50 protein-coding genes, 7 pseudogenes and 1 riboswitch are annotated in these 48,954 nt (G+C 40.2%); of the genes and pseudogenes, 45 read left to right on the forward strand and 12 right to left on the reverse strand.

Going from position 1 to position 48,954, the window contains the following annotated elements:
- Nucleotides 1–236, forward strand: a pseudogene (locus LD028_RS06780) (DUF4351 domain-containing protein); the annotation flags it as partial.
- Between the two features lie 68 nt (nucleotides 237–304).
- A complete protein-coding gene (locus LD028_RS06785; protein ID WP_237810804.1) occupies nucleotides 305–514 on the forward strand; it encodes an RpnC/YadD family protein in 210 nt (69 codons plus the stop codon).
- A gap of 120 nt (nucleotides 515–634) precedes the next feature.
- Here the strand turns inward: LD028_RS06785 and hepT are convergent.
- Both hepT and mntA read right to left on the reverse strand, forming a co-directional pair.
- A pseudogene (gene hepT, locus LD028_RS06790) lies at nucleotides 635–1,041 on the reverse strand (type VII toxin-antitoxin system HepT family RNase toxin).
- Nucleotides 1,031–1,426, reverse strand: a complete 396-nt coding sequence (mntA, locus tag LD028_RS06795) for a type VII toxin-antitoxin system MntA family adenylyltransferase antitoxin (protein ID WP_237810803.1) — start codon at nucleotides 1,424–1,426, stop codon at nucleotides 1,031–1,033. Before mntA ends, hepT begins: the two are co-directional and overlap by 11 nt.
- A 561-nt stretch (nucleotides 1,427–1,987) precedes the next feature.
- Here mntA and LD028_RS06800 point away from each other — a divergent pair.
- The 14 genes and pseudogenes from LD028_RS06800 to LD028_RS06865 all read left to right on the forward strand — a co-directional run bounded on the left by LD028_RS06800 (nucleotide 1,988) and on the right by LD028_RS06865 (nucleotide 16,287).
- Complete coding sequence (locus LD028_RS06800; RefSeq protein WP_237811356.1) at nucleotides 1,988–3,007, forward strand: Wadjet anti-phage system protein JetD domain-containing protein; 1,020 nt, start codon at nucleotides 1,988–1,990, stop codon at nucleotides 3,005–3,007.
- The gene (locus LD028_RS06805) at nucleotides 2,962–4,491 is read left to right on the forward strand and encodes a replicative DNA helicase (protein ID WP_237811357.1); all 1,530 of its coding nucleotides are present in this window, start codon (nucleotides 2,962–2,964) and stop codon (nucleotides 4,489–4,491) included. The genes LD028_RS06800 and LD028_RS06805 overlap by 46 nt, the downstream gene beginning before the upstream one ends.
- Nucleotides 4,488–5,234 carry a DUF6063 family protein gene (locus tag LD028_RS06810; RefSeq protein WP_237811358.1) on the forward strand — a complete coding sequence of 249 codons (747 nt, stop codon included), beginning with the start codon at nucleotides 4,488–4,490 and terminating at the stop codon, nucleotides 5,232–5,234. Before LD028_RS06805 ends, LD028_RS06810 begins: the two co-directional genes overlap by 4 nt.
- Nucleotides 5,218–9,630 (forward strand): coiled-coil domain-containing protein, encoded by a 4,413-nt coding sequence (locus tag LD028_RS06815; RefSeq protein ID WP_237811359.1) that lies wholly within the window; start codon nucleotides 5,218–5,220, stop codon nucleotides 9,628–9,630. The genes LD028_RS06810 and LD028_RS06815 overlap by 17 nt, the downstream gene beginning before the upstream one ends.
- A gap of 55 nt (nucleotides 9,631–9,685) precedes the next feature.
- Complete coding sequence (locus tag LD028_RS06820; protein ID WP_237811360.1) at nucleotides 9,686–10,114, forward strand: NUDIX domain-containing protein; 429 nt, start codon at nucleotides 9,686–9,688, stop codon at nucleotides 10,112–10,114.
- A gap of 131 nt (nucleotides 10,115–10,245) precedes the next feature.
- On the forward strand, nucleotides 10,246–11,385 hold the full coding sequence (locus tag LD028_RS06825; RefSeq protein WP_237811361.1) for a conserved virulence factor C family protein: 1,140 nt from the start codon (nucleotides 10,246–10,248) through the stop codon (nucleotides 11,383–11,385).
- A complete protein-coding gene (locus LD028_RS06830; RefSeq protein ID WP_237811362.1) occupies nucleotides 11,382–12,014 on the forward strand; it encodes a class I SAM-dependent methyltransferase in 633 nt (210 codons plus the stop codon). The genes LD028_RS06825 and LD028_RS06830 overlap by 4 nt, the downstream gene beginning before the upstream one ends.
- 25 nt (nucleotides 12,015–12,039) lie before the next feature.
- Nucleotides 12,040–12,417, forward strand: coding sequence for a VOC family protein (locus tag LD028_RS06835; protein ID WP_077429995.1), 378 nt, complete (start codon nucleotides 12,040–12,042; stop codon nucleotides 12,415–12,417).
- Nucleotides 12,418–12,560: 143 nt separating this feature from the next.
- On the forward strand, nucleotides 12,561–12,824 hold the full coding sequence (locus tag LD028_RS06840; protein ID WP_077429994.1) for a hypothetical protein: 264 nt from the start codon (nucleotides 12,561–12,563) through the stop codon (nucleotides 12,822–12,824).
- A 38-nt stretch (nucleotides 12,825–12,862) separates the two neighbouring features.
- A complete protein-coding gene (locus tag LD028_RS06845; protein ID WP_237811392.1) occupies nucleotides 12,863–13,288 on the forward strand; it encodes an NUDIX domain-containing protein in 426 nt (141 codons plus the stop codon).
- Between the two features lie 230 nt (nucleotides 13,289–13,518).
- Nucleotides 13,519–13,991, forward strand: a pseudogene (locus tag LD028_RS06850) (RCC1 domain-containing protein); the annotation flags it as partial.
- Nucleotides 13,945–14,175, forward strand: a pseudogene (locus LD028_RS06855) (multidrug ABC transporter ATP-binding protein); the annotation flags it as partial. The pseudogenes LD028_RS06850 and LD028_RS06855, both read left to right, overlap by 47 nt.
- A 337-nt stretch (nucleotides 14,176–14,512) precedes the next feature.
- A complete protein-coding gene (locus LD028_RS06860) occupies nucleotides 14,513–15,583 on the forward strand; it encodes a spore coat protein CotH (protein ID WP_237811363.1) in 1,071 nt (356 codons plus the stop codon).
- A gap of 38 nt (nucleotides 15,584–15,621) precedes the next feature.
- On the forward strand, nucleotides 15,622–16,287 hold the full coding sequence (locus tag LD028_RS06865; RefSeq protein WP_237811364.1) for a DUF2642 domain-containing protein: 666 nt from the start codon (nucleotides 15,622–15,624) through the stop codon (nucleotides 16,285–16,287).
- A 41-nt stretch (nucleotides 16,288–16,328) separates the two neighbouring features.
- Here LD028_RS06865 and LD028_RS06870 read toward each other — a convergent pair whose 3' ends face one another.
- A complete protein-coding gene (locus tag LD028_RS06870; protein ID WP_370642816.1) occupies nucleotides 16,329–17,663 on the reverse strand; it encodes an arsenic transporter in 1,335 nt (444 codons plus the stop codon).
- Between the two features lie 318 nt (nucleotides 17,664–17,981).
- Here LD028_RS06870 and LD028_RS06875 point away from each other — a divergent pair, with 318 nt between their 5' ends.
- The 3 genes and pseudogenes from LD028_RS06875 to LD028_RS06885 all read left to right on the forward strand — a co-directional run.
- Nucleotides 17,982–18,182: a cold-shock protein gene (locus LD028_RS06875; protein ID WP_066324730.1), complete on the forward strand. Its 201-nt coding sequence runs from the start codon at nucleotides 17,982–17,984 to the stop codon at nucleotides 18,180–18,182.
- A gap of 344 nt (nucleotides 18,183–18,526) precedes the next feature.
- Nucleotides 18,527–18,823, forward strand: a pseudogene (locus LD028_RS06880) (gamma-glutamylcyclotransferase family protein); the annotation flags it as partial.
- A gap of 3 nt (nucleotides 18,824–18,826) precedes the next feature.
- Nucleotides 18,827–18,961, forward strand: a pseudogene (locus tag LD028_RS06885) (DUF4351 domain-containing protein); the annotation flags it as partial.
- Between the two features lie 55 nt (nucleotides 18,962–19,016).
- Here LD028_RS06885 and LD028_RS06890 read toward each other — a convergent pair.
- A pseudogene (locus LD028_RS06890) lies at nucleotides 19,017–19,418 on the reverse strand (ABC transporter substrate-binding protein); the annotation flags it as partial.
- Nucleotides 19,419–19,635: 217 nt separating this feature from the next.
- Between LD028_RS06890 and LD028_RS06895 the strand changes: the two are divergent.
- The 3 genes from LD028_RS06895 (at nucleotide 19,636) to LD028_RS06905 (ending at nucleotide 21,769) form a co-directional block, all read left to right on the forward strand.
- Nucleotides 19,636–19,965 (forward strand): PadR family transcriptional regulator, encoded by a 330-nt coding sequence (locus tag LD028_RS06895; protein WP_237811366.1) that lies wholly within the window; start codon nucleotides 19,636–19,638, stop codon nucleotides 19,963–19,965.
- A gap of 14 nt (nucleotides 19,966–19,979) precedes the next feature.
- The gene (locus LD028_RS06900) at nucleotides 19,980–20,846 is read left to right on the forward strand and encodes a pentapeptide repeat-containing protein (RefSeq protein WP_237811367.1); all 867 of its coding nucleotides are present in this window, start codon (nucleotides 19,980–19,982) and stop codon (nucleotides 20,844–20,846) included.
- Nucleotides 20,847–21,061: 215 nt separating this feature from the next.
- On the forward strand, nucleotides 21,062–21,769 hold the full coding sequence (locus LD028_RS06905; RefSeq protein WP_043967077.1) for a DsbA family oxidoreductase: 708 nt from the start codon (nucleotides 21,062–21,064) through the stop codon (nucleotides 21,767–21,769).
- Nucleotides 21,770–21,816: 47 nt separating this feature from the next.
- Here LD028_RS06905 and LD028_RS06910 read toward each other — a convergent pair whose 3' ends face one another.
- Nucleotides 21,817–22,389, reverse strand: a complete 573-nt coding sequence (locus LD028_RS06910; protein ID WP_237811368.1) for a Uma2 family endonuclease — start codon at nucleotides 22,387–22,389, stop codon at nucleotides 21,817–21,819.
- Between the two features lie 161 nt (nucleotides 22,390–22,550).
- On the opposite strand from LD028_RS06910, the gene LD028_RS06915 reads away from it, so the two are divergent.
- From LD028_RS06915 to LD028_RS06925, 3 genes are all read left to right on the forward strand, one after another.
- Nucleotides 22,551–23,330 carry a GNAT family N-acetyltransferase gene (locus LD028_RS06915; protein ID WP_237811369.1) on the forward strand — a complete coding sequence of 260 codons (780 nt, stop codon included), beginning with the start codon at nucleotides 22,551–22,553 and terminating at the stop codon, nucleotides 23,328–23,330.
- A 73-nt stretch (nucleotides 23,331–23,403) separates the two neighbouring features.
- A complete protein-coding gene (locus LD028_RS06920; RefSeq protein WP_129000187.1) occupies nucleotides 23,404–23,832 on the forward strand; it encodes a thiol-disulfide oxidoreductase DCC family protein in 429 nt (142 codons plus the stop codon).
- 27 nt (nucleotides 23,833–23,859) lie between these two features.
- Nucleotides 23,860–24,843, forward strand: a complete 984-nt coding sequence (locus LD028_RS06925) for a TlpA family protein disulfide reductase (protein WP_006321803.1) — start codon at nucleotides 23,860–23,862, stop codon at nucleotides 24,841–24,843.
- Nucleotides 24,844–24,868: 25 nt separating this feature from the next.
- Here LD028_RS06925 and LD028_RS06930 read toward each other — a convergent pair whose 3' ends face one another.
- Together LD028_RS06930 and LD028_RS06935 are read right to left on the reverse strand one after the other, a co-directional pair.
- The gene (locus LD028_RS06930; protein ID WP_237811370.1) at nucleotides 24,869–25,255 is read right to left on the reverse strand and encodes a hypothetical protein; all 387 of its coding nucleotides are present in this window, start codon (nucleotides 25,253–25,255) and stop codon (nucleotides 24,869–24,871) included.
- Nucleotides 25,252–26,226, reverse strand: coding sequence for a ParA family protein (locus tag LD028_RS06935; RefSeq protein ID WP_237811371.1), 975 nt, complete (start codon nucleotides 26,224–26,226; stop codon nucleotides 25,252–25,254). Before LD028_RS06935 ends, LD028_RS06930 begins: the two co-directional genes overlap by 4 nt.
- A gap of 156 nt (nucleotides 26,227–26,382) precedes the next feature.
- Between LD028_RS06935 and LD028_RS06940 the strand changes: the two genes are divergently transcribed.
- The 4 genes from LD028_RS06940 to LD028_RS06955 all read left to right on the forward strand — a co-directional run bounded on the left by LD028_RS06940 (nucleotide 26,383) and on the right by LD028_RS06955 (nucleotide 28,603).
- On the forward strand, nucleotides 26,383–26,754 hold the full coding sequence (locus LD028_RS06940) for an iron chaperone (protein WP_237811372.1): 372 nt from the start codon (nucleotides 26,383–26,385) through the stop codon (nucleotides 26,752–26,754).
- A gap of 378 nt (nucleotides 26,755–27,132) precedes the next feature.
- Nucleotides 27,133–27,552 (forward strand): DUF2975 domain-containing protein, encoded by a 420-nt coding sequence (locus LD028_RS06945; RefSeq protein ID WP_255706924.1) that lies wholly within the window; start codon nucleotides 27,133–27,135, stop codon nucleotides 27,550–27,552.
- Between the two features lie 10 nt (nucleotides 27,553–27,562).
- Nucleotides 27,563–27,778 (forward strand): helix-turn-helix domain-containing protein, encoded by a 216-nt coding sequence (locus LD028_RS06950; protein WP_077428228.1) that lies wholly within the window; start codon nucleotides 27,563–27,565, stop codon nucleotides 27,776–27,778.
- Between the two features lie 15 nt (nucleotides 27,779–27,793).
- Nucleotides 27,794–28,603, forward strand: a complete 810-nt coding sequence (locus LD028_RS06955; protein WP_237811374.1) for a DUF817 domain-containing protein — start codon at nucleotides 27,794–27,796, stop codon at nucleotides 28,601–28,603.
- A gap of 24 nt (nucleotides 28,604–28,627) precedes the next feature.
- Here the strand turns inward: LD028_RS06955 and LD028_RS06960 are convergent, their stop codons facing one another.
- The 4 genes from LD028_RS06960 to LD028_RS06975 all read right to left on the reverse strand — a co-directional run bounded on the left by LD028_RS06960 (nucleotide 28,628) and on the right by LD028_RS06975 (nucleotide 32,446).
- The gene (locus LD028_RS06960; protein ID WP_237811375.1) at nucleotides 28,628–29,449 is read right to left on the reverse strand and encodes an MBL fold metallo-hydrolase; all 822 of its coding nucleotides are present in this window, start codon (nucleotides 29,447–29,449) and stop codon (nucleotides 28,628–28,630) included.
- A gap of 99 nt (nucleotides 29,450–29,548) precedes the next feature.
- Nucleotides 29,549–29,881 carry a DUF779 domain-containing protein gene (locus LD028_RS06965; protein ID WP_237811376.1) on the reverse strand — a complete coding sequence of 111 codons (333 nt, stop codon included), beginning with the start codon at nucleotides 29,879–29,881 and terminating at the stop codon, nucleotides 29,549–29,551.
- A gap of 62 nt (nucleotides 29,882–29,943) precedes the next feature.
- Nucleotides 29,944–31,464, reverse strand: coding sequence for an aldehyde dehydrogenase (gene adh / locus LD028_RS06970; protein ID WP_077428238.1), 1,521 nt, complete (start codon nucleotides 31,462–31,464; stop codon nucleotides 29,944–29,946).
- Nucleotides 31,465–31,735: 271 nt separating this feature from the next.
- Entirely contained in the window at nucleotides 31,736–32,446 is a 711-nt protein-coding gene (locus LD028_RS06975; protein WP_237811377.1) for an NAD-dependent deacylase, read from the reverse strand.
- 130 nt (nucleotides 32,447–32,576) lie between these two features.
- Nucleotides 32,577–32,660, forward strand: a riboswitch (cyclic di-GMP riboswitch).
- A 37-nt stretch (nucleotides 32,661–32,697) separates the two neighbouring features.
- Between LD028_RS06975 and LD028_RS06980 the strand changes: the two genes are divergently transcribed.
- Entirely contained in the window at nucleotides 32,698–33,393 is a 696-nt protein-coding gene (locus tag LD028_RS06980; protein WP_237811378.1) for a hypothetical protein, read from the forward strand.
- A 26-nt stretch (nucleotides 33,394–33,419) separates the two neighbouring features.
- On the opposite strand, the gene LD028_RS06985 is transcribed toward LD028_RS06980, so the two are convergent.
- Complete coding sequence (locus tag LD028_RS06985; protein WP_237811379.1) at nucleotides 33,420–34,304, reverse strand: LysR family transcriptional regulator; 885 nt, start codon at nucleotides 34,302–34,304, stop codon at nucleotides 33,420–33,422.
- Between the two features lie 132 nt (nucleotides 34,305–34,436).
- Between LD028_RS06985 and LD028_RS06990 the strand changes: the two genes are divergently transcribed.
- From LD028_RS06990 to LD028_RS07060, 15 genes are all read left to right on the forward strand, one after another.
- On the forward strand, nucleotides 34,437–36,215 hold the full coding sequence (locus tag LD028_RS06990) for an assimilatory sulfite reductase (NADPH) flavoprotein subunit (protein ID WP_237811380.1): 1,779 nt from the start codon (nucleotides 34,437–34,439) through the stop codon (nucleotides 36,213–36,215).
- Nucleotides 36,216–36,223: 8 nt separating this feature from the next.
- Nucleotides 36,224–37,942, forward strand: a complete 1,719-nt coding sequence (gene cysI, locus LD028_RS06995; RefSeq protein ID WP_237811393.1) for an assimilatory sulfite reductase (NADPH) hemoprotein subunit — start codon at nucleotides 36,224–36,226, stop codon at nucleotides 37,940–37,942.
- A gap of 213 nt (nucleotides 37,943–38,155) precedes the next feature.
- Nucleotides 38,156–38,722, forward strand: coding sequence for a glycerol-3-phosphate responsive antiterminator (locus tag LD028_RS07000; RefSeq protein WP_237811381.1), 567 nt, complete (start codon nucleotides 38,156–38,158; stop codon nucleotides 38,720–38,722).
- A complete protein-coding gene (locus tag LD028_RS07005; RefSeq protein WP_237811394.1) occupies nucleotides 38,713–39,819 on the forward strand; it encodes an ABC transporter ATP-binding protein in 1,107 nt (368 codons plus the stop codon). Before LD028_RS07000 ends, LD028_RS07005 begins: the two co-directional genes overlap by 10 nt.
- Nucleotides 39,791–40,669 carry a carbohydrate ABC transporter permease gene (locus tag LD028_RS07010; RefSeq protein WP_237811382.1) on the forward strand — a complete coding sequence of 293 codons (879 nt, stop codon included), beginning with the start codon at nucleotides 39,791–39,793 and terminating at the stop codon, nucleotides 40,667–40,669. The genes LD028_RS07005 and LD028_RS07010 overlap by 29 nt, the downstream gene beginning before the upstream one ends.
- Nucleotides 40,666–41,478 (forward strand): carbohydrate ABC transporter permease, encoded by an 813-nt coding sequence (locus tag LD028_RS07015; RefSeq protein WP_237811383.1) that lies wholly within the window; start codon nucleotides 40,666–40,668, stop codon nucleotides 41,476–41,478. Before LD028_RS07010 ends, LD028_RS07015 begins: the two co-directional genes overlap by 4 nt.
- Before the next feature lie 39 nt (nucleotides 41,479–41,517).
- Nucleotides 41,518–42,813: an ABC transporter substrate-binding protein gene (locus LD028_RS07020; RefSeq protein ID WP_255707195.1), complete on the forward strand. Its 1,296-nt coding sequence runs from the start codon at nucleotides 41,518–41,520 to the stop codon at nucleotides 42,811–42,813.
- Between the two features lie 54 nt (nucleotides 42,814–42,867).
- A complete protein-coding gene (locus LD028_RS07025; protein ID WP_237811385.1) occupies nucleotides 42,868–43,584 on the forward strand; it encodes a glycerophosphodiester phosphodiesterase family protein in 717 nt (238 codons plus the stop codon).
- 8 nt (nucleotides 43,585–43,592) lie between these two features.
- The gene (locus LD028_RS07030; RefSeq protein WP_237811386.1) at nucleotides 43,593–43,904 is read left to right on the forward strand and encodes a DMT family transporter; all 312 of its coding nucleotides are present in this window, start codon (nucleotides 43,593–43,595) and stop codon (nucleotides 43,902–43,904) included.
- 21 nt (nucleotides 43,905–43,925) lie between these two features.
- Nucleotides 43,926–44,243, forward strand: coding sequence for a YbjQ family protein (locus LD028_RS07035; protein WP_237811387.1), 318 nt, complete (start codon nucleotides 43,926–43,928; stop codon nucleotides 44,241–44,243).
- A gap of 202 nt (nucleotides 44,244–44,445) precedes the next feature.
- A complete protein-coding gene (locus LD028_RS07040; RefSeq protein WP_237811388.1) occupies nucleotides 44,446–45,768 on the forward strand; it encodes a radical SAM/SPASM domain-containing protein in 1,323 nt (440 codons plus the stop codon).
- 230 nt (nucleotides 45,769–45,998) lie between these two features.
- Nucleotides 45,999–46,277: an autorepressor SdpR family transcription factor gene (locus tag LD028_RS07045; protein WP_003397448.1), complete on the forward strand. Its 279-nt coding sequence runs from the start codon at nucleotides 45,999–46,001 to the stop codon at nucleotides 46,275–46,277.
- Nucleotides 46,274–46,900 (forward strand): SdpI family protein, encoded by a 627-nt coding sequence (locus LD028_RS07050; protein WP_237811389.1) that lies wholly within the window; start codon nucleotides 46,274–46,276, stop codon nucleotides 46,898–46,900. The genes LD028_RS07045 and LD028_RS07050 overlap by 4 nt, the downstream gene beginning before the upstream one ends.
- On the forward strand, nucleotides 46,897–47,664 hold the full coding sequence (locus LD028_RS07055) for a YhfC family intramembrane metalloprotease (RefSeq protein ID WP_237811390.1): 768 nt from the start codon (nucleotides 46,897–46,899) through the stop codon (nucleotides 47,662–47,664). The genes LD028_RS07050 and LD028_RS07055 overlap by 4 nt, the downstream gene beginning before the upstream one ends.
- A 172-nt stretch (nucleotides 47,665–47,836) precedes the next feature.
- Nucleotides 47,837–48,754, forward strand: coding sequence for an aldo/keto reductase (locus LD028_RS07060; RefSeq protein WP_237811391.1), 918 nt, complete (start codon nucleotides 47,837–47,839; stop codon nucleotides 48,752–48,754).
- Nucleotides 48,755–48,954: the final 200 nt, after the last annotated feature.

Below are 48,954 nucleotides of genomic sequence, written 5' to 3' on the forward strand. Positions count from 1 at the left end.
TGTCGGATGAGGAAGAACAACAATTACGAAACGAGGTGAATGAAATGGAAACGAAAGAAAAAGAACAAGTGCTGGAATTGTTAATCTCGTATGAACAAAAGGGAAAAAAGGAAGGATTTAAACAAGGAATGAAACATCTTGTTCGCAATATGTCGAAAAAAGGAATGACACCAAAAGAAATCGCAGACCTTGTAGATCTTACGGAAGAAGAAGTACATCATTTGCTTGAAAGTTGAGAAAAATTCGGTGTGATGCCACTCCTCCAAGCATGTGGAAACAACAATTACGAAACGAGGTGAATGAAATGGAAACGAAAGAAAAAGAACAAGTGTTGGATTTAATCATTTCATATGAGAAAAAAGCGCTAGAGAAGGGTTTGAAAGAAGGCGTGGAACGAGGGTTACAACAAGAAAAGCGCCAGATTGCGAAAAAGATGCTGGAAAAAGGCTACGATGTACAGACAATTCATGAACTAACGGAGTTGTCTATGGAAGAGATTGAGGGGTTGAAGTGATGTCATCTCTTGTTTGAGTTTTCATCACTCCGCATCAACAGCGTCTCCCTGCCTTTTTAGATGAGTGAAAGAAACATTGGGATTGAAAGTAGTGGATAAGGCGGTGCATATTCGCACCGCCTACTTTTGCCTAACAATCGCTTTCGTAAACTCGGTGAAGTCTGTTAAATGGTTGTCGAGTATTTTTTGTAAAATCGTCAAGTTCAGTTCTTGATAGTCATGCACAGCGATATTGAGAAATCCGACCATCGCTTTCATTTTTTGTGACAAAGATGAAGAAATGATGCCGTGTTGTTCTAAAAGAGTGAAAGCGTCTCGGCTTGTTTGTGGAAGTCCGAGCTTTTTTGTGCAACGACGTGCATCGCTAAGTCAATGCTTGATTCACACGCTCGTTGGAGGTTGAGGACAATGGAATCTTGCTTTGTGTAATTCTCCAAATGTTTTGGGTTGTTTTCATATTCTTCATGAATACGTTTCAGACACCGTTCGATGACACTGATTTTATTTAGGATGACATCATGAATCATAAACCGACCCACTTTCCACAATGTTTCGCAAAATTTCGGCTCGTTCCTCGTTTAGTTTTGCATACATTTTCAGCACTAGCCATTCATATTCTGCCCGTTTTTGTTCGTCTGCACAATAGATGACCTTCCCGCTACTGACGATTTGTGCTTGAAAAACGGTGCTCGCTTGTTTTAAATCGATGAGATCGACGTCTCGTTGTAACTGCTCTGACAATTGTTGTGCAAGCATAAAGCGTTCATAGTGGTCTAATGATCGTTCATCGCTCAAAAAAGCAATGTCAATGTCGCTATCGTGGCGAATGTGTCCTGTTGCTGCTGATCCGAACAAATAAATGACAGAAGGGGAGACCGCATTCTTTAATGTTTCCACAATGATTTGTTCCATCTGGTCACCGTCCTTTTATTTCCATGCTATTACAATTATATGATTTTCGGTTGTGTGTGTCACGTCCCTATAGAAAACTTAGTTTTTTATGTGATTACAACGTTATTCCAAAGGATGGCCGCCTCTTTTGATCACCATTTGCTACAGTCATATGAAGTGTTTTGTTACTTAATTATTCAAAGTATTTGAATGACAGGATTATTTCAACATCTAATGGGCAAACAGTATATTTTCTGAACAATCATTCTCAAAAATTGCTGGTGTACTTGTTTTTTATCGTAAACATAAATAAAGCGTGTCATAAAAAATCGAATACAACTGTTTATAAATGTTCAAGTAATACTCCTGGTGCTAGATAAACTTGAGCTAACGCAGAATCACCCACGCAAGAGCACTTTCCTGTTCCTGTAGACCGGGTAGCCATAGGCTAGCGTTAAACTAGCACCATGAGTGAGATTGAAGTAAAAAGTCTTGGCTTAATATGTAACCACAAACCCCCACCTTCATCCATCATTTCTTGTATAATAAATAAAAAAAGTTCAATTTCTAGGAGTTGAAACGATGCAAGAACAAATAGAAAAGCAATTGGCGTTGTTTTCGAAACGGACGATTTCGCTTGATGAGTTGGAACGAATTATTCAGCCTTTTGTGCATACGTATGAAGAATTTGCTGAAATGGTGCTTGCATTGGAGGCGAAAGGGACCATTGAGATGGTAAAAGCAAAAGGGAGGACGATACGAACACCGTCGCTTGCATTTCAATATCGTATCCATAAACATCTTTTAACGAAAGACTATCATCGCGAGTTACAACGCTATCAAAATCAACTTCATTCAGCCATTCAGCTTGACGAGTATTATGGAAAGGAACCTTCTATATGGGAGCGGGACAAGCCATTTATTTTAAAAATTGACTCATACTTACGAACTCATGATCTCCCTTGTGAAGTAGCGGCTGCGCCGGAGCGAAGTATGGAGTTAGTTGGTGATGAAAAATGGATCGATGAAGGAGGAGGGAGAGAAGTACTGAAACGCATTGGTCTTTTTGAACTCCTTCGCATTGTTCCCGTTTCCGATCCTTTAATGTTTGCGATCAACCCAACGAATGTGACAAGGACATCTCAGCTTCATCTCATTGTTGAAAACAAAACGACGTATCAAGCGCTTTTGCCTGCGCTTTGTGGCACGGTTTTTTCTACGCTCATTTATGGAAGAGGAAAAAGTGTAATTAATAGCATTGAGCAATTTTCGATGCAATATCCAATCCAAGCAGATCATCGTTTCTACTATTTCGGTGACATTGATCGCGAAGGTGTTTCCATTTGGTACTCGCTTTCAAAAAAAATCCCTGTCTCGCCTGCACTCCCGTTTTATCGAGCATGTTTGCAAAAAGAGCCAACGCGTGGCAGAGAGTATCAAGTTGAGCGAGCGGAAGCACTTCTGTCGTTCCTTTCTTATTTTGAGCTAGATGAAAAATGCCGACTTTCTGAACTTCTTGTTTCTGGTTTATACTATCCACAAGAAACGTTGAAAACATGGGAATTGCAGCATATTTGGAGGGAATCAGATTGGACAAGTTAGCATGGTCAGGCATTACAGAAGGTTACCGTGAACGAATAAGAAGACTGGCGCTGTTTAGTCCGCTTTTAGACCTTGAACGGATGCGGGCGACTGATCGAAGTGGGCAACCTATTGATATGAAAGGGCTCGGACTGTTGACGCTCCTTTTTTTCTTTGAACAAAAGCTTATACGGCAGTACAAAACTGGAGTTAAACAGCTTGCTTTGTTTTTAAAACAATTGACTGAGCACGTATATGTGCTAGATGATGAGTTGTGTGAACAGCTAGCACGGACGATTGTTCAAACATTTCGTCCTACATCTGGGAAAAAGCGAAGCTATCCATTTTACGATTGGGAACAGCGTGAAGAAAGTGTGGTTGAATATTCACTTTTAAAAGCGCATGATTTTGACACGAGAACGAATACACAATATTACACGCTCGATGAAGATGGGCTTGAGCTTTTATTTGCGACGAAAGAGTTTTATAGTGAATTTCAATTATCTATCAACCAACTTATGTTGCGAAAACAGCTAGAAAAAGGAGAATTTGTGGCAGCGTTGAAACAAATTAACGAAATGCGCATTGATGTCGAAACGTTGGAAGAACGGATGAGCCGTCTTAAACATGAAATTCAGCGCAGTATTATTTCTGAAGAAACGTTTGAGCGATATAGGCAACTTTTGGACGATATTTACAGCCGACTTACACGTGAAGATGAGGAGTTTAAAGAACTGCGTGAGTTTGTCAACGACACTAGAGAGAGATTATATGCTCGTGATGTGCATCAAAAAGAAGAGAAGACGTATGAACTTGTGCTGAAAATTGCTCGGGAATTAGAATCAGTGCACTATGCCCATTCCGCACTTCTTGACAAGGCGCTTTCATTGAAAAACACGACGCTTGTGACCGCTCAAGAATCGCTGTACTATACGAGACTTCATTCGTTTAATTTTGACCAAGATATCGTGTCGTACATCGTCTCTGCGCCACTTCCGATTGAAGCGATGAAAGGGGTGCTTCATCCGTTTTTAAAAGTAGAGGAAAATAAATATTGGTCGCCAATGACCATTTTTGAAGAACAAAATATTATAGAAGAGCGTGAAGAAAAGATACATCCGCACTTCTTAGAAACAGACAATATTGAATATGTTGACCCGTATCGTACATGGCTGAAAAGCCGATATCGATTATTGATGCAACATTTGTTAGAGGCATATCAGTTAGGACGTGTTGATACGCTTTCTTCATTTTTTGATTACTTAGATGACATTGGTCAGTCGTATTTATATGAACATCGATCATTTTATGACTTTTGGCTTTTTATGCATCAACGTTCGCCTATTCAGAAAGAAATGGACAGGGAAGAGGGAGAAGCATTGTTTGGAGAGGCGATTTTATTTCTCGGCACGTATGTACTTGAGGTAGAAGAAACGAAAACCGTCATCCAAAAATGTGAACGGTTTTCCATTCAAAATATGATAATTGCGGTGAGGGAACGATGAGAGATTATTCAGAACAAAAAGTTATGCAAGCTTTTCAATTATATACGATACTTGCAAGACAAGGAGTTGCAGATGCGCAAGCGGTACAGCTTTATAAAAGTGATGATGAAATTCGCGCCCTTTTGGATGCGTTTAGTCGTGAAGTCGATTGTGTTATTGTGTTGACGAGCGAGCAATTGTTTCTTATACCGCGCACAAAATTGTCACCATTTCATGTAAGTAACGATTGGGTTAAGCGTCATTATCTTCGTTCAGGCGCTACAAACGGCGATTTATATTTGCTTTATTTTGTATCGCTCGTGTTGTTTGGAAGTTTTTACGATTCGTATCATACTCAAGAACCAACGCGACAATTTTTAGCAATGGATGAATGGGCACGACTTGTGCAGGAGCGTATCGATCAATTGAAGCGCCACGATGCGGAACAATTAAAACAATGGGAACAAGAGTTTTCTTACAATTGGAGTGTGATTATTGAGAAATGGGAGGCCATGGATGATATTAAAGAGACAGCAAAAAGGCAAAGTGGCGCTACGATCAGTCGTCTGAGTTTCCTTGATACAGCAAGACGCTTTTTAATCGATCAAGAGCTTTTAGTTGATATCGGCAACCATGAAGTCACATTAACAGAAAAAGCAAAAACGATTGTGCAACGCTTTTTCATGGATGTTGAATATAACCGTGGAATTTTTGAGTTTATTTACGGATTTGAAAGGGAGAATGAAGATGCCAGCGATCAGTAAAATTCGGCTGACGAACGTTGTTTATGAAGAAGGTCGCAAGCGGTATAACGATGAATTGTTTCGGTTTGATGGGCATAATGGAGCGATTTTGCTTGAAAACGGGGGTGGAAAAACGGTATTCATCCACACTGTACTGCAAGCGATTTTGCCGCACGTTGATTTAGCGGATCGAAAAATAAAACAAACGCTTCAATTAGAAAACGCGCCCGCACATATTGCAATTGAATGGTTGTTAAATGATGAACCGCGCCGATATGTTGTGACGGCTGTATCGCTTTTTATGACAAACAACGGATTAGACTCGCTCCGTTACGTATATGAATATAACGCGAACGACCCACATGGGATTGAGGGTATTCCATTTGTACGCGAAGGAAGAAGCGGAAAACGCCCAGCGGAACGAGGTGAAATGCAAGATTATTATCATGATATGAAAGTAAAGTCGATGTTCGCTCGCACGTTTTCAACAATAAAAGAATATAAATCGTTTCTAGAAGAGCAATATCATATTATTTCAAGCGAATGGGAAAGTATTGTTAAAATTAATAGCACAGAGGGTGGTGTTGAGACGTTTTTTGATGAATGTAAAACGACAAATCAACTATTCGATCGTCTACTTATTCCAATTGTTGAAAGTGCAATTGTTGGGCATGATGAGAAACGATTTGCTGATTTGTTTGAAAAGCAACTTGCAAGCTTTAAGCATTATAAAAAGCTAAAAGAAACGATTGAAGAAAACAAACGTATTCAGCAACAACTTGAGCAATATGTTGGTGTATATGAACAGCTTCATCAGCAACAGTTATTGTATGAACAAGTGAAGCAACATGCCAAAGGAGTATGGCTCGAGACGCTCAAACAAAAACAAACGTATGAAAACGAGCAAAATGACAATGTGATGCAATGGGAAGAATGGCGAAACGCTGAGTTGACTCATCGGAAAAAGCGGGCAACGTATCATATTTTATTAGAACAGATGAGGCTCAATGAATTTGAACGGGAATATGAACAAGCGTTAGTGCAGGAAAAAGAAAAAGAAGAAGAAATGATGCGTTTGGAGCACGAATACTATTCGCTTCAACTGGCCAAGTATAAGTCTGCACGAAAGCAATATGTAGAAATGCTAGCACATATCGAACAGCAGATGGAGAAGTTAAAAGAAGATGAAACGCTCGCTCATTATGAGGAGCAATTAGAAGTAGCTCGTCGTTCACTACTCGGTTTGTTTATGGAACAACTGGAAAAAATCGAAAAAGACGAGCGAAATGTGCGCTATGAGCTCCGTCCTATTCAAAAACAAGTAGAACAATGGAAAAAAGACATTGAAGCACGTAAGAAAGAAGAGCAAGAGACACGCGAAAAACGAGCTGGCATTCAAAAAGTCATTCATGCAAGAGAAAAAGATATGGAGCATTTGAAACAACGCTTATTAGCAAACCCAACACAACAATCTGTTGAAGAAGAAATGGAAAAATGGATGGAAAGAGAACAATGGCTAGATGAAGAACTCGTTCGTTTGCGCCAAGAAATAAAGCAATTGAAACAATTGGAACGGGAAGTAGAAGCGCATAAAGAGGAACTTGAAAAGCAACGAGCCAATAAACAGGCAGAGTGTAAAGCGTTGGAAAAACACATTCAAATGATAGAGAGTGAGGAACAAGCACTTATAAAAAAGCTTGCTTCTGTTCGGCCACAATGGGTAGCGCTTGATAGCGTTTATATTCAAGAAGAGACGATTCAAATGAGGCTTCATGAGGAAATCGAAAAAAGGATAAAAGAACGTGAAAAACTTTTAGTGCAGGAACGGATTGCTTCACGGTTTGTCGATGCGTACGGTGGACAAGACTTGTTTTTCTCCGATCCATTTTTAGCAGAACAGGTTTCTTCATGGAAAAGTCAATTTCATCTCCTTGCTACAGGTGTGGAGTATTTGCAGTCGCTTGAGGAAGAAGAACGAGAGAAAAAGCAAGTGTTCCCGCTTTGGCCAATGACGCTTATTACAACTGCGAAAGCGAAAGAGCAGCTAATACAAAAAGTGCGACAATGTAGCGATCGAATGCAGGGGCCAATTGTCGTGCTGTCTGTTGACGAGGCATCGCGTGTGGAAAATGAACATATATCGTATGAGTGGGTTGCACCATACTATTGGCAGGAAGTAAGCGATCCGACATCGTTCGCGATTTGGAAAAAACGTATGTGTGATAACGCTGAACATATAATGCAACGCCGCCAGGAGAAAGAAGCAGAGCTAAGGATTTGGCAAGATGTACAACAAGCATGGCACACGTTTTTAGCCACTTACCCATACGAAATCATCGAGTCGCTTCGTATGGAACATGCTGATCTTTTACGTAGCATAGAACAATTAGCGATAACAATCGAAAAAGAAAAAAAACGTATAAACGAATGCAGATTGCATGTTGAACGAGATGAGTCGCTTGTTAGCCAATACGAAGGGGAGTTAAGTGGTTTTCGCGATAAAATAAAAGATGCCACGACCTATATTCAATATAAAAAAGAAGTGCAAGAAGGACAAAAGCAAATACACATACTTGATGAGCAGCTTACATCGTTGACAAAAGAAATCGTGCGTTTTACTCGTTCTCTAGAAGATGCACATGCACAAAGCATAGAGCTTCAAGAACGCCTTCGGTCACTTGACACAGAGCGACGTTCAATTGAACAACATTACGATTATCGTTCGCTCCGTCATCTCATCCCTATTTATTCGGGGAAAAGCGAGGACGTCATCCGCGAAAACATTCGTGAGTTCGAGCTACGTATTCGAGGGATTAAAACATCATACGGTGAGTGGAAAGAAAAGAAACAATCGGCTCAAAGGGAGATTGATCGCCTTACTCATGAGATCAATAAGTTAAAAAAGAAACAAGTTGATTTAGATGAAACAATGGTATTCCCAAGTGATGGGGAGTATTTACTTGAACGGCTTGAGGAACAAATGGCATCGGCTCATGAATCGTTGAAACATCTGAAGCGACAAGTGCAAGAAGCGTTAAAACGAAAAGAACAACAAAAAGGTGTCGTGAAGACAAAAGAGGAGCAGTTTCAGGAGCAATTTCCAAACGAAGAGAAATGGTCATTTTCAAATGAACTGGGTGATGTTGCTGTGCAATTGGATGTGGAACGAGAAATGCTTATGAAACGAAAAACATTTCTCGAACAAGAACGAGAGCGGCTCACGAAGGAGATAAGAGATATTGAGCAAGCAGAGCGATCGCTTCACGTAGCAAAAGAAATGCATCATTTTCATTCCCCAGCGATCATTGCTTTATCGTTGAACGAAGAAGAAGTCGCATCATTCACGTACAATCGTTGTCATTTCGTTGAGCACGTGATCGAACGGTTGAAAGTGAGTAAGCAAGCGGTTGAATTAGCAAAAGAACGTGTAGAACGAGAGAAGCGGTCATTTAAAGAATTTTGTCGTACATCAATCCAAGATGTAAAAATGCAACAAACAGCTATAAACGGCATCGAGCATAAAGAAACGTATGAAGACACTATCGCTTTTAAAAACCATATGATGCAAAGTGTGGAGCGAGCAACGAATTACGCTAATGAACATATTCGTCAAAAAGATACTGAGTTACAGGCGTTTATTAACCATATTCATACACATTTGCGTACGTTAGTTGAAGAGTTAAGGCAAATACCGAACAAAACGAGAGTAAAAGTCGGAGAAGAATGGAAGCGCATTTTCACATTTGCGATTCCAGATTGGGAAGAAGAAGTCGGTAAAATGCGTATCCGCAACTATATTGAATGGATGCTGCAACAACTTGAATCTGAACGTTTCCTAAACGAACACGGTCAGCAAGACGAGGCAAAAGTACGTAAAGAAATCGAAATGTGGCTTCAATCGAAGCAACTTCTACAAGTAGTGATGAACAATGAAGGAATGAAAGTAAGTTGTCGTAAAGTAACGAACGACAATAAAGTAACGACGCGCTCGTATTCGTGGGAGCAAAGCAACGTCTGGTCTGGCGGTGAAAAATGGAGCAAAAACATGACGCTCTTTTTGGGTATTCTTAACTACGTTGCCGAGAAAAAGCAGCATATTCGTCCGAAAATGAGGCGACATCGCACGGTTATTTTGGACAATCCGTTCGGAAAAGCATCAAGCGATCATGTGTTAAGACCGGTGTTTTTTGTCGCAGAGCAGCTCGGTTTTCAAATCATTGCATTGACGGCGCATGCAGAGGGGAAGTTTTTGCGTGATTATTTCCCAATTATTTATAGTTGCCGACTTCGTTCGTCATCTGATTCGAACAAGCAAATTATGACGCAGGAAAAGTGGATTCACCACGCCTATTTTCAAGATCATGATCCGAAATCACTTGAACGGTTAGGTGAAACAGAACAGTTAGAGTTGTTTTGAGCATGGGGAAAAAGAGTCATTGTCTTTGATTTTTAATAATGTGGAGGAAAAATGTATGTATCCGAATTATCGAATTTCTGTTGAAGTGATTGTATGGCACGATGAAAAAGTTCTTTTAACGAAACGTGCAGAGCATTGTAAGGTAGCTCCGAATGTATGGAACGTTCCAGCTGGAAAAATTAAGTACGAGGAAATTCCTGTCCAAGGTTTGTTTCGAGAAGCAAAGGAAGAAATTAATTTGGATGTAGAATTGCTAGAAGAGTTATTTGTTCGTAATTTAAAAAGCAAAAGTGGTGACGAAGATATATATCGGGTTGTTTTCACGTATCTTGTCAAACCAAAAAATGATGATATTTCTTCACTTACACTAAACGACGAACATTCTGAATTTGCTTGGGTAACGAAAGAAGATCTCAACGATTCTAAGTATGAAACGCTTCATGACGACATACGACACATTTTGTTGACAAAAGTGTTTGTGTAAGACGATGTGAAACCATCTCTGCAATTTATAGAGGTGGTATTTTTTTATTGAGCGAAACTTTTGCTTTTCTTTGTTTCTTCCTTTTTAATGAAGTTACGAGGTATTTTTTGTAGAGGATAGGAGAGAAAGAAATGAAAATTCAATCGATTGAACCAACGCCAAGTCCAAATACAATGAAAGTGTTGCTTGATGAAGAGCTTCCATTTGGCACAAGTTATAACTATAAACCTGCGCAAGCTGCGCATGCGCCTGCCATTATCCAGCAATTGCTGCAAATTGAAGGCGTGAAAGGCATTTATCATGTCGCTGATTTTTTAGCTATCGAACGGCATGCGAAATATGACTGGAAACCGATTTTAACAAAAGTGCGCGAAGTATTTGGCGAGCAGGTGGAGGAACTCCAAGATAATGAGCCCGTACGCAACGATCATTTTGGCGAAGTGAAAGTGTATGTGCAAATGTTGTATGGCTTGCCGATGCAAGTGAAGTTAACGGACGGTCACGAAGAGAGACGTGTGGGCTTGCCAAAGCCGTTTGTCGATGCGGTGCTAGAAGCGCAAAAACATGCGGGGAATATCGTCATAGAGCGAAAATGGGTCGAAAAGGGCGTGCGGTACGGAACGTTTGAAGAAATCGGCGCTGATATTGTTGAGGAATTGTCTGCCGCTTATCCACCCGAACGGCTTGAACGGCTCGTGCACATGTTTAAACAAGGCGAACAGGCAAAAACACAAAAACGAACAAGCATTCAAGTAACAGAACAAATGCTAGAGAACCCAGACTGGACGAAACGATATGCGGCGTTGGAACAAATGATAGAGCCGAAGGAAACCGATTTGCCTGTATTGGCAAAGGCGTTAAAAGACGAAAAAGTCGCCATTCGTCGCTTAGCGACTGCGTATTTAGGAATGATTGGTGGCAAAAGCGTGCTTCCGTATTTATATGAGGCACTAAAAGACCCAGCCGTTTCTGTGCGCCGTACCGCTGGTGACTGTTTGTCTGACATTGGTGACGTAGAAGCCATTCCTGTCATGGTTGAAGCGCTAAACGACGCAAGCAAGCTCGTTCGCTGGCGTGCCGCGATGTTTTTATACGAAAATGGTGATGAATCCGTCTTGCCTGCATTAAAAGCGGCCGAAAACGACCCGGAATTTGAGGTAAGCATGCAAGTAAAAATGGCGATTGAACGCATCGAAGGCGGCGAAGAAGCGAAAGGATCTGTTTGGAAACAAATGACAGATAGTAGGAAGGAAGGAAGAGGGAATAGATGAATACGAAAGAATTCTGGGAGTCCAGTTTTATTGAGAAACAAACGATGTGGGGATTTGAACCTTCAGAGTCTGCGATCTTAGCAAAAGACTTTTTCCTTGAAAAGAAAGTGAAAAATATATTAATTCCAGGTATTGGGTATGGAAGAAACGCAAAAGTTTTTATCGATAACGGAATAAACGTAACAGGTATTGAGATTTCAAAAACAGCTATCGAATTAGCAAGGCAACACGGGCTTCATATTCCTATTTTCCATGGTTCAGTAACTGACATGCCTTTTGATGACCAACTTTATGATGGCGTATTTTGCCACGCGCTAATTCACTTATTGAATGAGCGCGAAAGAGAGAAGTTTATTCAAGATTGTTATAATCAGTTAACGCCAAATGGTTATATGATTTTTACAACTATTTCAAAAGAAGCACCGATGTTTGGAAAAGGGAAACAACTAGATAAGGACTACTTTGAGATTATGGAAGGGTTAAAAATGTTTTTTTATGATCATGAATCCATAAAACAAGAGTTTGGAAAGTATGGATTAGTAGAATATTCAGAGGTAGTGGAGCCGCATAAGAACATGGAAAACAAACCTCCGTTTAAATTTATCATGATCAAATGTCAAAAACGATAATATTTAAAAATAGAGGAGAATCCAAATGAACATTGTTATCAAACGGCTCGATCATGTGCAAATTTGCATTCCGATCGGTGCAGAGGACGAAGCGCGAGCGTTTTATACAGGGGTGCTCGGTTTTAGCGAAATCGAAAAACCGGAAACGTTGAAAGCAAGTGGCGGGCTTTGGTATGAAGTTGGCGATATTGGACTACATATCGGAGTTGAAAACCGCGAAGGATATCGAAGCAAAAGCCACCCCGCGTTTGAAGTCGAAAATATTGAGGCAGTACGACGTTATTTGGAAGAAAAGGGAGTAGTGACGAAAGACGAAAAAGCCATTCCTGGTATTGCTCGCTTCTCGTTTCTTGATCCGTTTCACAACCGAATAGAATTTTTGGAGAAACAGCGAGGGCAATAGTCCTCGTTGGATGTTGCAGATAAGTTGAGACAGAAGTGGAGAAACCCTCTGTCTTTTTTTGTTTTCACGACAAAATTCGACATCGTTTTTTTTAAGTTTTTATGTAGGATAAAGGTAGTAATTTTAGTTGAGGGTTGAGAGCAATGGGTAATTTTCTAAATTTTTTCGTTCCTATTTTTATTGTTGTAACGAGTGCATTTGGACTTATTTATGTGATACGGCGAGAACGGGACTATTGCCCAAAATGTGGTGGAAAGCTGCAAGATTTCTATGTTGATCGCAATCAAAGAGCGTTTACCGACGGAGAGTTAGAGGCGTTTAAAATTTTACATCCAGAGGATCGCTCAACATTTCAGAAAGTGAAATATTGCCGTCAATGTCGGAAAGCATATCGGCACATCACTTAAAGATATACTGCATGGCAAAAATAAAGGGGAAAAACATGATGCGAATACGCAAATGCGCTAGGGCAGTAATCACCAATGAATATCATGAAATTCTTCTTCAAAAATTTGAATTTACGGATGTCATAGGAAATGTCGTGTTATGGGTAACTCCCGGAGGTGGCATCAAGGGAAAGGAAACCCCGATCGAAGCTTTGAAAAGAGAACTACGTGAAGAGCTTGGAATTGTTGTTGATATTCATGACGAACCACTATTTGAAATCGATGTATTCATTGAAGGAAAAAGCAATTCTTTTATAAGCCGGGAGATTTATTATAAGATAACGATTCAATCCGACACGATATTATCGATTGAAAATATGACTGAAAAAGAGAAAGATACGTTTATTGATTTAAAGTGGTGGAGTAAGGAAGAGTTGAAGAAAATAAAAAACTTTGCGCCGCGTGAAATATTGAACTATTTTTAGAAAGCAAGCACCATTAAGGATGTTTTACGCATAAGATTAATCGGGTAAAAAATGATTCTTCTTTATTACTTGCTTTCATTCTCTTGTTAGTATTTGTAACATCAGCCTCAGCTGTTACATTTGTTGGAACTTGTGCTCGTTGAGCGTTAGGGATCAATGAGCACAATGAGTAAAGATTATTTTTCGGAGGAAAAAGGCATTATATTTCACTGAAAGAAGGGACATTAAAAATGAAAAGCCGACCTAGGGATACTATAGCGGCTGGTCGTCGTCATACCGTTGGCTTAAATCGGATGGAACGGTAGTAGCTGTCGGTGATAATGCGTATGGACAGTGTGAGGTAAGCGATTGGTGTGATATTGTAGCGATTGCGGCAGGGAATGTTCATATGGCAACGAATACAGGCAATGCTCATACTGTTGGGCTTAAATCGAACGGAACAGTGGTGGCTGTTGGATGGAATAAACATGGCCAATGCGATGTGAGCGACTGGGGCAATATCGTGGCGGTGGCTGCGGGGTAGCGTCATACCATCGGACTTCGCTTGGATGGAAAGGTAGTGGCTGTTGGACGAAACACTGAAGGCCAATGCAATGTAGACGACTGGCGTGATATTGTAGCGGTTGCAGCGGGTGACTGGCACACCGTTGGGCTTAAGCAACGTCGACACTGTAACAGAATTGGCGATTCAAGAGGCGCTTGCCCGGCTGATGAACAACCGAACAAGTTTTGTAATCGCCCATCGGCTCAATACGATTCAACGGGCAGACCGTATTATCGTGTTGCAAGAAGGGGCTATCGTTGAACAAGGAACGCACGAGGCATTGCTCCAAGCAAAAGGGGGTTATTATGAGTTGTACCACCGCCAGTTTCAAGAAATATCCTAAAGACTTGTACGAACAATCGCACAAGTCTTTTTTTAAGGATAAGAAAGACAAGGGTGGCTAGCTCCAAGCGCCATCGGCTTAAGGCGTTCCCTCTTCAGTGGGGCTTGTGCAATCTTTGCCGATGGGCAGGAACGTTACGCTTTTCTTATCGCTCCAGCCGCTTGAGAAACATTCGGTTGCAGCATCAAATGGAAGTAGTAACGAAGTTGACGTTCGTCAGCTCTTTTTTATTTTTTTTGAGCAGGTACATTCTTTTTCATCCATACGTATATATACAATACGTATATATACAATATGGATGCCCCTTATGGATAAAAATACAAGGAGGAGTGTTTGGATGTCGTTATACGACTATAATCAACCGAACGATGAATTGAAAGCGTTAATTGGAAAAACGGTGACCGTTTATCGTGGTGGACCAGAATCAAAAACAGGAAAGTTAGTAGATGTTCAAGTGGATTACCTTGCGCTTGCGAACGAAAATGAAGCTTCAATTATCTATTATGTAATGCATCACGTTCAAAGCATTAGTGAAAACGCCAGGGCGAATTCGCTGCCGTCTTTCTCTTCTAGCAACAACACCATAGAGCCTGTTCGCGCCAAAAGCTTTAAGGAGCTATTGTGTGATCTTATCTCCCGTCGGATTAAAATCAACCAAGGTGGTCCAGAGTCAAAACAAGGAACGTTGCTTGACGTAAATGACGATCATATCGTTTTATTTACGGAAGATGATGGGGTTGTGTTTTATCACCTTCAACACATAAAAAGCATTTACGTGCAAATGGAAAAAGAAGAGGATATAACCGAGGAAAACGACGAAACAACCGAGCTGGAAAAAGCAACGAACAATGTTCCGCCATATGTGAAAACACCAAATTTTTCTGCATTGTTCACGGAACTAACGCATACATGGGTTTCGATTAATCGCGGAGGACCGGAGGCAATCGAGGGCATTCTCGTCCCAGAAGGAGACGGCTATTGCACCGTCTTCAATGGGGATGAAATTATTCGAATGAATCCGAATCACATTAAAAGCATAAGCTGTGGACCAAAAGGAGCATTTCAAGGCGTGATCCAGCAACAAAACGAACAATCAACGGAGAAAGCGGAAGAGAAGGCTGGTAAAGAGGAGAAAAAACAAGAAGCACACGGCGACAAGAAAAAAGACGAAGGAAAAGAAAAAGGCGAAAAAGAAGCGAAAGCGCAGGAAGCAAAAGGCGGGAAAGAGGAGCCGAAAAAGCAAGAAGCGCACGACGACAAGAAAAAAGGCAAGGGGGAAAAAGAAACAAAAGCACAGGAAAAGAAAGGGAAGGAGGTGGAAGGCAAGAAAAAAGGTGAAGATGCAAAAGGAGAAAAACCGAAAAAAGACGAGGAGAAAGGGGAGAAGAAACACGATAAACGAGAGTAATGAATGTTCTCCACTTGCCTGAAAAAAGGATGAGAAACATGGATCAATTAAAAACATTACTTGGAAAGCAAGTACGAGTAGAAGTGTCGGGGGGAACGATTGTTCAAGGGGTGCTTGTGGATGTCGGAGCCGATATCGTTGTCATTTACACTGGGAAGGAATATTTGTACATTCCTCATTTACACATTCATCATATAAAGCTTCATATAGATCCAGCAAACCAAATTTCTAGCCCGTTCCCAGAAATTCCTTTGCAGGAAGAAACGAATATTTCTTATCGCAAAACGTTAGTAAACGCCAAGGGGCGATTTGTGGAAATTTACGTCATCGGGAATAAAACGATTCACGGCTATATCACAAGTGTGCTGAACGATTATTTTGTCTTTTATTCCCCCGTTTATAAAACGATGTTTATTTCTTTGCAACATTTAAAATGGCTCATCCCCTATCAAAAAAGCATTACCCCGTACACACTAGGGAATGATTTATTGCCCGTACAGCCGACGACGCTTGCTTTGCAACGCTCATTAGAGGAGCAACTCAAAAAAACCGAAGGACAACTCGTCATTTTTGACATAGGCGACCATCCAATGAAAATCGGGTTGCTAAAACAAGTACAAAACAATATGGTAGAACTTGTAACAGCTAACGGAGAATCGGTATATTGGAAAATCCATCATTTAAAAATTGTGCATTTCCCATAACAAAAACAATCCCTCCTTAAAAACAAATGAAGGAGGGATTTTTATAGAAAAAGCAGCACGAGCCAAAGATATAACATCATAAGTGTAAACAACACCGTGAGCGGGATGACAAGAATTGTCGTTTTTATATACATCGCCCAAGGTACAGGGAAGCGATATTTTTTTAGAATATGCAACCAAAGCAGCGTGGCGAGCGTGCCTGTTGGTAATAGAAGCGAGCCGATATCACTACCAATAATCATCGATAAATAAGCAGCTTTGACAAGGGGAGGAGCTAGATTCATATCTGTTAGTGCCAATGTCCCAATCATGAGCGCAGGATGGTTATTAAAAATATTGGCTAATATTGTCCACGCTCCACCCATAATGAAAACGGCGTGAAATACATCCGAAATATACGGCTGTAATAATTCGACAAGGAAACGGCTAAGTCCAATATGGTTCAACCCATAAATAATGACATACATCCCGAACGCAAAGACGAGAATGTGCCACGGTGCTTTGGATAGTACATCGTACGGTTTGATTTTTAAGGCGTAAGAGCGCCAGCTTAATAATAAAACAGATCCAGTGAGTGCTACGATTTCGACGGGAATATGGAAATACGAGGCGACAAATAAACTTATTCGCACCGCTAATACAAAAAGAAGGATTCGTTTCATCTGCTTTTCTGATACTTTCATGTCACTAGAGTGATCTTTGAGAGGATGGTCAAAAAGAGAGCGAGGCGAGATCGGAACGATTCGTGGAGGCAATGTTTTCGGAATGTCATTGGAAAACAAGAGAAACAGCATGCTTACCAAAAACAAAAGCCCGAGCATTGAAGGAATAAACATCATCGCTGTTTGCAAATATAAATTCATCTGAATAATATTCAGCGAGATTAGATTTACGATGTTACTGACGCCGATTGGAGCGCTCGAGGCAGTGGCAATCAACGCTCCACTCAATAAATACGGAAGTTTTTCGTGTCTTTTTAATTGAAAACTGTTTAAAAGCAACAACAAAATCGGAGTGGTAATCATAATGCTCCCGTCATTGTTAAAAAACAATGTCATGAGAAAACAAAGTGCATTCGTATACCAAAAGAGGCGGAGACCAGACCCGTTTGCTCGTTTGGCCAGCAACGTGGCGATCCAGTGGAAGAAACCGATGCTTTCGAGTACGAGTGCCATGACAAGCGTCGCAATGATGGTGACCGCTGCTCCGCTCACTTTTGTCGTAATGTCGAGCAAATGAGAGGAGTTCACGGCTCCGCCAAGGATGACCAGTACAGCGCCAATCGTCGCAGGAATGGCCTCATTGATTCCTTTTGGCCGCCAGTAAACGAGCATCATCGTAATCAAAAATGCTAATATCGTTATTTCCGTTGTCATCATATCCTCCTTTCTTTCGTGTAGTTATTGACAGCTGTCGGTATGGTTGATTGGTACTGTATATATACGAATCCCGCCAGGAACTTGTACTACGCGATTCACTCAATCTTTCCAAAATCCGCTGTTGTTCGCTATTGACTTCTGGTAATTTATCATGTAATATGCAGTAAGTACCATTCAGTTCGTTATTTAAGGATCGTTGTAAGTCGCGCCTCGTCGTAAGAGAAGGCCCTCTTAGCAAGCCTTCCTTACGATGGTAGCGCGACTTTTCTATTGGGAAGTAATGAAGGATGGTCAATTTGTTTTGGAGGAATTCAAATGAACACAGGTACAGTAAAATGGTTTAATGCAGAAAAAGGCTTTGGCTTTATTGCGACAGAAGGCGGAAACGACGTATTCGTTCACTTCACTGCAATCCAAGGCGACGGATTTAAAACGCTTGAAGAAGGACAAAAAGTGACATTTGACATTATCAACGGAAACCGTGGTCCACAAGCGGCAAACGTTCGAAAAGGATAAATGTAAGTACGAAAAGTGGTTCTGCTTTCGGGCAGAGCCATTTTTTGTGATCCCAAACTTGTAAAGGGGAAATGGACGCTTTGCCAATAAGCAGGCATTTTACGAAAGAAAAGCAAGATTCACACTGGCGCAGCTTCGGAGCTGCAAGGATGGTCGAGAGGTAGGGCTTCCATTGTTTCAAGTTTTTCGGTATGGTATAAGGGTAGTGTCAAAAAATCTATGAAAAGCCCTTTTTAAATTCCTTTTTAAGGTATTTAAAGGGGATGGTGGGATCGGATTCGCCCTTGACCAACATTCGCCAAAGGAAAGAAAGGGTCAGTAAGGGCAAGAGAGGAGGGAAGGAAATGAATCGCGTGTTTATTTATGGAACGTCGCTTGTTGGGGAAGTAAATCACCATGTAGCCGCGCCGTATGTGTGGCATGTCCAGCTGGGAAAAGTGAACGGGCCGTTGTATGACGTCGGGGCGTATCCAACGCTTGTGCTCGGAGGAGAAGAAGTAGCTGTTGGCGAATGGCTAACCGTTACAGAAGAAGGAATCAAACAAATGGACCGTTTAGAAGATTACGAAGAAGGCCGAACCAACAACGAATATGAGCGAGTATGGGTGAAAGACTGTGAACAAGCTATCAAAGGGTATGTATAGTTTATTTACTTTAGCCGCTTGTTTGAAAAATACCGAAAGCGCATGTTGCCGGTTGCGGTATTTAGCTACGACTATCTTCGCCATGAGCCTTCAACGTTTATGCTCCAATTTCTATTTTTTGGTGCACTCCAATTCTGATTTCTTACTGTTGAGTTGCGCAAACAATGGACGATGGTGCCTGTCACCTTCAAATGACGGATACAGTGGCGTTTTCGCCAATTTTTTCTTTAATGACCTTGCCTGTTGCTTCTGCTCGTTTTTTGAAGTCTTCCACCCATTTTTTCGCTTCTTGTTCTTTATTAATCAGCTTGCCAATTTCAATTTGTTGCGTCAAATAGTCAAGTTTTCCCCACGTGTACACCACGGTTGGCGCAATTTCTTTTAATTTGTCGAGGTTTTTCATCGTCGGAGAACCAATAATCAAATCTGGATTTAATTCGATGATTTTCTCTAAATTATCTTCAGAAACAACTTCCACTCCTTTTAATTTCTCTTGAAATAACGGATTTTTGGAAGTCCACTCATCGATTCCGACAACCTTCCCACCCAATGCAATGACGTTTTCTCCATAGGCGAGCGTGACGATTCGTTGCCACAAAGACGAATAAAATAAAAAAGACTATACGTGTACAAGCATATGAAGCGATTGTCTTCCCACCAAACGAAAAATAGGGTCGAGAGCAGTAAGTGTCGATGAGTATAGGCGGGTTATTTTTCTAAATGATGAGATTTTACATTGTAATAAAACAGAAATATTACCTTGATAGACATAGTAATTTGTTTGATAATATAGTTGTGAGGTGTTAATAATGGGTGAGAATAAAATTACATCCGATTTGTTGCGCGGACATACCGATACGATCATTTTGCGCCTTTTATCTGAAGCAGATCGTTACGGCTACGAAATTGTTAAGCTCATTGCCGAGCGTTCGGGCGGAGAGTATGAATTGAAGGAAGCAACGATGTATTCCAGCCTCCGACGACTTGAAGCCAGCGGCGATATTGAGTGGTACTGGGGCGACGAATCTCAAGGTGGACGGCGTAAGTATTTTCGCATTACGGAAAAAGGCAAGGAGACTTATGCCCGTAACAAAAGCAACTGGGAGTACGCAAAGTGCGTGCTAGATAAATTGTTATAAGGAGCGTTGATAAGATGAACGAGAAGTTGACTAGCTATTTAAATAGCGTTTTCGCGCCATACGATGAGGTAAAAAGCATCACTGAATTAAAAGCCGATTTACTTTCTGATTTGCAGGAGCGATACCGTGAACTGAAAGCTGAGGGTAAGGATGATGAAACGGCATTTAAGATGACTATTGAGAGCATCGGTGACATTGAACAAACTATCTTGGAAATCGCGAACCTCTCCCATTCGCTGGAGCGGCAAGTGTTGGCAAACTTCAGTGCGAGCAACCTCGCTCAAGGAGACTTTGCAGGGGTGACCGCACATAAAGGAAAGTTTGTAGCGAGTGCATTGCGCGGATCCGATTTTTCTGGTGCCGACCTAACGGGAAGCTTATTTAAAGCAAGTGATATGCGCGAAGCCAACTTTAGGAGCGCGAATTTAACCGATTGCCTGTTCTATGCTACTGATTTGACAGATGCAAATCTCACGCAATCAATCCTGGTGCGCACTCGTTTTAGTAAATCAGGACTGACAGGAGCAAAATTCACGGACACCAAACTAACAGATGTGAAGTTTGCCATGCTTGACCTTAGAAAAACGATGTTTGAGCGTTGTATCTTTATTGGTGTGAACTTCAAATATTGCGACCTACGAGGAATGCGCTTTGACGGGCATACTTTTATCGGCGTCAAGTTTACCAAGTCGGCACTGCGCGAAGCATCTTTTGAAGGAGCGACACTCAAAAATACTTCGTTCCATCCAGGTTTCACTTTGACCAATAAATATTACCGCACCATCCCAACCATCTGCTTTGACGGCGCCGTGATGGATAAACTCACCTATGCTTCCTTGAAAGGCCTAGGTGCTGATTTATCAAAGGTTACCATTGTATAGGAGGCGGAGGGTATGCGAAACAACGCGATCCAATAGATCCCGCTCGTATGGTGTTTAGGTATTCTCATTGTTGCGTATATAACTGCAATGCGCGTTTACAGACGAAAAATGGCGTGAGGATAGGGCAAGCAGATGATTTGAAGAAAGAAAAACATATTCGTTACAATAAGGAAGAAAATTCCCTCCGATCTGGAGGACAAAACCGAGGTGTGACGATGAAAATTGAAGTATGGTCCGATTTTGTTTGTCCGTTTTGTTATATCGGCAAGCGGCGGTTAGAAGAGGCGCTTGCGTCTTTTCCGCATCGGGAGAATGTCGAGGTCGTCTTCCGTAGTTTTGAACTTGATCCGCATGCAAAAAAAGAAACGCCATTTAGCATTCACGAAATGATTGCGCAAAAATACGGTATTTCCGTAGAAGAAGCGAAGCGGGCAAACGCCGATATTGGCAAGCAAGCGGAGGCGCTTGGTCTTACGTTCCGTTTTGAGACGATGAAACCGACCAATACGTTTGATGCCCACCGTCTCGCGCAATATGCGAAGGAAAAAGGGAAGCTTGATGAAGTAGTGGAGCGGTTGTTTTACGCCTATTTTACCGAATCGAAGCGAATTAGCGACCGCAACGTGCTACTGGAGCTTGCTGAAGCGGCAGGGCTTGATCGGAAAGAGGCGGAAGCGGTGCTTGATAGCGAACGTTATGCCGAACACGTGCGAAACGAGGAAGCGATAGCGGCTCAACTCGGCGTTCGCGGTGTACCGTTTTTCGTGCTCAATCAAAAATATGCGATTTCTGGCGCTCAGCCCGTCGACGTATTCCGCCAAGCATTAGAAAAAGTATGGGCAGAAGAACAGCAGTCCTCATCGCTACAATTGCTTGCGGAAAAAGGAAAAACGTGCACGGACGAAAATTGCGCTATCGACTAAATTCCAGCAAATAAAAAGCCGGCTAGGGAATCCAGACCGGCTTTATCTTATTCCACATCGTCCATATGCAAGATGGAATTAAGCGAAATTGCTAAATCTGGATACAAAAAAGACGTTAAAACATCTTTCGGGCCGAATACTGCGCGTTTTTGAAACCGCTCGTCTTCTAAGCCGATGACTTCAATCGTCCGATTGCTTGGGTCGACCATCCAATACTCTTTCACGCCGTTTGTTTCATATAAATAATATTTTTGATTTCGATCTTTAATTCCTGTGCTAGCGGATAACACTTCGATCACGAGATCGGGTGCGCCTTGTACTCGGTTTTTCTTCAGTTGATTTACGTTGCAAATGACGAATAAGTCTGGCTGTACAACGGTTTGTGCTTCTTCTTCATTGTTATCTGTATCGAATTGCACGTCAAATGGGGACAAGATGAGGTGGCATCCACGTGCTTTGAAGTAAGGAGCTAAGGCGAGATGCAGTTCGCCGACGACATATTGATGAATATACGAAGGCGATGCAAGCAAATAAGGGATACCGTCAATCAGTTCCCAATTTCCTTCCCATTGCTGAATATCTTTATATGAATACATACGACCGTGTTGTGCTTTTTCCATCTCTCCCACATCCTTTTTTCTACATTATATCATAATGAGAAAGTACTTTTGACATACGACGAAACCGACACTTCATTTGTTTTGTCTGGACAAATTTCGACAAAATTTTGTCTTTATATTTGCTATAGTAGAATTAATATTGATCGTAAAGGGAGATGGACATGATTCGTAAGTTGAATAGCGCAGATCATCATGTTGTGTTTTCTTTTTTGAAGCAGGAGCCTTCATTGAATCTTTTTATTATCGGTGATATTGAAGCGTTTGGATATGAGCAAGAGTTTCAAGAGCTGTGGGGCGACTTTGATGAGAATGGCGAGTTGCGAGCTGTATTGTTGCGATTTTATGATTCGTATATTCCATATGCTTCGGGGGAGTTTGATATAGAAGGATTTGCGAAAATTATGAGACATGCTGCTCAGTCTGTTCGACTCTCAGGCAAAACCGAGCTTGTCGCAAAATTTGAATCTCTCTTATCACTTGGAAAAAAGCGTGTCACGTATTTTTGTGAATGTAACGAAATCACATTTCCAGAAGCGGAAAACCGATATGAAATAAAACAAGCAACGATTGATGATGTCGATCGAATACTTGAATTGCGCAATCGTATTGCCGAATTTTCGGTGCCCCCTTCATCGCGTGATATGCTTGTCAAATCGTTAGAAACAAATACAGGGCGTGTGTACTATATCGAGGAAGATGGTCGCATGGTGTCGTCTGTTGCGACAACTGCAGAAAATACGCTATCTGCGATGGTTGTCGGCGTTTGCACAGATCCGAATGATCGTCACAAAGGGTATGCAAGCGAAATTATGAAACGAGTTATCGAAGATTACGTTCGCGCTGGAAAAACGTTATGTTTATTTTATGACAATCCGAATGCGGGACGCATTTATAAAAGACTCGGTTTTTATGATATCGGGATGTGGACGATGTATGGATAATTTCTAGCTATGACATGAAAAGCGTGAAGTTGCCGAGCTTCACGTTTTTCTTTTGTTGCATAGGTGAGCTATAATGGAGAGGTTAGATGAACGGAAGGGGAAGGATTGGTCGGTCATGCACATCATATTATTTGATGGCATTTGTCATTTTTGTAGTGCAACGGTTCGTTTTATTATTGAAAGAGACGAAAAAGCTTATTTTTATTTTGCTTCGTTGCAAAGTGAAGCAGGGCAAGCGTTGTTGAAAAAATATCATATTCCCCAACAACTCGATAGTTTTATATTAATCGATGAATGTACATACTATGTTAAATCTACTGCAGCGTTACGCGTATGCAAACATTTGCGAGGGTTTTGGAAGTACTTATATTGGCTTATTCTTATCCCTTCTCCTATTCGCGATCAAGTATATGATTGGATCGCGAAAAATAGGTATCGTTGGTTCGGAAAGAAGGATTGCTGCTTTGTTCCGACAGAGGATATAAAGAAGCGCTTTTTATAAGGAACTGTTGTCAGCAAAGGAGGAAAAATGATTCAAGGAGAAAATTTGTTGCTTGTAGCAAGTTTGGTTATGACATATTTATTTTTTTATTATGGTGTGTTCGTTTTAAAAGCGGAACGACGCATGATGGATGTTATTTTTAACAGTTTCATATATGGCTTAGTCATATGGAAATTGAGTTACGGTATTGTACATCCAAACATGGTGCTGGAAAATCCGTTAACGCTTCTTTATTTTAACGGTGGCGTTGTTGGACTTGTTTTAGCGGCTGTGTTTATTGTTTTTTATACATATTGGCATTTGAAAAAAGAGCATATTTCGTTCGACACTTATATACGTGTAGCTACCCCGATATATTTTGGATATTGGATTGTATTTCTTTTATGGAAGGGAAGTGGATTTCCAGAAGATCGCTTTATTTGGCTACAAGCTGTTGTCGCTGTTGTTTTCTTTATCGTTTCTTCACGTATGAAAACGACGAGAAAGTTATGGCAATTGTTTATTTCGTTCCATATTCTCGTCTTCATCTTCTCATCCATATCGGATATGACAAAAGAAACAACTTCACAGCAAGCGATTTCGAACATTGGAATTGATGTAGGAGAAATTGCCCCTGATTTCGAGTTAATGACATTAAAGGGTAAGAAAATGAAGCTGTCTCAATTTCGCGGGAAGAAAGTGATTTTAAACTTTTGGGCATCATGGTGTCCTCCATGCCGTGCGGAAATGCCAGAGATGCAACGATTTTATGAACAGTATGGACAACATGTCGCGATTGTAGCGGTCAATTTGACAAATAAAGAAAAAAATCATCAGGCTGTCGAGACGTTTATTAACGAAAAAGGAGTATCATTCGATATTATGCTTGATGAGCAAGGGACGGTTAGTAAAACATATGAAGTGATCACCATTCCGACTTCGTATATCATTGATGAACAAGGAGTCATTCGTAGCAAACATGTCGGTCCACTTTCATATGATATGATGAAACGAACCGTTTTGTCGGAATGAGGTCGCATGTTGAGCGAACAGCTATTTATATCTGTTCGCTCATTTGTTTTTGCGATTTTCTATTTGCCATTTGGGCATATAGTTCAGGAAAGCTGCAATGGGATACAATTGACTCAATTAATATTTGTTTTGTGTCTCTCTTTTGTAATTTCATATTCATTTGTAATCCGATCTGAAGTAGTTGTTCTTTTTTGAAAGACGATAAAAATGTCATTGCTTCCTCTTTGTTCATGTTTTTCATTTGTTTTATGACGTTTGCATAGTCCGTTACGTTTGTGCTTTGCTTTTTTCGTGTTTGATTTTGCAACTTTGCAGAAAGATCATCCAGCATTTCTTCGACTGTACAATGCTCATAATGTTTTAAAAGAACGAGTGCTTTTTCTAACATATGCGTTAATGTGTTTACGTTCATACAACAATTCCCCCACCAATTCGGTTTAAAAATTCGAGCGTCATTTTCTTCACACATTCACTTTGTTTCCCTTGATGGTTTTCAACAGCAAACACAGGATAACTGAGCATGGATGCGCGCGTGATGGCGTCACCATATGGTAAATAGCTGTTAAATATCATGTCAGACGAAAGCGTACGTTTTAATGTAGTGATCATATTTTCCTGTGTTTGTTTTGGTTGATTTCCGTATTCGCGAATGAAATTGAGGACGATTCCGATCAGTTTTGTGTGGCTATATTCTTTTGAACTCGACTGAAATCTTTCGTTTAACTCATCGACTTTATTTTTAATGGCTGAGATACCGTATGAAGAAAGACGATCAGGAATCGCGGGAATTAAATAGTAATCGCTTGCGTACAGGGCGTTTTGCGTAATGTAATTTAAATTTGGTGGACAATCGATAAAAATAAAATCATATTCATGTTTTATCGTGTTTAAAATATGGTGTAGCATTTGAAATTTATAAATGTCCGAACCAAATAAATGTTCTTTGAAATATGGCCTTGAGTAAACGGCAATATCCATGTCTGTATGGATAAGTTCAGCGTGTGCTGGAAGCAAATCAATATGTTCATACACTTTCTCATTTTTACTTCGCACGCACGCTTTTAAAATAAAGTCGTCCACATCTACTTGTGGATGCTCATTTTTCAAGTAATGTTCGATTAAATCTTTCAATGTGCCGATCGGAGGTGTTTTATGATAGGCTAATTGTTCAAACCATTCGGGTGTTAAACATGAAATAGAAAGGTTACATTGTGCGTCTGCATCTACTAACAACACTTTTGGTTGAGCATGTTCAAAACCAAACAGTTCTAATTCGTCGGATGATAAATGTTGTAGTCCTGTCGCTAAATGATGAGTGACGGTCGTTTTTCCCACCCCGCCTTTCCAGTTGATAATACTAACGACTTTCGCCTGTTGCTCCATGATGATCGCCTCCTGTTGCATATGGACGATTCATGTGTATGAGAAAAAGTGCAAAGTTATGACGAATTATTTGCGTAATATTAGGATGATGGACATATTGTTTTGTGTCATAATGTTGATAGCAGAAGATGAGAGATGTAGCGAGGAGGAACACTTATGGAAGTTTTTGAACAATATTTAGCAAAGATTGATCATGTCGACCATCGTAACCGAGTAGAGGAAATTTTACGGTGGGTTTGTGATACGTTCCCACAGTTACAACCGCAAATCAAATGGAATACACCTATGTTTACCGATCACGGGACATTTATCATCGGCTTTGCTACAGCCAAACACCATGTGAGTGTGTCACCTGAAGAAGCATGCATGGCTCATTTTGCTGATGAAATTGCCCAAGCTGGTTATAGCGCGACGAAAGGATTGTTTCGCATCCCATGGGATAAGCCAGTAAATTATGGATTGCTAAAGAAAATGATTGCTTTTAATATCGAAGAGAAAGCGGATTGTACAAGTTTTTGGCGAAAGTAGAAAACACTCGAACACATATACAGTACCTATTGGAGAGAGAGGAATGGAAATGGCCTATGTTTTGGATTTTAAAGGGAGTATTAGAATAAAGCGATATAAATGCACTTTGAAACTTTAACATCTTTATCCTTTATGGAGTAACCATTATTTTGAGTTTTATTGCTCGATGGAATAATCTAATGGGAGCAAGCATTTCTCTAAAAGGGGAATGCTTTTTGTTTTGAAATAAAAAAATAACCCAAAACAATAATTATTTATTGTAAAACGATAAATAATCGATTAAAATGAAATGGAAATTGTAGAAGTGAGGTGCTTGTTGTGAAACGAGAGACACTTTTTTTGAAAATCGCTCTTTTTATAATCGGGGCTCCTGTTGCTATGTTATGTGTATTTGTCTTGCCTAAGTTTCCTAACTTTTATGCGGAGTGGTTGCCGGAACTGGCGTATTTACGTTATCCGATCGTCTTCTTTTTTTATGTGACTGCTGTTCCGTTTTTCTTTGCGTTATATCAAGCGTTCAACATTCTCACTTATATTGACAAAAACGAAGTATTTTCTGGTTTATCGGTAAAAGCGCTAAAGCATATCAAACATTGCGCAGCGTCCATTAGTTTGTTGTATGTTGCAGGCATGCCGTTTTTTTATCTTACCGCCGATTTAGATGACGCCCCAGGGATTATCATCATTGGCTTAATGGTTGTGTTTGGAGCGTTGGTCGTCGCGGTGTTTGCGGCGGTGCTACAAAAGCTTTTACAAAAAGCGATCGAAATCAAATCGGAAAATGACTTAACAATTTGAGGTGGATCACATGGCGATTATTGTAAATCTCGATGTCATGTTGGCGAAACGGAAAATGAGTGTGACGGAATTATCGGAAAAAGTGGGAATTACGATGGCGAATTTATCGATTTTAAAAAACGGCAAAGCAAAAGCGATTCGTTTGTCGACATTAGATGCGATTTGTAAAGCGTTAGACTGTCAACCTGGCGATATTTTAGAATACCGAAGCGACGATGAGATGTAATAGGGGGCAGCAGCGATGAGAAAAGCATTGATTCAGCTTGTTCATTTTGGCTGGCAACAAGCGTTATCTTGTTTGTTTCCTGTTGTCATTTTTGCCTCGTTAGCCGTGACAAAAATGGTGTCGCTTCCTTTCTTGCCACGGTATGATTGGCTACTTATCATTTGTCTTTTCATGCAATGGTGGATGGTGCGCGTTGGATTAGAAACGAGAGATGAACTAAAGGTGATTACGATGTTTCACCTCATTGGGCTTGCGCTTGAACTGTTTAAAGTGCACATGGGGTCTTGGGCGTATCCAGAAGCAGGCTATACGAAATTTTTTGGTGTGCCTTTATATAGTGGGTTTATGTATGCGAGTGTCGCCAGCTATCTTTGCCAAGCGTGGCGGCGGTTGAAAGTGGAGCTCGTCAAATGGCCGCCATTTTCAATCGTTGTTCCACTAGCTGCGGCGATTTATTTAAATTTTTTTACCCACCATTATTGGATGGACGTCCGTTGGTGGTTAATCGCACTTGTTATGCTCGTTTTTTGGTCGTCATCCGTCATATACGAGGTGAATGGAACGCGTTACCGCATGCCGCTTGTCCTTTCATTTCTTCTCATCGGGTTTTTTATTTGGATTGCGGAAAATATTGCTACGTTTTTTGGTGCTTGGCAATACCCGAACCAAGTGGATACATGGAGTATTGTTCATCTCGGAAAAGTGAGCTCATGGTTTTTATTAGTCATTGTTAGCTTTCTCATCGTTGCGACGTTAAAGCAGATGAAAGGGAACATTCCGCAGACAACAATCATAGCGGTTAAGACGAAAAGAGAAATAGTTTAGCGAACAGTCGTTGTTACTGTTCGCTCATTTTTTTGTATGATATTCCTCAACCACCGAACGAACGATATGGAAAGAACTCCATTCGCCTAGGGATAGAAAAGTGATTGGATATTTCTTTGGAAAAAGGGCAGATTGTATTTGTTTTAATGTCGCTCCTTTTTCATACAAATCAACAATTTTTCCTTGAAGTTCTTGTAAATAATGAAGCTTTCGTTGTAGAGCAGTTCGTCCGTCTTTTATATAACCAGCGTGGGCACAAAACATTTCGTCGAAATCGTACGTTAATACTTTTTTTAATGAGTCAGTCAAGGTAGAAATGCTTTCTTCGCGCAAGATGACTTTTGTTTTTTCTAGACAGTATAAGTCTCCTGTGAAAAGTTGTCCTGTTTCACGATTGAGAAATGCAAGATGGTCAACCGCATGACCTGGTGTATGGATGACATCCCACATCGCATGGCGGGTGGAGAACGTATTTCCAATCGGCTTCGCTTGAAAAGGAGGGCGATTTCCCCAGAAAAACTTGCGGTATATTGGATAATCTGCTCGTTTATTACAATAATCAATCATGATCCCATTCATATAAATCGGCAGTTGTCGTTCGTTTTGTAAAAACGCAGCACATCCCGTATGATCTTCGTGAAAGTGAGTAATCACCACTTGATCAATGTCTAATGACTTAAAAAAATTTTTAAATTCATTTGCTAATGACGCTGCTCCTGTATCAATCAACACGCCGTCTGTAGCAAAGCAATGCACCGCTAATCGCACCTTCTGAAACGTTAGCGAACCTTTTGCGATATGTACACCAGCAACCGTTTTTTGTTCAAACGTTTTCTTTAATAACATGTTATCTCCCCCTCGTTTTTATTATAACAAAAAAGAATGAATATTCATTCATTTCAGGTTATTTTGTAAAAATAAAAAAGAAGCTGCCTTAAAGCAGCTCTATGAATCAAAAAGTTTTGACCTCGTTAAAAAACGTACCCCCTCCGATCCTTCAAGGGAAAACATACCACCGCGCCCGGGTACAACATCAATAATCAATTGGGTATGTTTCCAATATTCGTATTGCGCAGCGTGCATATAAAACGGGCATCCTCCGATTTCACCAAGCAATACGTCTGAGTCACCGATGATAAACTCTCCTTGTGGATAGCACATCGGTGAACTCCCGTCACAACACCCGCCTGATTGATGAAACATAAGCGGACCATATTTCGTTTTTAGTTTTTCGATGAGTTGTAGCGCAGCATCGGTTGCGATGACTTTCGGTTGCATGTGCACCATCCTTTCAAAAAGCCTTTTAAAAAGGCAGCGCTTTTGAGACGCTGCCTGAATGATTAGAAGAATCCAAGTTTTTTTGGTGAATAGCTAACAAGTAAGTTTTTCGTTTGTTGGTAATGTTCGAGCATCATTTTGTGCGTTTCACGTCCGATGCCTGACATTTTATATCCGCCGAAAGCTGCGTGCGCAGGATATGCGTGATAACAATTTGTCCACACACGTCCAGCTTGAATGCCTCGTCCGAAGCGATATGCAGTATTCACATCGCGCGTCCATACACCAGCACCTAGGCCATATAATGTGTCATTTGCGATCGCTAACGCTTCGTCCTTATCCTTAAATGTCGTCACAGACACAACAGGACCGAAAATTTCTTCTTGAAAAATGCGCATCCGATTATGCCCTTTGAAGACGGTTGGTTTGACATAATAACCACCTTGTAAATCTCCTTCTAACATATTGCGTTCGCCACCGATAAGAAGTTCAGCCCCTTCTTGTTTACCGATGTCAATGTATGACAAAATTTTCTCTAGTTGTTCGGATGAAGCTTGGGCACCAATCATTGTCGTTGTGTCGAGCGGATTGCCTTGTTTAATTTGTTTTACTCGCTCTAATGCTCGTTCCATAAATATATCGTAAATGGATTCTTCGATTAACGCGCGTGAAGGGCACGTACAAACTTCTCCTTGATTTAAAGCAAACATCGTGAATCCTTCAAGCGCTTTATCGAAAAATTCGTCATCTTTCGCAGCGACGTCTGCGAAGAAAATATTTGGTGACTTTCCGCCAAGTTCAAGTGTGACAGGAATTAAATTTTGAGATGCGTATTGCATAATGAGACGTCCAGTCGTTGTTTCGCCTGTAAAGGCAACCTTTGCGATGCGCGGGTTCGAAGCGAGCGGTTTGCCAGCTTCAAGGCCAAATCCGTTAACGACGTTGACAACGCCTTTTGGCAGCAAATCTTGAATCAGCTCGATCAGTACGAGAATGGATGTTGGGGTTTGTTCGGCTGGCTTTAATACAACACAGTTCCCCGCAGCCAAGGCAGGTGCGAGTTTCCAAGCTGCCATTAAAATCGGGAAATTCCACGGAATAATTTGTCCAACAACGCCGAGCGGCTCCTTGAAATGATAAGAAACGGTATCGTTGTCAAGTTCCGCTAATGTGCCTTCCTCTGCACGAATACAACCAGCAAAATAACGGAAATGATCAATGGCTAATGGGATGTCAGCTGCACGTGTTTCACGAATCGGTTTTCCGTTTTCCCATGTTTCTGCCACGGCAAGCATGTCTAAATTCTCTTCCATTCGGTCTGCAATTTTATTTAATAGGCGCGCTCGTTCAGCGACAGATGTGCGTCCCCATGCTTCTTTTGCCGCATGTGCAGCATCGAGCGCTAATTCAATATCGGCCGCTTTTGAGCGAGGTACTTCGCAATATACTTGTCCAGTAACAGGTGAAATATTTTCAAAGTATTCACCGTCAATGGGAGGCACCCATTCCCCACCAATGAAATTTTCGTATCTTTTTTTAAATGTAATGAGCGAGCCAGGTTGTCCAGGTTGAGCGTAAATCATATTCATTCCCCCTTGTATCCGTTTTCAAATGAAAAAATAGCCAAGTCTGATACAAATGATATGTGGAGTTGTGGAGGAATATGATACGTTCATGACAGTCAGTTTAAATTTCAGTGAAGGTTTTTGTAAGACGAAACACAAAATTGAAAGAGATGTAATGTGGAGTAGTGTGAGATAGGGAGATTATTGGCGAAGGTATGTTTTGTGAACAATCAAGGTTAAATGATAGAGTGTGTCCCAAAAGTACACACTTTTTGGAACACACTCACTTTTAAAGGAATGCGTCAATTTCCTGCAACACTTCTCCGATTTTACGACCATGTATAAGCAAATCTGCCCAGTCATCTAATGGCGTCGGTTCCATGTTCACAATCACTAATTTGGCTCCGCTTCGTTTGGCGATGACAGGAAGCTCGTTAGCTGGCGATACCTGTAAAGAAGAACCGAGCACAATCCATAAGTCTGCTCGTTCGGCTGCTGTCCATGCTTGTTCAAACGCATCATACGGCAACGATTCGCCAAATAAAACGACGGAAGGACGCAAAAAGCCACCGCATGTGCACGTAAACTGTTCGTCTACATACCGTTTTGCGTCGTATATTTGCCTGCAACGCGAGCAACGAACCGTTCGCAACGTCCCGTGTAATTCAATGACATTTGTACTGCCTGCTTGTTGGTGAAAGCCGTCGACATTTTGCGTAATAATTTGATGAATAAGCCCTTGATTTTGCCAATCGGCCAAAATCATATGCCCGACATGTGGCTTACATTCCAGCAACGCTCGAATACGATATTGATAAAATGCGATAAACTCGTTTCGATTATGTTGCATAGCATACGTACTTGCCAATTGTTGTGGATTTTTCGTGCGCCAAAGTCCTGATTTTGCCGAACGAAAATCGGGAAGCCCGCTCTCTGTAGACATTCCTGCTCCAGTAAATACGACTGTATACGAAGACCCTTTCAACCATCTTTCTAGCAACCTGTCTCCCTCCTTTTTGTCTATCAATAACCATTTCTTTATTCGCTCTTTTCTTCCTTTATTTTCACATATGTTTACAAGAAAAATAAGGACTTTTGATTCATGTCCATGAAAATAAGAGAAGTATAATAAGAAGTAAAGGCACAGCTAAGGAAACTTAGCGTCGCAAAGCTATAGGGGCTAAGGGAAAAACCTATGCCAGCCAGCTGCCATTACCAAAAAACATACATATGAAATGGAGGGAAAAGGTAATGTTTAAAAAAGGATTACCGATTTTACTAGCATCGATGCTTGTTGCGTCACCTACTTTTGCGGCAAAGCATGATCAAGCGAAACATGCCCAAAAAAGTTATCTAGTAGTGAAAAAGGAAGAAGCGAAGAAAAAACAACTATTAGCCCAAAAGAAAAAACAAGAGTTAACTAAGAAGAAAAAAGAAGAAGCGAAGAAAAAACAAGAGCTAGCTAAGAAGAAAAAAGAGCAAAAAATGTTGAAAAATAAACTAGCAGAATTAAATAAAAAGTTGAGCAAGATCGAACTCCGTTTAAATGAGATATCAACAGCGCTTGAAACGCTTAGCACGCTAAAAGAACAACAAGTAGAACCAACAACACAAAGTGAACAAACAACACCAACAACAGAGGAAGCGACACAACCATTCAATGAACAAGATGGTACAGTTGTAACAACGCCTGAACAATCAACTGAACAACCAGCTGTCACACAAGCGGACGAACAAGATGAAGCGGAAAAACAAGAAGAGCTAGATAAATGGATTGGAAAACTTATTTCTACTTCTAACCAGTTAAAAGCAATGAAAAATGAAATTCGTGCGTTAGAAAAGAAAGGATTCACGAATGTTTGGGATGTACAGACGTTGAAAGAAAAAGTAAAAATGTTAGATGAAAAAGTACAACAAAATAAAAAGAAGTTGCTTGAGCTACTATGATTAAAAGGTGAGGATGTGACTGTTCGTCACATCCCTTTTTGTTGGAGTAAATCGAGAAGTAAGTGTACAAGTTTATTGTTTTTCATTGTTGGTGCATAAAGATAAGAGAATGTTCGATAAAAAGGAGGATGATTGAGACGAACAATGGATAAGTGACCATGTTTACATTCACGCTCAATCACATGACGTGAAAGAAAAGATAAGCTGTTTCCACGCATTAATGCTTCTTTAATTCCTTGATTGCTGCTAATGATCATGAGCGATTTTACTTTTAGCCCGTTTGAGCGAATGAAATGATTAAAATATTCACGTGTACCAGACCCTAATTCACGTGTAATCCACACTTGATCTTGTAGATCGTTTATTGTTACGTCTTGTCGATGAACGAGTGGATGATCGTTTGAAGCAACGATAACTAGCTCATCTTGCATAAACGGGTATACGGCAAGCTCTTTCTCATTTGTTTGTCCTTCAATTAAACCAATATCTGTTTGATACGTGCGAACAAGCTCTACAATTTCTTTCGTATTCCCAATCATTACTTCAAGTTGCAATTCTGGATAATCATTTTGTAAGGAAAATAAAAAAGAAGGTAACACGTACTCCCCAATCGTAAAACTAGCCCCAATTTTTAATGTTCCTTTCACACAGTCGTGATGTTCTAAAATATCTTGTTTTGTCTGTTCATATAAAGCTATGATTTTTTTTGCTCGATCGTAAAGCAGTTCTCCCGTTGGCGTCATTTGTAGTTCTTTTGGTGAACGAATAAATAGTTTCGTTTGAAATTCTTTTTCTAAATTTTTAATATGCAAGCTCACACTCGGTTGAGATAAATGAAGAATTTCTGCTGTTTTTGTGAAATGTTTCACCTCTGCCAACGTGATAAATGTTTTTAATTGTTCGTACATCACTTTCGCTCCTTAATTATTAAAAAAATAAATAGTTCTGATAATTTATATTTATTTTACTAATTTTATTTTTTGCGGTAAAGTCAAATAAAACATACTTGATTGATAGGAATAGTAAAAAATGAGAGGTGAAACATGTTGCCATTTCAAGTGACAAACAGTCCATTTAATGAAAAACAAGTTGAACTCCTTAATCAGCTTTGGCCGACATTAACGTCAGCACAAAAGCTTTGGTTGAGCGGCTACTTAGCTGCTACTGAGATGATCGGTGTAACGGCACAGCAAGAAGCCCCAGTATCAAAAGAAGTAACCGTTCTTTACGGGTCGCAAACAGGAAACGCGCAAAAACTAGCGGAAAAAGTAGGAGAAACGCTTAAAAATCGTGGGTTCCATGTCACCGTTTCCTCGATGCTTGATTTTAAGCCAAACGAATTAAAAAAAATTGACACATTACTCATTGTCGTTAGCACATATGGAGAAGGAGAGCCCCCAGATAATGCTTTATCGTTTTACGAATTTCTTCATAGCAAGCGCGCACCAAAACTTGATCATCTTCGTTTTTCTGTATTGGCGCTTGGCGATACGTCGTATGAACATTTTTGTAAGACGGGAAAAGATTTTGATAAACGATTAGAAGAATTAGGTGGAACGCGTTTATATGAACGTGTCGACTGTGACGTTGATTATGAAGAGTCAGCAACAAAATGGCTTGATGGCGTGTTGAACGAATTAAATAAGCAAGGATCCTTTTCCGTCGTCGCAACGCCATCTGCACAAGTACAGCCAACGGCGCTTTATTCACGAAAGCATCCGTTTCAAGCAGAAGTGTTAGAAAATATTAACTTAAACGGACGCGGTTCAAATAAAGAAACACGTCATATTGAATTATCGCTCGAAGGTTCAGGATTGGTATTTGAACCAGGCGATGCGCTTGGTATTTTTCCGAAAAACGATCCAGAACTTGTCGATCTCATTATTCAAGAAATGAAATGGAATCCAGACACACCGGTTTCTGTTGAAGGAAAAGAAGAACCGTTACGCGAAGTGCTGCTTTCCCGATTAGAAATTACGGTGTTAACCGAGCAATTATTGCAATCGCTTGCTTCATTTTCACGTAGTCCCGATTTTCACGCACTTCTTTCTGCTGAACAAGAAGCGAAGCGAAAAGAATATATAAAAGGACGCGATGTATTGGATGTTCTCCGTGAGTTCGGCCCGTGGGAGATGACACCGGAGCAGTTTGTGTCTTCTCTACGGAAGCTGCAACCCCGTTTTTATTCAATCGCAAGCAGTTTAGCGGCATATCCAGAAGAAGTGCATATTACCGTTGGTGCCGTTCGTTACGAAGCGCACGGACGTTTGCGGAAAGGAGTTTGTTCAACGTTTTGTGCGGAGCGCCTGCACATTGGCGATAAACTTCCGGTGTTTATCCATCACAATCCGAACTTTAAACTGCCGAAAGATGCGAATACACCAATTATTATGATTGGACCAGGTACAGGGGTTGCGCCGTTCCGCAGCTTTTTGCAAGAGCGTGAGGCGATTGGTGCAAAAGGAAAGTCATGGCTGTTTTTTGGTGACCAACATTTCGTGACCGACTTCCTTTATCAAACAGAATGGCAAGCTTGGTTGAAAAATGGTGTGTTGACAAAAATGGATGTTGCGTTTTCACGCGATACGGATAAAAAAGTGTACGTGCAACATCGCATGATCGAGCAAAGTAAACAATTATTCCGATGGTTACAAGACGGAGCGGTTGTTTATGTTTGCGGTGACAAACAACGTATGGCGCGCGACGTTCATGAAACGCTTATTCATATTATTGCTCAAGAAGGGAATATGACGCGAGAACAAGCAGAAGCGTATATCGCTGATATGCAACAACAAAAACGATACCAACGCGACGTATATTAGGGGGGATGATTGTGGAAAAGTTTGTATTAACTGCACCAGATGGACCGCCAAGCGATGTCGAGCGCATTAAACAAGAAAGCAATTATTTGCGCGGAACGTTGAAAGAAACGATGGAAGATCGTATTACTGCCGGTATTCCAGAAGATGATAACCGGTTAATGAAATTTCATGGCAGCTATTTACAAGATGATCGTGATTTAAGAGCAGAACGGCAAAAACAGAAGTTAGAACCTGCATATCAATTTATGATTCGCGTTCGTACGCCAGGCGGAGTAGCAACACCAGAACAGTGGCTTGCGATGGATGAACTAGCAAGAAAATACGCCAACGGGACATTAAAGCTTACAACACGGCAAGCGTTTCAGTTTCATGGCGTATTGAAATGGAATATGAAAAAAACGCTACAAGCGATTAACGATGCTCTGCTTACAACGTTGGCAGCTTGTGGTGACGTGAACCGAAACGTCATGTGTAACCCGAATCCGTACCAGTCAGAAATACATGCGGAAGTGTATGAATGGGCAAAAATGTTAAGTGACCATTTATTGCCACAAACAAGAGCATATTACGAAATTTGGTTGGATGAAGAAAAAGTGGCCGGTACACCAGAAATAGAGCAAGAGCCGATTTACGGAGCGCTGTACTTGCCGCGGAAATTTAAAATTGGTATCGCTGTTCCACCGTCAAACGATGTCGACGTGTTTTCGCAAGACCTTGGTTTTATCGCTATTGTTGAACAAGGAAAGCTCGTTGGTTTTAACGTGGCGATCGGCGGTGGAATGGGAATGACGCATGGCGACCGTACGACATATCCACAGCTAGCAAAGGTGATCGGTTTTTGTAAACCTGAACAAGTCATTGATGTGGCGGAAAAAGTTGTCACGATTCAGCGCGATTACGGCAATCGCTCCGTACGAAAACACGCCCGTTTTAAATATACGATTGATCGGTTAGGTCTTGAAGCTGTCAAAGCAGAATTAGAGCGCCGGCTCGGCTTTGAGCTAGAAGAAGCGCGCCCGTATCATTTTGAACATAATGGCGATCGCTACGGCTGGGTTGAAGGGGTAAACGGAACATGGCATTTTACCCTATTTGTCGAAGGTGGTCGAGTGAAAGATACGGATGATTATTTGTTAATGACAGGCTTGCGAGAAATTGCGAAAGTTCATACGGGCGATTTTCGCTTGACTGCGAACCAAAACTTAGTCATCGCCAATGTGCCAAGTGAGAAAAAAGAAGAAATTGATACGCTTATTAAGCAATACAAATTAACAGATGGGAAACATTATAGTGCTCTTCGCCGTAACTCGCTCGCCTGTGTGGCGTTGCCAACATGCGGACTAGCGATGGCAGAAGCGGAGAGATACTTGCCGACACTCATTGATAAAATTGAGGAAATTGTCGAAGAAAACGGGCTTCACGACGAAGAAATCACGATTCGCATGACCGGCTGTCCGAACGGTTGTGCCCGTCATGTGCTTGGAGAAATTGCATTTATCGGCAAATCCGTCGGTAAATATAATATGTATCTCGGTGCAGCGTTTGACGGCAGTCGTCTTGGAAAATTGTATCGGGAAAATATCGGAGAAAAAGAAATTTTATCTGAACTTCGTATGCTTCTTTCTCGTTATGCAAAAGAACGCTTTGATGGTGAACGTTTTGGCGACTTTGTCATTCGCGTCGGTATCGTAAAAGAAGTAACAGATGGAACGAACTTTCATGATTAAAAAATTATTAAAAAATCGGCTTCCAAAGCAGGAAGTCGATTTTTTTACAATATATTAAAGTTTATACAATATTGTATTAACAAAAGAGGATTAAAATCAAAATCAGAAAAGTGAATAAAAAAGGTGGAGAAAAGGAGAAACCGTAACAACAGCGTGGATATGTCATTCTGCCGTTGTGTTCGGTTTCTTTTTGTTTACAAGGAGGAAGTTTGTATGTTTTTACAAGATCAATTTATTGCGGCAATTAAGCAACCGAAGCATATGGAGCTATTTTTACAAACGAAGTGGAGAACAGCGCTACTACAAACCGGTACAATTAGTGTCATTAAAAGGTACGTTGAGTTGTTAAAAGCTCATGATCGTTATGTATTTGTGCACATCGAAAAAATACCGGGTATTAGTTATGACAAAGAAGGACTACAATTTTTAGCAAAATTTGTTCAACCACACGGAATTGTTTCGACAAAAAGCACGTTAATTCAGTTAGCGAAAAAGGAGAAGCTATGGACGATTCAACGTTTATTTTTAGTAGATACAGATGCGGTTGAAAATGGACTACAAACCATTCAACAAGTGATGCCAGATGCGCTTGAAGTTATGCCTGGCATTGTACCTGACATGGTTGAGCATTTAGTGAAGCAAATAAATATTCCAGTTATTACAGGGGGATTAATTCAAAACCGAGATCAAATGATTGAAGCATTGCAAAAAGGGGCACAAGCTGTATCGACGGGAAATCCAGCATTATGGAAAATAGCTGAGAAAGAGGGATTACGATGATTGAATTGAGAAATGTAAGTAAATCTTACGATGGAAAAACATTTGTTCTTCATGATATAAGTGTACAAATTCAAGAGGGGGAATTTTTTGTTCTTGTTGGTCCGTCAGGGTGTGGGAAAAGCACATTGTTACGTATGATTGCAGGTTTAGAGCATATTACAAATGGACAATTAAAAATAGCAGGTAAAGAAATGAACAATACGCCACCGAGCGAACGATATATATCTATGGTGTTTCAAAACTATGCGTTATATCCACATTTAACTGTTGAAAATAACATAATGCTAGGGCTGCATACTGCGAAATTGTCAAAGGAAGAGAAGAGAAGACGTTGTAAAGATGTAGCTGAAATGTTAGGTTTAACTGACTATCTTCAAAAGAAACCTCGTTATCTGTCAGGTGGACAAAGACAGCGAGTAGCGCTTGCGCGAGCTATTGTTTCTCAAAAACCGATTTGCCTAATGGATGAACCATTATCAAATTTAGATGCAAAATTGCGAACACATATGCGTTCATATATTCGTCAATTGCAACGTCAACTCGGTATGACGGTGATCTACGTGACACATGATCAGATTGAAGCAATGACTATGGCTGATCGGATGATGATTTTATATGACGGGCGGATCCAACAAATTGGAAAACCACTGCATGTATACAACAGTCCGAGCAATACATTTGTTGCTTCATTTATTGGCTCTCCCCCAATGAATATGGCAAAAGTACATAAGTTAAACGATTTATTTTTATTACAACAAGAATGGATTGTGAAGATTGCTCATCACGTGCGAATGGACAATAGACATGGAACGATTGGTGTTCGACCAGAACACATTAGACTTGCACATGCACATGAACCACATGTATTATTACCAGTCACACATGTTGAACGGTTAGGCACAGAAACACTTGTTACATTAAAGCTAACAGAACACGATGAATGGGTCGCTCGCTGGCATGGTCAGCATCCGATTGAAGTAGGTCAACAAGTACGTATTTCAATTGATGACGAGCACGTTCTATTCTTTGATGAAGAAGGGAAAAGAATAGAGAGAGAGGGGGATAAACATGCCACGTACAATGAAACGAACTATTGAAGGGGTTTTATATACTTTTCCTTCTCTCCTTTTATTCTCAGTTTTTGTTTTTTACCCAATGGTTCGCACAGGTTATTTGAGTTTACACATGACTGATTTCCAAGGAAACCCAACGACGTATGTCGGATTAGAACATTTTCATCACTTACTAGAAGATCGAAATTTCAAAGAAAGTATGAAAGCAACGTTTTTGTTTGTGTTATACACTGTTCCTCCAACAGTAATCATTTCTTTTTTCTTAGCTCTTCTAGCAAATGAAAAACTAAGGGGGATACAGTTGTTCCGTACATGTTTTTCTTCAACGTTAGGAATGAGTGTGGCAGCATCTTCTGTCATTTGGATGTTCATGTACAATCCTGCGGTAGGAATCATAAACAAACTGATTGTCTCGTTTGGCGGGGAAGAGCGCCAGTGGCTACTCCATCCTGATACAGCTTTAATTGCGGTTGCCATTGCAACAGTTTGGATGAATATTGGATTTGCTTTTTTAATTTTATTAGGTGGACTTCAAAGTATTGACGTCACATTATATGAAAATGCAAATGTTTTAGGAATCAGCCACATGTATCAACTATGGCGCATTACTATTCCGTTATTATCGCCGACTTTATTTTTCGTTGTGACTGTTTCGCTTATTCATTCTTTTCAAACGTTTGGACAAATCGATATTTTAACAAAAGGTGGCCCTATGAATGCAACCACTGTACTCGTTTACTCCATTTATCGGGAAGCGTTTATCAATTATAATTTCGGATTTGCAAGTGCTCAAGCAGTAGTATTATTTTTGATCGTGTTAATTGTGACGTTTTTACAATTTGCACTTGTTGAAAGGAAGGTGCATTATCAATGACCCTTCTAAAAAAAATCATTTTGTATGCTATGTTAGCTGTTTGTGCCATCATTTTGATGTTTCCAATGATGTATGCATTTCTCATTAGTTTTCTAACTGGTGCTGAACTTTTACAAGGAAAATGGTGGCCAAACGATTGGTCTTTTCGAAACTATATCGTTGCATTTGAAAAAGTTCCGTTGGCGAAATATTTGTGGAACAGTTTTCTAGTTTCATTCATTGTAATGATTGGACAGCTAATCGTCTCTAGTTTGGCAGCATATGCCTTTGTCTTTCTACGTTTTCCGGGGAGAAATATACTATTTTTTTTAACAATTACAACGATGCTTGTTCCGTGGGAGGCAACAGTTATTCCAAACTATTTAACTGTTCAGACTTTAGGATGGACCAATAATTATTTTGGTTTAACAATTCCGTTTTTCGCTTTAGCTTTCGGTATATTTTTGTTGCGTCAGCATTTCAAAACTATTCCATTTGAGCTGTACGAAGCGGCACAAATGTCAGGAATAAAGCATTTCCGCTTTTTCTGGTATGTTGTTTTGCCTCTGGCAAAAACAAGTTTAACTACATTAGGAATTTATAGTTTTCTAACAACATGGAATATGTACTTGTGGCCACTTCTTGTAACGAACGATGAACGTGTGCGAACTGTTCAAATTGGATTAAAACAAATGCAAACGCAAGAAATGGCGACAGAATGGGGGGTGGTGATGGCTGCGGTTGTGATTGTTATTTTACCGACGTTACTTTTATTGTTTGTTGGACAGAAGCAATTACAAAAAGGTTTGATGCAAGGAGCAATTAAGTAATGAGGGGGAAGTATTGTGAAGAAATGGATATATGCATTTATGTTAGCGACAACTTTAACAGGATGTAGCGATAGCAATGAAGAAACAGCATCACAAGTGCAAAAGGAGCAATCATCACCAAAGACAGAAGTGATTTTTTGGCATGCGATGAGTGGAGATTTAGAAAAAGCGTTAAATGAAATTGTGAATGATTTCAATGCATCACAAACAGAAATTGAGGTGAAACCAGTATTTCAAGGTACGTATGAAGAAGCGTTGACAAAATTTAATGCTGTCGCTGGAACAAAAGATTCACCGACCATTATGCAAACATTCGAAATAGGGACAAAATATATGATTGAAAGTGGGAAAATTGAACCTGTCCAAACGTTAATTGATCAAGAAGGATATGACGTATCGCAATGGGAGAAAAACATCGTGAATTACTATACGGTGAATGGAAAAATTTACTCAATGCCATTCAATTCATCGACCCCTGTACTTATTTATAATAAAGATGCTTTTAAGGAAGCGGGTTTAGATCCTGAAAAACCACCAATGACATATAGTGAACTAAAATCAGCGGCTCGATTATTAACAAAAGATGGTAGATATGGTTTTTCAATCTTAAATTATGGTTGGTTTTTTGAACAAATGTTAGCTGTACAAGGTGGTCTTTATGTGAATGAAGAAAATGGGAGAAAGGGAGAAGCAACAGCAGTAAAGTTTAATGAAGAAGAAGGATTGCGTGTATTTCAACTTATTTATGATATGTATAAAGAAGGAACATTCTATAATGTTGGTCAAAACTGGGATGATATGCGTGCAGCTTTCCAATCTGGAAAAATGGCCATGTATTTAGATTCTTCTGCAGGGGTAAGGACGATTGTTGATCATGCGCCGTTCGAAGTGGGAGTGTCTTATTTGCCAGTTCCAGATGGTGTCGAAAGACAAGGTGTTATTATTGGAGGAGCGTCATTATGGTTAATGAAAGATGTAGATGATGCGAAGAAAAAAGCGGCATGGGAATTTATGAAATACGTGACGACTCCAGAAGTACAAGCGAAATGGCACGTTTATACGGGGTATTTTGCAGTGAATCCAGCAGCTTATGATCTACCGCTTGTGAAAGAACAGTGGGAAAAATACCCACAGCTTAAAGTAACAGTAAACCAATTGAAAGAAACGAAGGCTACACCAGCGACTCAAGGAGCATTAATCTCTGTTTTTCCACAAGCGCGTCAGCGTATTGTTAGTGCTATGGAAAGTTTATATCAAGGTGTTGAACCAAAACAAGCGCTTGAACAAGCAGCTAATGAGGTCAATCGAGAATTAGAAATGGCAAAAAAACGATAAATAGGAAGGGTGTCCACTAGGGCATCCTTTCATTATGAAAGGAGTAGAACAATCATGTATATTTATGCTCATCGAGGATTTAGTGGGGAGTATCCAGAAAATACAATGATTTCTTTCCAGCGAGCATATGAGCTAGGGGTAGACGGCATAGAATTAGATATCCAAATGACTAAAGATGGGGAATTAGTTGTTATTCACGATGAGTGTATAGAACGAACAACAGATGGGATAGGGTATGTAAAAGATTTTTCATTTCGTCAGCTTCGTCAACTAGATGCTGGGAGCTGGTTTCATCCGCGTTTTGCGGGAGAACGAATTCCAGCGTTAGCAGAAGTTTTGGATTGGCTATCTGACCAAGAAAGAGCAATCATTTTGAATATCGAGTTAAAAAATGGTATAATTAACTATGATCGTATGGAAGAGAAATTGCTCACTTTATTACATTCGTATCGATCATGGAGACATCACATAGTTTGTTCATCCTTTTCTATTGGAAGTTTATACAGAATTCATCAGCTTGATCCACATGTTAACAAAGCGATGTTAGTGGAAGGTTCTCAATGCGATGTGTTGGATTTTGCTTATGCGATTAATGTAAAAGAAATTCATGGGGACTGGAATTTCTTAATGTCCCAGAAGGGGGAAGAAGCTAGTAAAAAGGTGGAGATTTGTGTATATACAGTAAATGATAAGTTTTTACTTAATGAATTGATTAACCGAGATGTAAAGGCGGTTATGACTGATTTTCCTAATCATATGATTAAGGGATGAATAAAAAAATGTATTGGCTATATTTATTTGTTGCAATTATTTTTGAAGTCATCGGAACAACTGCGATGAAATGGTCGGATGGACTTACGAACATATGGGCGACAATTATTATGTTTGTTTGCTACGGATTGAGTTTTACATCTCTTGCTATGACTTTAAAAGGAATCGATGTCTCTATCGCTTATGCTATTTGGTCAGGACTAGGTATTGTATGTATTACCTTCATAGGTTTATTTTTGTTTCATGAAATGATAAGTGTCAAAAAGATCGTGGGAATTGCATTCGTTATTGTAGGTGTTGTTTTATTAAAAACAAATTAAATAAGGGAAGGAGTCATTTACATGATCGTTACAACAACAAATAGCATTGAAGGAAAACAAATTGAGCAATATCTCGGCTTAGTGTCTGGTGAGATCATTTTAGGAGCTAACGTTGTCCGCGATTTTTTAGCGAGCATTACCGACATTATTGGCGGTCGAAGTGGGACATATGAAAGTAAGTTAGCTGAGGGACGGGAGATGGCCGTGCAAGAAATGGTAAAAAAGGCGCGCAATATGGGAGCAAATGCAGTGATCGGCGTCGATCTTGATTTTGAAACGTTGCGCGACGGAATGATGATGTGCATTGCGACAGGTACAGCGGTGAAGTTGAAGGAATAGTAGGGATGTAAGAAGAAGCTCGAGCAGCTTCTTCTTTTTACTTTACACGAAAGATATTCAAACTTTTGTCGAAAAACTGACATGTAATGTTCAATGGTTAACGAAATTTAGCTTGCATATATTTTTTACAATAATGATTGTGATTTACGTAACAGAAGTAGAGATTGTTTTTTTTAAAAATGAAATGAGGAGGGTGAATGAAATGAGATGGGTCCCTTCACGATTTAATGCGATCTCACACACCGATTCAGGTGAAGTAATTATTTACAATAGTTATACAGGTGCTGTTATATCGGTTGATGAAAGAGAAAAGATGGAAGTATTGCGTGTACTGCGAACAGGGATAGAAAATGAGCAATCTGATGTTTGTCAAACGCTCATACAGTGTGGATTTCTAGTTCCAGAACAAACAGATGAAAAACGACGAGCGCAATTTTTACACGCTTCTATGCATCGGACAGATGTGATGCACTTAATTATTTTACCAACGGAAGCATGTAATTTTCGCTGTACATATTGTTATCAAGATTTCTCTCGTGGACAGATGAAGCGCGAAATAGTAGAAGGGCTCAAACGCTTTTTAAAACAAAAAATGGCGCGATTGCAACATTTAACAGTTAGTTGGTTTGGCGGGGAACCGTTATTGGCGTTTAATATTATTCAAGAACTAAGTGAGTGGATCATTTCTTTAGCTGAACGATATGGTGTGACGTATGAAGCGGACATCTCGACAAATGGCTATTACTTGTCAAAAGAAACAATGCAGCAACTGTTACGTTATCACGTGCGTCGCTTTATGATTACAATTGATGGAATGAAAAGCGTCCACGACTCTCGTCGCTTTCTAGCAAATGGGCAAGGTACATATGATACAATCATACAAAATTTACGTGATATTCGCACGTTGCATGAATCATTTGATATTTATCTCCGCCTAAATTTTGATGAGGCAAACTTAGATGATATTCCTTCTTTTTTAACCGACTTATCACGTGAGTTTTCGGGAGATCAGCGGTTTCAGCTGTTTTGTCGACCGGTTGGAAAATGGGGTGGGAAGAATGATGATCATTTACCAATCTGCGACGATCGTACAGCTGAAAGAAAAATATGGGAGCTGACCGAACGAGGGATAAAACAAGGACTTTCGATGAGCAAGATCATTGAGGCGACGCTTATGCCTGGGGGAGCGGTTTGTTATGCGGCAAAGCCTCATTCGTTTGTAGTTGGAACAGATGGACAATTGTATAAATGTACATGTTTTTTAAATGAGTCATATAATCATGTTGGTCAACTTCGTGAAGATGGAACAACACACATTGACTATGATCGCTTTGCGTTATGGGTGACATCCGGTGAAGAACAAGACGAGGTATGCCAATCTTGTTTCTTTCGACCAGCGTGTCAAGGAAATCATTGCCCACAGTATCGTATAAGAAAAGGAAAGCGACCATGCCCATATGAAAAAAGAAAAATAAAGCAAGTGTTGCAACTTATTTATCGTCAAGAAAAGGAGGTGATCGAATGAAAATCGTACGACCAGCCATTTCCCCAATGATCGCTTCTACGACAGGGCGATTGTCTAAATCTGTGCCTGGTAACTTGAAGTAGGAATCAAGGTTTCCTTGGTTCCTTTTTGTATATTGACTGACGTATAAAAATGGGATATGATGTAATTAGAAATTTATCTAAACGTCTATTTTTTTTGGACTATATTTAGAAATTTGTCTAAATATCTAAAAGAAAGTGGGTGAAAAAATGTCATTTAACGAGGCGTTTAAAGCGATTGCTGATCCGAATCGTAGGAAAATTTTATCACTATTAAAAAAAGGAGATTTAACAGCAGGGGAAATTGCTGAACATTTCGATATGCAAAAGCCGAGTGTTTCCCATCACTTAAAAATATTAAAACAAGCCGATTTAGTGGAAGATCGACGGGTTGGTCAGCATATTTATTACTCATTGAACACAACTGTTTTCCAAGATTTAATGAGCTGGTTTTATGACATATTACAAAAAGAAGGTGATGAATCATGAAAAAGCACTTATTTATTATTATTCTCATTGCATGCAGCTATGTATTGAGCTTATTAGCGATCCCTTTTTTGCCAAGTGAAGTAGCGATTCATTGGAATGCTGCAGGGGAAGCTGACGGCTTTACAAACAAATGGTGGGGGGCGCTTTTATTTCCACTTTTCTTAACCGGTATTACTTTTTTGCTTATTTATTTGCCAAAGATAGATCCACGAAAAGAAAATTACGAAAAATTTAAAAACGTATATCTCATTTTTTTACATGTGCTTGTCATCTTTTTCGTTATTCTACATGTGATGACGCTCGCATATAATGTTGGGTTTTCTGTGCAAGTTGATATTGTTGTGCCTATCGGGGTGGGTGTTTTATTTATTGTCCTTGGCAATTATATGCCAAAAATCAAACCAAACTATTTTATCGGCATTCGCACTCCTTGGACGTTAGATAATGAAACGGTTTGGCAAAAAACGCATCGTGTCGGAGGAAAAGTGTTTGTTATGATGGGTGTGTTGGTCATGCTGACGATATTTGTAGAAAGTGTGTGGCGCTTTGTTCTTCTCTTAATTATTGTGTTCGGTGGTACGATTTATTTGTTTGTTCAGTCGTATATCTTTTCTCGTCAATGAAGGGAGAGATCAGTTTGGTTGGGGCGTCTGTTCAATTGTTTCTTTCTTTGATTGTTCCTTTAGCACTCGTCATATATGGAAGAAAAAAGAGATGGCTTTCTTGGAAAGCGTTTGGTGTCGGTTTGCTTATTTTTGTTTTATTTTCACAAGTGCTAGAGAAAGTTGTGCATATGCTTGTCGTTGATCCGAGTGGTACGTCGTTAAAAGGAATAAATAACGTTTGGGCATTTGTTGCTTACGGTGCTTTAGCAGCTGGAGTATTTGAAGAGATGGGAAGATATGTCGGATTTCGTTTTATGTTAAAAAACAACCGAACGTATGGAGATGGGTTATCGTTTGGTTTAGGGCATGGAGGAATAGAAGCTGTGCTCATTGGAGGGGTTAGTGCCATAAATATGATGATCCTTTCACATCTCGTGCAAACAGGTCAGTTTGAGCAAATTGCTTCCTCTCTTCCTGCTACACAAGTGGAGATGCTCAAAACCATGTTAAATCAGCCTGATTGGATGTATGTATTAGGGGGGATCGAGCGAACGTTTGCGATTGCAATCCATATTGCGCTTTCTCTTCTTGTTTTATATGGGGTTCGGAAAGGACAATTTCGTTATGTGGTGTATGCGATTTTGATTCATACGTTAATTGATGTAGTCCCTGCGTTATATCAAGTGAAAATCATTTCGAATGTTTGGGTGATCGAAACAATCTTTGCTTTTTTCGCAATCGCTTCACTTGTCTTCATTCGACGTATAGCAGAAAAATTTTAAAAACATATTGCATCGAAACGCGTTTCATACCTTATGCTCGTGTCAAAGGCATAAGGGAGGGGAATTTTATGGGTATATTGTATATTTTTATTTTATGTGCTGTTGAGTTAATCGGAGCACAGTTCGCCATAGAAGCAGATTCAAAGCGAAAGTAAAAAGGGAGGATGGACAAATGAAACAAATAAACATTGGTAACTCTGGGCTAATAGCCTCAGAAATTGTGTTAGGGTGCATGCGAATTTCGGGAATGTCTGTTTCTCAGCTATCGCGGTATATAGACGAAGCGATTGAGGCAGGAATTACGATGTTTGACCATGCAGATATTTACGGAAAAGGACGTTGTGAAGAGTTGTTTGGTGAAGTGCTTGCTTCTCGACCGTATTTGCGCAAACGCATCCACATTCAAAGCAAATGTTCGATTCGTGATGGCTATTATGACTTGTCAAAAGAGCATATTTTAACATCTGTCGACGGCATATTGAAGCGACTTCAAACCGATTATTTAGACATGTTGCTTTTACACCGACCGGATACGCTGATGGAACTAGAAGAAGTAGCAGAGGCGTTTGAACGTTTACATGAAAGTGGAAAAGTTCGGCATTTCGGGGTGAGTAACTTCAATAGTATGCAAATTGAGCTATTGCAAGCATACGTTAAACAGCCGATTATCGCGAACCAAATGCAATTCAGTATTATGCATGCGAATTTAGTGACAAGCGGCATTCAAGCGAATACGCTATTTGACGGAGCAATGAACCGCGACGGACATATTTTAGAATATTGTCGCCTAAAAAATATCACCATCCAAGCATGGTCTCCGTTCCAATACGGCTTTTTTGAAGGAGTGTTCATTGACAACGAGCAATTTCCGGAAGTCAATGAAGTACTCGGACGGCTAGCGGAGGAAAAAGGAGTAAGCAAGTCAGCGATTGCTGTCGCTTGGATTTTGCGTCATCCAGCGAACATGCAAGTGATCGTTGACACAACAAACTCTGCTCGTTTAAAAGACATTTGCCAAGCAAGCCATGTGCAACTCTCCCGACAAGAATGGTACGAAATCTACCGTGCGGCAGGTCATCGGTTGCCGTAATTGACGAAAACACTTTTTTGGCGATTGCTGAAAAAGTGTTTTTTCATTGCTCAAGCTCTGTCGTATTTTCATGATTAATCACGCAGGAAACCCCTGCTTTCAAGCATGGGGAGGAATGCGTTTTTTTTTTTTATTTTTCACTAAAAAATATAAAATAAAATTAGTGAAAGGTGGTGAGGACATGAAATTGACTTTAACAG

This window comes from Anoxybacillus sp. LAT27 (assembly GCF_022030075.1).
GTDB classification, from domain to species: Bacteria; Bacillota; Bacilli; order Bacillales; family Anoxybacillaceae; genus Anoxybacillus; species Anoxybacillus kestanbolensis.

Bases quoted from the DNA above. Each gene is read 5' to 3' on its own strand.
- LD028_RS06785 (WP_237810804.1), top strand. From the start codon at position 305: ATGGAAACGAAAGAAAAAGAACAAGTGTTGGATTTAATCATTTCATAT.
- mntA (WP_237810803.1), bottom strand. From the start codon at position 1,426: ATGGAACAAATCATTGTGGAAACATTAAAGAATGCGGTCTCCCCTTCT.
- LD028_RS06800 (WP_237811356.1), top strand. From the start codon at position 1,988: ATGCAAGAACAAATAGAAAAGCAATTGGCGTTGTTTTCGAAACGGACG.
- LD028_RS06805 (WP_237811357.1), top strand. From the start codon at position 2,962: ATGGGAATTGCAGCATATTTGGAGGGAATCAGATTGGACAAGTTAGCA.
- LD028_RS06810 (WP_237811358.1), top strand. From the start codon at position 4,488: ATGAGAGATTATTCAGAACAAAAAGTTATGCAAGCTTTTCAATTATAT.
- LD028_RS06815 (WP_237811359.1), top strand. From the start codon at position 5,218: ATGCCAGCGATCAGTAAAATTCGGCTGACGAACGTTGTTTATGAAGAA.
- LD028_RS06820 (WP_237811360.1), top strand. From the start codon at position 9,686: ATGTATCCGAATTATCGAATTTCTGTTGAAGTGATTGTATGGCACGAT.
- LD028_RS06825 (WP_237811361.1), top strand. From the start codon at position 10,246: ATGAAAATTCAATCGATTGAACCAACGCCAAGTCCAAATACAATGAAA.
- LD028_RS06830 (WP_237811362.1), top strand. From the start codon at position 11,382: ATGAATACGAAAGAATTCTGGGAGTCCAGTTTTATTGAGAAACAAACG.
- LD028_RS06835 (WP_077429995.1), top strand. From the start codon at position 12,040: ATGAACATTGTTATCAAACGGCTCGATCATGTGCAAATTTGCATTCCG.
- LD028_RS06840 (WP_077429994.1), top strand. From the start codon at position 12,561: ATGGGTAATTTTCTAAATTTTTTCGTTCCTATTTTTATTGTTGTAACG.
- LD028_RS06845 (WP_237811392.1), top strand. From the start codon at position 12,863: ATGCGAATACGCAAATGCGCTAGGGCAGTAATCACCAATGAATATCAT.
- LD028_RS06860 (WP_237811363.1), top strand. From the start codon at position 14,513: ATGTCGTTATACGACTATAATCAACCGAACGATGAATTGAAAGCGTTA.
- LD028_RS06865 (WP_237811364.1), top strand. From the start codon at position 15,622: ATGGATCAATTAAAAACATTACTTGGAAAGCAAGTACGAGTAGAAGTG.
- LD028_RS06870 (WP_370642816.1), bottom strand. From the start codon at position 17,663: ATGACAACGGAAATAACGATATTAGCATTTTTGATTACGATGATGCTC.
- LD028_RS06875 (WP_066324730.1), top strand. From the start codon at position 17,982: ATGAACACAGGTACAGTAAAATGGTTTAATGCAGAAAAAGGCTTTGGC.
- LD028_RS06895 (WP_237811366.1), top strand. From the start codon at position 19,636: ATGGGTGAGAATAAAATTACATCCGATTTGTTGCGCGGACATACCGAT.
- LD028_RS06900 (WP_237811367.1), top strand. From the start codon at position 19,980: ATGAACGAGAAGTTGACTAGCTATTTAAATAGCGTTTTCGCGCCATAC.
- LD028_RS06905 (WP_043967077.1), top strand. From the start codon at position 21,062: ATGAAAATTGAAGTATGGTCCGATTTTGTTTGTCCGTTTTGTTATATC.
- LD028_RS06910 (WP_237811368.1), bottom strand. From the start codon at position 22,389: ATGGAAAAAGCACAACACGGTCGTATGTATTCATATAAAGATATTCAG.
- LD028_RS06915 (WP_237811369.1), top strand. From the start codon at position 22,551: ATGATTCGTAAGTTGAATAGCGCAGATCATCATGTTGTGTTTTCTTTT.
- LD028_RS06920 (WP_129000187.1), top strand. From the start codon at position 23,404: ATGGAGAGGTTAGATGAACGGAAGGGGAAGGATTGGTCGGTCATGCAC.
- LD028_RS06925 (WP_006321803.1), top strand. From the start codon at position 23,860: ATGATTCAAGGAGAAAATTTGTTGCTTGTAGCAAGTTTGGTTATGACA.
- LD028_RS06930 (WP_237811370.1), bottom strand. From the start codon at position 25,255: ATGAACGTAAACACATTAACGCATATGTTAGAAAAAGCACTCGTTCTT.
- LD028_RS06935 (WP_237811371.1), bottom strand. From the start codon at position 26,226: ATGGAGCAACAGGCGAAAGTCGTTAGTATTATCAACTGGAAAGGCGGG.
- LD028_RS06940 (WP_237811372.1), top strand. From the start codon at position 26,383: ATGGAAGTTTTTGAACAATATTTAGCAAAGATTGATCATGTCGACCAT.
- LD028_RS06945 (WP_255706924.1), top strand. From the start codon at position 27,133: ATGTTATGTGTATTTGTCTTGCCTAAGTTTCCTAACTTTTATGCGGAG.
- LD028_RS06950 (WP_077428228.1), top strand. From the start codon at position 27,563: ATGGCGATTATTGTAAATCTCGATGTCATGTTGGCGAAACGGAAAATG.
- LD028_RS06955 (WP_237811374.1), top strand. From the start codon at position 27,794: ATGAGAAAAGCATTGATTCAGCTTGTTCATTTTGGCTGGCAACAAGCG.
- LD028_RS06960 (WP_237811375.1), bottom strand. From the start codon at position 29,449: ATGTTATTAAAGAAAACGTTTGAACAAAAAACGGTTGCTGGTGTACAT.
- LD028_RS06965 (WP_237811376.1), bottom strand. From the start codon at position 29,881: ATGCAACCGAAAGTCATCGCAACCGATGCTGCGCTACAACTCATCGAA.
- adh (WP_077428238.1), bottom strand. From the start codon at position 31,464: ATGATTTACGCTCAACCTGGACAACCTGGCTCGCTCATTACATTTAAA.
- LD028_RS06980 (WP_237811378.1), top strand. From the start codon at position 32,698: ATGTTTAAAAAAGGATTACCGATTTTACTAGCATCGATGCTTGTTGCG.
- LD028_RS06990 (WP_237811380.1), top strand. From the start codon at position 34,437: ATGTTGCCATTTCAAGTGACAAACAGTCCATTTAATGAAAAACAAGTT.
- LD028_RS07000 (WP_237811381.1), top strand. From the start codon at position 38,156: ATGTTTTTACAAGATCAATTTATTGCGGCAATTAAGCAACCGAAGCAT.
- LD028_RS07010 (WP_237811382.1), top strand. From the start codon at position 39,791: ATGCCACGTACAATGAAACGAACTATTGAAGGGGTTTTATATACTTTT.
- LD028_RS07015 (WP_237811383.1), top strand. From the start codon at position 40,666: ATGACCCTTCTAAAAAAAATCATTTTGTATGCTATGTTAGCTGTTTGT.
- LD028_RS07020 (WP_255707195.1), top strand. From the start codon at position 41,518: ATGTTAGCGACAACTTTAACAGGATGTAGCGATAGCAATGAAGAAACA.
- LD028_RS07025 (WP_237811385.1), top strand. From the start codon at position 42,868: ATGTATATTTATGCTCATCGAGGATTTAGTGGGGAGTATCCAGAAAAT.
- LD028_RS07030 (WP_237811386.1), top strand. From the start codon at position 43,593: ATGTATTGGCTATATTTATTTGTTGCAATTATTTTTGAAGTCATCGGA.
- LD028_RS07035 (WP_237811387.1), top strand. From the start codon at position 43,926: ATGATCGTTACAACAACAAATAGCATTGAAGGAAAACAAATTGAGCAA.
- LD028_RS07040 (WP_237811388.1), top strand. From the start codon at position 44,446: ATGAGATGGGTCCCTTCACGATTTAATGCGATCTCACACACCGATTCA.
- LD028_RS07045 (WP_003397448.1), top strand. From the start codon at position 45,999: ATGTCATTTAACGAGGCGTTTAAAGCGATTGCTGATCCGAATCGTAGG.
- LD028_RS07050 (WP_237811389.1), top strand. From the start codon at position 46,274: ATGAAAAAGCACTTATTTATTATTATTCTCATTGCATGCAGCTATGTA.
- LD028_RS07055 (WP_237811390.1), top strand. From the start codon at position 46,897: ATGAAGGGAGAGATCAGTTTGGTTGGGGCGTCTGTTCAATTGTTTCTT.
- LD028_RS07060 (WP_237811391.1), top strand. From the start codon at position 47,837: ATGAAACAAATAAACATTGGTAACTCTGGGCTAATAGCCTCAGAAATT.